The 56907-nt window shown below is 71.9% G+C and carries 47 protein-coding genes, 2 tRNA genes, 1 other RNA gene and 2 pseudogenes (1 of these 52 running past the window's edge); 24 read left to right on the top strand and 28 right to left on the bottom strand.

The genetic code is table 11. From position 1 onward, the window contains the following. Window positions 1-112 precede the first annotated feature (112 nt). The 3 genes from ACZ45Z_RS20265 to nth all read right to left on the bottom strand — a co-directional run bounded on the left by ACZ45Z_RS20265 (window position 113) and on the right by nth (window position 3054). On the bottom strand, window positions 113-1312 hold the full coding sequence (locus tag ACZ45Z_RS20265) for a MarP family serine protease (RefSeq protein WP_468364005.1): 1200 nt from the start codon (window positions 1310-1312) through the stop codon (window positions 113-115). 13 nt (window positions 1313-1325) lie between these two features. Further along, window positions 1326-2054 (bottom strand): NUDIX hydrolase, encoded by a 729-nt coding sequence (locus ACZ45Z_RS20260; protein ID WP_468364002.1) that lies wholly within the window; start codon window positions 2052-2054, stop codon window positions 1326-1328. A gap of 73 nt (window positions 2055-2127) precedes the next feature. Further along, the gene (nth, locus tag ACZ45Z_RS20255) at window positions 2128-3054 is read right to left on the bottom strand and encodes an endonuclease III (protein WP_468364196.1); all 927 of its coding nucleotides are present in this window, start codon (window positions 3052-3054) and stop codon (window positions 2128-2130) included. A gap of 478 nt (window positions 3055-3532) precedes the next feature. On the opposite strand from nth, the gene ACZ45Z_RS20250 reads away from it, so the two are divergent. Together ACZ45Z_RS20250 and ACZ45Z_RS20245 are read left to right on the top strand one after the other, a co-directional pair. Then, window positions 3533-4207 carry a Crp/Fnr family transcriptional regulator gene (locus ACZ45Z_RS20250; RefSeq protein WP_006604164.1) on the top strand — a complete coding sequence of 225 codons (675 nt, stop codon included), beginning with the start codon at window positions 3533-3535 and terminating at the stop codon, window positions 4205-4207. A gap of 131 nt (window positions 4208-4338) precedes the next feature. Continuing rightward, a complete protein-coding gene (locus tag ACZ45Z_RS20245) occupies window positions 4339-5172 on the top strand; it encodes a nucleotidyltransferase family protein (RefSeq protein ID WP_468363998.1) in 834 nt (277 codons plus the stop codon). Between the two features lie 98 nt (window positions 5173-5270). On the opposite strand, the gene ACZ45Z_RS20240 is transcribed toward ACZ45Z_RS20245, so the two are convergent. From ACZ45Z_RS20240 to ACZ45Z_RS20225, 4 genes are all read right to left on the bottom strand, one after another. Then, the gene (locus ACZ45Z_RS20240; protein WP_468363995.1) at window positions 5271-6101 is read right to left on the bottom strand and encodes an MBL fold metallo-hydrolase; all 831 of its coding nucleotides are present in this window, start codon (window positions 6099-6101) and stop codon (window positions 5271-5273) included. Next, window positions 6098-7072 carry an NUDIX hydrolase gene (locus tag ACZ45Z_RS20235; RefSeq protein WP_468363993.1) on the bottom strand — a complete coding sequence of 325 codons (975 nt, stop codon included), beginning with the start codon at window positions 7070-7072 and terminating at the stop codon, window positions 6098-6100. Before ACZ45Z_RS20235 ends, ACZ45Z_RS20240 begins: the two co-directional genes overlap by 4 nt. A 160-nt stretch (window positions 7073-7232) precedes the next feature. Further along, window positions 7233-7697, bottom strand: coding sequence for a RidA family protein (locus ACZ45Z_RS20230; protein ID WP_468363990.1), 465 nt, complete (start codon window positions 7695-7697; stop codon window positions 7233-7235). After that, window positions 7694-7855 carry a DUF4177 domain-containing protein gene (locus tag ACZ45Z_RS20225; RefSeq protein ID WP_003975360.1) on the bottom strand — a complete coding sequence of 54 codons (162 nt, stop codon included), beginning with the start codon at window positions 7853-7855 and terminating at the stop codon, window positions 7694-7696. The genes ACZ45Z_RS20230 and ACZ45Z_RS20225 overlap by 4 nt, the downstream gene beginning before the upstream one ends. 172 nt (window positions 7856-8027) lie before the next feature. Between ACZ45Z_RS20225 and bagA the strand changes: the two genes are divergently transcribed. Both bagA and bagB read left to right on the top strand, forming a co-directional pair. Then, window positions 8028-9005 (top strand): ATPase BagA, encoded by a 978-nt coding sequence (gene bagA, locus ACZ45Z_RS20220; protein WP_468363987.1) that lies wholly within the window; start codon window positions 8028-8030, stop codon window positions 9003-9005. Continuing rightward, complete coding sequence (gene bagB, locus ACZ45Z_RS20215; RefSeq protein WP_468363985.1) at window positions 9002-10429, top strand: ATPase BagB; 1428 nt, start codon at window positions 9002-9004, stop codon at window positions 10427-10429. Before bagA ends, bagB begins: the two co-directional genes overlap by 4 nt. Before the next feature lie 378 nt (window positions 10430-10807). On the opposite strand, the gene ACZ45Z_RS20210 is transcribed toward bagB, so the two are convergent. After that, window positions 10808-11149 (bottom strand): WhiB family transcriptional regulator, encoded by a 342-nt coding sequence (locus ACZ45Z_RS20210; protein WP_468363983.1) that lies wholly within the window; start codon window positions 11147-11149, stop codon window positions 10808-10810. Between the two features lie 382 nt (window positions 11150-11531). Between ACZ45Z_RS20210 and ACZ45Z_RS20205 the strand changes: the two genes are divergently transcribed. Beyond that, window positions 11532-13739 carry a transglycosylase domain-containing protein gene (locus tag ACZ45Z_RS20205; protein ID WP_468363980.1) on the top strand — a complete coding sequence of 736 codons (2208 nt, stop codon included), beginning with the start codon at window positions 11532-11534 and terminating at the stop codon, window positions 13737-13739. 238 nt (window positions 13740-13977) lie between these two features. On the opposite strand, the gene ACZ45Z_RS20200 is transcribed toward ACZ45Z_RS20205, so the two are convergent. After that, window positions 13978-14442: a GatB/YqeY domain-containing protein gene (locus ACZ45Z_RS20200; RefSeq protein ID WP_468363977.1), complete on the bottom strand. Its 465-nt coding sequence runs from the start codon at window positions 14440-14442 to the stop codon at window positions 13978-13980. Between the two features lie 135 nt (window positions 14443-14577). Here ACZ45Z_RS20200 and ACZ45Z_RS20195 point away from each other — a divergent pair, with 135 nt between their 5' ends. The 5 genes and pseudogenes from ACZ45Z_RS20195 to ACZ45Z_RS20175 all read left to right on the top strand — a co-directional run. Then, on the top strand, window positions 14578-15507 hold the full coding sequence (locus tag ACZ45Z_RS20195) for a metallophosphoesterase (RefSeq protein ID WP_468363975.1): 930 nt from the start codon (window positions 14578-14580) through the stop codon (window positions 15505-15507). 328 nt (window positions 15508-15835) lie between these two features. Continuing rightward, on the top strand, window positions 15836-16552 hold the full coding sequence (locus ACZ45Z_RS20190) for a Pr6Pr family membrane protein (RefSeq protein WP_468363973.1): 717 nt from the start codon (window positions 15836-15838) through the stop codon (window positions 16550-16552). 12 nt (window positions 16553-16564) lie between these two features. Continuing rightward, window positions 16565-16638: transfer RNA gene (locus ACZ45Z_RS20185), tRNA-Pro, on the top strand. A 613-nt stretch (window positions 16639-17251) separates the two neighbouring features. Continuing rightward, window positions 17252-17794: pseudogene (locus ACZ45Z_RS20180) on the top strand (transposase); the annotation flags it as partial. 15 nt (window positions 17795-17809) lie between these two features. Beyond that, a pseudogene (locus tag ACZ45Z_RS20175) lies at window positions 17810-18346 on the top strand (IS5 family transposase); the annotation flags it as partial. A gap of 676 nt (window positions 18347-19022) precedes the next feature. On the opposite strand, the gene ACZ45Z_RS20170 reads toward ACZ45Z_RS20175, so the two are convergent. Both ACZ45Z_RS20170 and ACZ45Z_RS20165 read right to left on the bottom strand, forming a co-directional pair. Continuing rightward, window positions 19023-20096, bottom strand: a complete 1074-nt coding sequence (locus tag ACZ45Z_RS20170; protein ID WP_468363970.1) for a hypothetical protein — start codon at window positions 20094-20096, stop codon at window positions 19023-19025. A gap of 360 nt (window positions 20097-20456) precedes the next feature. Beyond that, window positions 20457-21290: a methyltransferase domain-containing protein gene (locus ACZ45Z_RS20165; protein WP_468363967.1), complete on the bottom strand. Its 834-nt coding sequence runs from the start codon at window positions 21288-21290 to the stop codon at window positions 20457-20459. 200 nt (window positions 21291-21490) lie between these two features. Between ACZ45Z_RS20165 and ACZ45Z_RS20160 the strand changes: the two genes are divergently transcribed. Next, window positions 21491-23338, top strand: coding sequence for a S9 family peptidase (locus tag ACZ45Z_RS20160; protein ID WP_468364194.1), 1848 nt, complete (start codon window positions 21491-21493; stop codon window positions 23336-23338). A 238-nt stretch (window positions 23339-23576) separates the two neighbouring features. On the opposite strand, the gene ACZ45Z_RS20155 is transcribed toward ACZ45Z_RS20160, so the two are convergent. Both ACZ45Z_RS20155 and ACZ45Z_RS20150 read right to left on the bottom strand, forming a co-directional pair. After that, entirely contained in the window at window positions 23577-24659 is a 1083-nt protein-coding gene (locus ACZ45Z_RS20155) for an SURF1 family protein (RefSeq protein WP_468363965.1), read from the bottom strand. A 369-nt stretch (window positions 24660-25028) separates the two neighbouring features. Next, entirely contained in the window at window positions 25029-26486 is a 1458-nt protein-coding gene (locus ACZ45Z_RS20150; RefSeq protein ID WP_468363963.1) for a hypothetical protein, read from the bottom strand. A gap of 135 nt (window positions 26487-26621) precedes the next feature. Between ACZ45Z_RS20150 and ACZ45Z_RS20145 the strand changes: the two genes are divergently transcribed. Next, on the top strand, window positions 26622-26867 hold the full coding sequence (locus ACZ45Z_RS20145; protein ID WP_468363960.1) for a hypothetical protein: 246 nt from the start codon (window positions 26622-26624) through the stop codon (window positions 26865-26867). A gap of 155 nt (window positions 26868-27022) precedes the next feature. Here ACZ45Z_RS20145 and ACZ45Z_RS20140 read toward each other — a convergent pair whose 3' ends face one another. From ACZ45Z_RS20140 to ffs, 8 genes are all read right to left on the bottom strand, one after another. After that, window positions 27023-27685: a SigE family RNA polymerase sigma factor gene (locus tag ACZ45Z_RS20140; protein ID WP_468363958.1), complete on the bottom strand. Its 663-nt coding sequence runs from the start codon at window positions 27683-27685 to the stop codon at window positions 27023-27025. Window positions 27686-28257: 572 nt separating this feature from the next. Next, window positions 28258-29337: an aspartate-semialdehyde dehydrogenase gene (locus ACZ45Z_RS20135; protein ID WP_468363955.1), complete on the bottom strand. Its 1080-nt coding sequence runs from the start codon at window positions 29335-29337 to the stop codon at window positions 28258-28260. A 38-nt stretch (window positions 29338-29375) separates the two neighbouring features. After that, window positions 29376-30647, bottom strand: a complete 1272-nt coding sequence (locus ACZ45Z_RS20130) for an aspartate kinase (protein ID WP_468363951.1) — start codon at window positions 30645-30647, stop codon at window positions 29376-29378. Between the two features lie 484 nt (window positions 30648-31131). Further along, window positions 31132-31794, bottom strand: coding sequence for a DUF5063 domain-containing protein (locus ACZ45Z_RS20125; protein WP_468363949.1), 663 nt, complete (start codon window positions 31792-31794; stop codon window positions 31132-31134). Next, window positions 31787-32386 carry a recombination mediator RecR gene (gene recR, locus ACZ45Z_RS20120; protein ID WP_468363946.1) on the bottom strand — a complete coding sequence of 200 codons (600 nt, stop codon included), beginning with the start codon at window positions 32384-32386 and terminating at the stop codon, window positions 31787-31789. Before recR ends, ACZ45Z_RS20125 begins: the two co-directional genes overlap by 8 nt. 51 nt (window positions 32387-32437) lie before the next feature. Next, window positions 32438-32794: a YbaB/EbfC family nucleoid-associated protein gene (locus ACZ45Z_RS20115; RefSeq protein ID WP_468363943.1), complete on the bottom strand. Its 357-nt coding sequence runs from the start codon at window positions 32792-32794 to the stop codon at window positions 32438-32440. Between the two features lie 150 nt (window positions 32795-32944). Then, window positions 32945-35821 (bottom strand): DNA polymerase III subunit gamma and tau, encoded by a 2877-nt coding sequence (locus ACZ45Z_RS20110; RefSeq protein WP_468363940.1) that lies wholly within the window; start codon window positions 35819-35821, stop codon window positions 32945-32947. A gap of 44 nt (window positions 35822-35865) precedes the next feature. Then, window positions 35866-35964: signal recognition particle sRNA small type (gene ffs, locus ACZ45Z_RS20105), an RNA gene on the bottom strand. Between the two features lie 120 nt (window positions 35965-36084). On the opposite strand from ffs, the gene ACZ45Z_RS20100 reads away from it, so the two are divergent. From ACZ45Z_RS20100 to ACZ45Z_RS20060, 9 genes are all read left to right on the top strand, one after another. Beyond that, window positions 36085-36172: transfer RNA gene (locus tag ACZ45Z_RS20100), tRNA-Ser, on the top strand. Window positions 36173-36788: 616 nt separating this feature from the next. Beyond that, entirely contained in the window at window positions 36789-37073 is a 285-nt protein-coding gene (locus ACZ45Z_RS20095; protein ID WP_468363938.1) for a hypothetical protein, read from the top strand. 437 nt (window positions 37074-37510) lie between these two features. Beyond that, window positions 37511-38443 carry a PASTA domain-containing protein gene (locus ACZ45Z_RS20090; RefSeq protein WP_468363936.1) on the top strand — a complete coding sequence of 311 codons (933 nt, stop codon included), beginning with the start codon at window positions 37511-37513 and terminating at the stop codon, window positions 38441-38443. 208 nt (window positions 38444-38651) lie between these two features. Then, a complete protein-coding gene (locus tag ACZ45Z_RS20085) occupies window positions 38652-39545 on the top strand; it encodes a phosphorothioated DNA-binding restriction endonuclease (RefSeq protein ID WP_468363932.1) in 894 nt (297 codons plus the stop codon). Window positions 39546-39907: 362 nt separating this feature from the next. After that, window positions 39908-40480: an RNA polymerase sigma factor gene (locus tag ACZ45Z_RS20080; protein WP_468363929.1), complete on the top strand. Its 573-nt coding sequence runs from the start codon at window positions 39908-39910 to the stop codon at window positions 40478-40480. After that, the gene (locus tag ACZ45Z_RS20075; RefSeq protein WP_468363926.1) at window positions 40477-41595 is read left to right on the top strand and encodes a zf-HC2 domain-containing protein; all 1119 of its coding nucleotides are present in this window, start codon (window positions 40477-40479) and stop codon (window positions 41593-41595) included. The genes ACZ45Z_RS20080 and ACZ45Z_RS20075 overlap by 4 nt, the downstream gene beginning before the upstream one ends. Window positions 41596-41744: 149 nt before the next feature. Continuing rightward, window positions 41745-42614, top strand: a complete 870-nt coding sequence (locus ACZ45Z_RS20070; protein ID WP_468364191.1) for an ABC transporter ATP-binding protein — start codon at window positions 41745-41747, stop codon at window positions 42612-42614. Next, window positions 42611-43981: a hypothetical protein gene (locus ACZ45Z_RS20065; RefSeq protein WP_468363924.1), complete on the top strand. Its 1371-nt coding sequence runs from the start codon at window positions 42611-42613 to the stop codon at window positions 43979-43981. Before ACZ45Z_RS20070 ends, ACZ45Z_RS20065 begins: the two co-directional genes overlap by 4 nt. Beyond that, window positions 43978-44643, top strand: coding sequence for a hypothetical protein (locus ACZ45Z_RS20060; protein WP_468363922.1), 666 nt, complete (start codon window positions 43978-43980; stop codon window positions 44641-44643). Before ACZ45Z_RS20065 ends, ACZ45Z_RS20060 begins: the two co-directional genes overlap by 4 nt. A gap of 140 nt (window positions 44644-44783) precedes the next feature. Here ACZ45Z_RS20060 and ACZ45Z_RS20055 read toward each other — a convergent pair whose 3' ends face one another. Next, window positions 44784-45737, bottom strand: coding sequence for a hypothetical protein (locus ACZ45Z_RS20055; protein ID WP_468363919.1), 954 nt, complete (start codon window positions 45735-45737; stop codon window positions 44784-44786). A gap of 186 nt (window positions 45738-45923) precedes the next feature. Continuing rightward, entirely contained in the window at window positions 45924-47390 is a 1467-nt protein-coding gene (locus tag ACZ45Z_RS20050; RefSeq protein ID WP_468363916.1) for an amino acid permease, read from the bottom strand. A gap of 284 nt (window positions 47391-47674) precedes the next feature. On the opposite strand from ACZ45Z_RS20050, the gene ACZ45Z_RS20045 reads away from it, so the two are divergent. Next, window positions 47675-47974: a hypothetical protein gene (locus tag ACZ45Z_RS20045; RefSeq protein WP_468363914.1), complete on the top strand. Its 300-nt coding sequence runs from the start codon at window positions 47675-47677 to the stop codon at window positions 47972-47974. A 174-nt stretch (window positions 47975-48148) separates the two neighbouring features. Here the strand turns inward: ACZ45Z_RS20045 and ACZ45Z_RS20040 are convergent, their stop codons facing one another. The 4 genes from ACZ45Z_RS20040 to ACZ45Z_RS20025 all read right to left on the bottom strand — a co-directional run bounded on the left by ACZ45Z_RS20040 (window position 48149) and on the right by ACZ45Z_RS20025 (window position 54326). Further along, window positions 48149-50620, bottom strand: a complete 2472-nt coding sequence (locus ACZ45Z_RS20040; RefSeq protein ID WP_468363911.1) for a SpoIIE family protein phosphatase — start codon at window positions 50618-50620, stop codon at window positions 48149-48151. A gap of 259 nt (window positions 50621-50879) precedes the next feature. After that, window positions 50880-52514 carry a helix-turn-helix domain-containing protein gene (locus ACZ45Z_RS20035; RefSeq protein ID WP_468363908.1) on the bottom strand — a complete coding sequence of 545 codons (1635 nt, stop codon included), beginning with the start codon at window positions 52512-52514 and terminating at the stop codon, window positions 50880-50882. A 201-nt stretch (window positions 52515-52715) separates the two neighbouring features. After that, complete coding sequence (locus ACZ45Z_RS20030) at window positions 52716-53627, bottom strand: helix-turn-helix domain-containing protein (protein WP_468363906.1); 912 nt, start codon at window positions 53625-53627, stop codon at window positions 52716-52718. Between the two features lie 243 nt (window positions 53628-53870). Further along, a complete protein-coding gene (locus ACZ45Z_RS20025; RefSeq protein WP_468363903.1) occupies window positions 53871-54326 on the bottom strand; it encodes an ATP-binding protein in 456 nt (151 codons plus the stop codon). Between the two features lie 157 nt (window positions 54327-54483). On the opposite strand from ACZ45Z_RS20025, the gene ACZ45Z_RS20020 reads away from it, so the two are divergent. After that, a complete protein-coding gene (locus ACZ45Z_RS20020) occupies window positions 54484-55380 on the top strand; it encodes a helix-turn-helix domain-containing protein (protein WP_468363900.1) in 897 nt (298 codons plus the stop codon). Further along, window positions 55377-55595 carry a DUF397 domain-containing protein gene (locus ACZ45Z_RS20015; protein ID WP_468363898.1) on the top strand — a complete coding sequence of 73 codons (219 nt, stop codon included), beginning with the start codon at window positions 55377-55379 and terminating at the stop codon, window positions 55593-55595. The genes ACZ45Z_RS20020 and ACZ45Z_RS20015 overlap by 4 nt, the downstream gene beginning before the upstream one ends. A 292-nt stretch (window positions 55596-55887) precedes the next feature. On the opposite strand, the gene guaD is transcribed toward ACZ45Z_RS20015, so the two are convergent. Then, a protein-coding gene (gene guaD / locus ACZ45Z_RS20010) for a guanine deaminase (protein WP_468363895.1) crosses the window boundary here: on the bottom strand, window positions 55888-56907 show its 3' portion. The gene runs 348 nt beyond the window's last position; 1020 of the gene's 1368 nt are visible here — the last part of the coding sequence; its start codon lies off the right edge, out of view; its stop codon occupies window positions 55888-55890.

The following is a 56907-nucleotide window of genomic DNA, read 5'->3' as shown; positions in this document are numbered from 1 at the left end:
CTCCCCCGATCCGGCGCACCCCCCGATGGGCATTCCGCTCATCCTGCGCCGCAGAGCGCGCTGGATGAGCGCGCGCCTGCGCCATCCCCGCGGCTGAGCCGCCGCCCGCCTCTCAGATCGCGCAGCCCTGGCTGTCGACCTCCCGCTCGGCCGTGCGCCCCTTGGTCACGTCCTCGCGGACCTCGTCGGCGGTCAGCGCGTAGCCGGTCTGGGAGTCGTCCAGCGACTTCGCGAACACCACGCCGTAGACCTCACCCTTGGGGGTGAGCAGCGGGCCACCGGAGTTGCCCTGCCGCACCGTGGCGTAGAGGGAGTACACATCGCGCCCGACCGTGCCGCGGTGGTAGATGTCCGGGCCGTTGGCCTGGATGCGGCCGCGGATCCGGGCGGGGCGGACGTCGTAGCCGCCGTCCTCGGGGAAGCCGGCGACGATGGCGCTGTCGCCGCTGCGCGCGTCCGGGGCGGCGAACCGCAGTGCGGGGGCGCGGAGCGAGGGGACGTCCAGCACGGCGATATCGCGCTCCCAGTCGTAGAGCACGACCCTGGCGTCGTAGCGGCGCCCCTCGCCGCCCACCTGGACGGTCGGTTCGTCGACGCCGCCGACGACGTGGGCGTTGGTCATCACGCGGTGGCGGCCGAAGACGAAGCCGCTGCCTTCGAGGACCTTGCCGCAGCCGGGTGCCGTGCCGACGACCTTGACGATGCTGCGCTGGGCGCGCGCCGTCACCGGGCTCGTGGCGAGCCGCGGGTCCGGCGCCGGGACGGAGGTGATCGGCTCGTTGGAGAACGGTGTGAAGACCTGCGGGAAGCCGTTCTGCGCCAGGACCGAGGAAAAGTCGGCGAACCAGGTGCTGGCCTGTGGAGGCATCACCCGGGACACGCCCAGCAGCACCTTGGAGTTACGGACCTCCTTGCCCAGCGTCGGCAGGGACGTGCCGGCCAGCGCGGAGCCGATCAGCCAGGCGACGAGCAGCATCGCCAGCACGTTGACCAGCGCGCCGCCGGTCGCGTCCAGCGCCCTGGCCGGGGACCAGGTGATGTGACGGCGCAGCTTGTTGCCCAGGTGGGTGGTGAGCGCCTGGCCCACGGACGCGCACACGATCACGATGGCCACGGCGGCGATGGCCGCGAAGGTGCCGGGCGTCGCGTCGTCGGTGATCTCGTTCCAGATCACGGGCAGCAGATAGACCGCGATCAGGCCGCCTCCGAGGAAGCCGATCACGGACAGGATGCCGACGACGAAACCTTGCCGATAGCCGATGATCGCGAACCACACGGCCGCGACCAGCAGCAAGATGTCCAGGACGTTCACGCCCGACACCGTCTCACGAGCGCCAGTCGAGTGGGACCTGCTTGTCACGGTCCCACGGAATCTCCCACCCCGCGTAATGCAGCAGCCGGTCGATGACGCCCGCCGTAAAGCCCCATACCAGGGCATCCTCCACGAGGAAGGCGGGGCCGACGTGGCCGCTGGGGTGACGCGTCGTCACGCGGTGTGCCGGGTCCGTGAGATCCGCCACGGGAACGGTGAACACCCGGGCGGTCTCCGCCTGGTCCACCGCGCCGACCGGGCTCGGCTCGCGCCACCAGCCCAGGACGGGCGTGACGACGAAGCCGCTGACGGGGATGTAGAGCCGCGGCAGCACGCCGAAGACCTGGACGCCCGAGGGATCGAGTCCGGTCTCTTCCTGGGCCTCGCGCAGCGCGGCCCGCACCGGGCCCTGCCCTTCGGGATCACCGTCCGCCGCGTCCAGGGCGCCACCGGGGAAGGAGGGCTGGCCGGCGTGCGAGCGCAGGGTGCCGGCCCGCTCCATGAGCAGCAGCTCGGGGCCGCGCGGGCCGTGCCCGAAGAGGATCAGCACCGCGGACTGCCGGCCGCCGCTCTCCGGCGGCAGGAAGCGGCTGAGCTGGCGCGGCTCGATCGTCAGAGCCGCGCGGGCCACCGGGGCCAGCCACTCGGGCAGGCCGTCGGCCGTGACCGCGACCCTTCGGTCGAACGCCGTCTCGCCGCGGGGATCGGTCATCTCGCCGTACTGCTCCCGTGCACTCGTCATACGCGCCCCCTCAGGCCCTGGCTGGAATGGTCGGTCCCCCGGTGGCTCGCCCGCGCCCGCACCGCGGCTCGCGTCATGGGGCCGCCATCGGGGGCGCGGGCTGTCCCGGATAGTCGGGCGGCGGCTTCAGCCGCTGGCCCGGCCGGCCCCCCAGCTCGTACTTGAGCAGCTTCTTCGCCTTCTCCGGGTCGGTCTCGCCCTCGCCGTAGGACGGGCAGAGCGGGGCGATGGCGCAGGCGCCGCAGGCCGGCTTGCGGGAGTGGCAGACGCGGCGGCCGTGGAAGACGACGCGGTGCGAGAGCATCGTCCACTCGGTCTTGGGGAAGATCGCGGCGACATCCGCCTCGACCTTCTCCGCGTCCTCCTGGGTGGTCCAGCCGAAACGGCGCGCGAGGCGGCCGAAGTGGGTGTCGACGGTGATGCCGGGGACACCGAAGGCGTTGCCCAGGACGACGTTGGCGGTCTTGCGGCCGACACCGGGGAGCGTGACGAGATCTTCCAGCCGGCCCGGCACCTCGCCGCCGAAGCGGTCGCGCAGCGCGGTGGACAGGCCGATCAGCGCCTTGGTCTTGGCCCGGAAGAAACCGGTCGGGCGGATCAGCTCCTCCAGCCGCTCCGGGTCCATCGCGGCCATGTCCTCGGGCGTCGGGCAGACCGCGAACAGGCCCGGGGTGGTCTGGTTGACCCGAAGGTCGGTGGTCTGCGCGGACAGCACCGTCGCGACCAGCAGCTCGAAGGGGTTGGTGAAGTCCAGCTCCGGGTGGGCGTACGGATACAGCTCGGCCAGCTCGCGGTTGATCCTCCGGGCCCGCCGGACCATGGCGGCCCGCGACTCGGGCTTGCGGGCGGGGGCCTTCTTGGCTGCGGTCTTCTTCGTGACGGTCTTCTTGGCGGCGGTCTTCTTCGGGGCGGTCTTCTTGGCCGCCGCCGGCTTCTCGGGGTTTTCGTTCACGGCGGCCTTCTTTCCTGCCGGGCTGCTGTCCGGCGGAGTCCTGTCCACGGTCGTGTCCACGGGCACGTCCGCCGCGCCGCCGCCGACTGAGATCTCGGCCACCGCGGGCTTGCGCGGGGCGATCTTCGCGGTAGCGTCCTTCGCGGTCGGGTCCGTCGCCGGCGGTCCCGACGCGCCGGGATCCCGCTCCGCCACCCTTCGGGCGGACATCACCCTGGAGGGCGATTTGTTACTTTTATCCGCATCCGCCGCGTTGGTGTACGGGTGTTCGCCCACAGCGGAATCGCGCCTCGCGCTCACTCGCTCAGCCCCCATTCCCGTGCTCTCACCGGCGTATTGGACACTCGGCCAGACTAAGGCCACCCACTGACATCCGACTCGATCACTGTGATTCGTGACCCCAATCGGCCCCCTGCCGTATGGCTCGGGCCACGGGTCCGGCAAACTTGTGATTGATCGCACTGTTTTGCATTCCGGCATGATGGGGACCACAGTCCCCCGGAGCATGTCGACAAGGAGAGATCTCGTGGACGACGTTCTGCGGCGCGCACCGCTCTTCGCGGCGCTCGATGACGAGCAGGCGGCCGAGCTGCGCGCCTCAATGGGAGAGGTCACGCTCGCCCGCGGCGACGCCCTGTTCCACGAAGGGGACCCCGGCGACCGCCTGTACGTGGTCACCGAGGGCAAGGTGAAGCTGCACCGCACTTCCCCGGACGGCCGCGAGAACATGCTCGCCGTCCTCGGCCCCGGCGAGCTCATCGGTGAGCTCTCCCTCTTCGACCCGGGCCCGCGCACGGCCACCGCCTCGGCCCTCACCGAGGTCAAGCTGCTCGGCCTGGGCCACGGCGACCTTCAGCCCTGGCTGAACGCCCGCCCGGAGGTGGCCACGGCCCTGCTGCGCGCGGTCGCCCGCCGACTGCGCAAGACCAACGACCAGATGTCCGACCTGGTCTTCTCGGATGTCCCGGGCCGCGTCGCGCGCGCCCTGCTGGACCTCTCGCGCCGCTTCGGCGTGCAGTCCGAGGAGGGCATCCACGTCGTGCACGACCTGACGCAGGAGGAGCTCGCCCAGCTTGTGGGCGCCTCCCGCGAGACGGTCAACAAGGCACTCGCGGACTTCGCCGGCCGCGGCTGGCTGCGCCTGGAGGCGCGCGCCGTGATCCTGCTGGACGTCGAACGCCTGGCCAAGCGCTCGCGCTGACCCCGGGCCCCGCGCCCACCCGTAGTGACCGAAGGGCCCCGCTCCGGCGGGGCCCTTCGCTTGCCCCGCCACCCCCGCCACCCCCGCACAATTCGCTCGCCGTCCGGCGACCCGCCCGCCACAGTGGCGCCATGCGCGACACCACACCCGACGGCTTGCCCTCGGGCACCGGCCTGGACGACGACGGCTACCTCCTCCGCGAGGGGGCGCTCGACCGCGTCCCGGCGACCTTCGCGCCCGTCGTCGCGGCACTGCGCGCCCACCTCGCCGACCACTTCGGCCCGGACCGCCTCACCAGCACCTACCTCTACGGCAGCGTCCCGCGTGGCACGGCCGTCCCCGGCCGCTCGGACCTGGACGTGCTGCTCGCGCCGCGTACCAGCCCGACCGCCGCCGACCACGCCGCCGCCCGCGCCGTGGAGGAGGCCCTGGACGCCGCCTTCCCGCAGATCGACGGCGCCGGGATCCTCCTCGTCGGCGTCGAACGGCTGCTGAGCGAGCGGGAGCGCTACGACCTGGGATGGTTCGTCGCCTGCCTGTGCACGCCGCTGGCGGGCCCGGACCTCGCCGAGCGGCTGCCCCGGTACCGCCCCACCTCGCTCCTGGCCCGCGAGACCAACGGCGACCTCTTCCGCCTGCTGCCCGGCCTGCGGGAGAGGGCCGCCACGGTCCGCTCCGCCGCCGAGCGGCACCGGCTGACCCGGTCCGTGGCCCGCAAACTCGTCCGCACCGGGTGCACGCTCGTCATGCCGCGCTGGGGTGGCTGGACGAGCGATCTCGACGCCTCCGCCGAAGTGTTCGGCCGCTACTACCCGGCGCACGCCCGCCAGATGCGCGCGGCGGCGCGTGCGGCCCGTACGCCCGGCGCGGATCCCGCCCTGCTCGACGAGCTGCTCACCGGCCTCGCGCCCTGGCTGGCGGACGAGTACCTGGCCGTCCACGGGCCGAAGGCACCCCGCCCGTAGGAGGAGCGGGGCGCCAGCCCTGGCGGTGTCCGTGCGGACCCGCCCGCCCGTGCCCCGGCCGGACCGCCCGTGCCCCGGCGGGCCCCTTCCCGGACGGCTCAGATCAGCCCGTGCTCGCCCAGATAGTCGAGCTGCGCCCGGACGGACAGCTCGGCGGCCGGCCACAGGGACCGGTCGACGTCCGCGTAGACGCTGGCGACGACCTCGGCGGGCGTGCGATGGCCGGATTCGACCGCCGTCTCCACCTGGGCGAGCCGGTTGGCGCGGTGCGCCAGGTAGAACTCCACCGCTCCCTGGGCGTCGTTCAGCACCGGCCCGTGGCCCGGCAGAACCGTCGAGACGCCGTCGTCCACGGTGAGGGAGCGCAGTCGGCGCAGCGAGTCCAGGTAGTCGCCCAGCCGCCCGTCGGGGTGCGCGACCAATGTGGTGCCGCGGCCCAGGATCGTGTCGCCGGTCAGCACGGCGCCGTCGGCCGGAAGGTGGAACGACAACGAGTCGGCGGTGTGCCCCGGGGTCGGCACCACGCACAGTTCCAGCCCGCCGGTGGTGATGACCTCGCCGGCCGCGAGCCCCTCGCCGCCGAGCCGCAGCGCCGGATCCAGCGCCCGTACGGCCGTACGGGTCAGCTCGGCGAACCGTGCCGCGCCGGCCGCGTGGTCGGGGTGACCGTGGGTCAGCAGGGTCAGCGCGACGCGTTTGCCGGCCCGTTCGGCGGTGTCGACGACGGCCTGGAGGTGGGACTCGTCGAGCGGCCCGGGGTCGATGACGACCGCGAGGTCGGAGTCCGGCTCGGCGAGGATCCAGGTGTTGGTCCCGTCCAGCGTCATCGCCGACGGGTTCGGTGCCAGCACGCAGTACGCACGCGCCGTGGCGCGGCCCGCGATGACGCCGCCGCGGGGCTGGCCGGGGAGGGCTGCTGCTTCGGTCATGCGGGGGTCCCTCCCGGGGCGCCGGTGGTGCCGGACAGGCCGTCAGGTGCGGCGGGGGTGCCGTCCCCGGGGCCGTCGTCCGTCGGTGCGATGTACTTGGTGAACTCGTCGTGGCCCGGCCAGCTCAGCACGATCCGGCCGTCCACGAGCTCGGCGCGGGCCAGTACGGGCGTCAGGTCCTGGGCCGGCGCGGCGGCCAGTGCCCCGGCGGCGGTGTCGTACTCCTGGAGGCGGCGCAGCGTCGCGATGGTCGGCGGCATCATCAGCAGCTCACCGCGGTCGTAGCCGGCGGCGGCCTCCCCCGGGCGGATCCACACGGCGCGGTCGGCCTCCGTGGAGGCGTTGCGGGTGCGCTGGCCCTCGGGGAGCGCGGCGACGAAGAACCAGGTGTCGTAGCGCCGCGGTTCGAACTCCGGGGTGATCCAGCGGGCCCACGCGCCGAGCAGGTCCGAGCGCAGGATCAGCCCGCGCCGCCCCAGGAACTCGGCGAACGATAGTTCGTGGGCGACCAGCGCCGCCCGGTCCGCCTCCCAGTCCTCACCGGTGGTGTCGGCGACGACCGTGTCGGGCGAACCGCCGGCGAGCAGGACACCGGCCTCTTCGAAGGTCTCGCGGACCGCCGCGCAGACGATGGCCTGCGCGGCCGCCGGGTCGACGCCCATCCGGACGGCCCACTGGGTGCGCGACGGCCCGGCCCAGGCGACCGGCGCCTCGTCCCGGGGGTCGACGGAGCCGCCCGGATAGGCGTACGCGCCCCCGGCGAAGGCCATGGAGGCGCGTCTGCGCAGCATGTGGACGGCGGGGCCGCCCTCGTCGGCGGCCGCCGCGGTGGAGCCGGGGGGCGCGTCCCGCAGCAGCAGGACGGTGGCGGCCCGCCGGGGCGTGGCCGGGGTCACCTCGCCGTTCGCGAGCGCCCGGATGCGGGCGGGCCATTCCGGCGGATACCACTGGCCATTGGTCGTCGACGACATGGCCGGATGCTATGCGCTCACGGGCGGATGTTCGAGGGGCCCTCCGGCCCAGATCGGGACCATGGGTCCTTATGGGCCACGGCCCGGGCCCGGTGCCGGTCCGGCCGCCGTCCGACGGCCGGTCCACCCGGCCGGTCCACCCGGCCGTTCTAGCGACCCGCTAGTCCGCGACCTCGACCTGGATCTCGACCTCGACGGGCGAGTCGAGCGGCAGGACCGTCACGCCCACCGCGGACCGGGCGTGCACGCCCTTGTCGCCCAGGATCTCGCCCAGCAGCTCGCTGGCGCCGTTGACGACCCCCGGCTGACCGGTGAAGTCCGGCGCGGAGGCCACGAAGCCGACGACCTTGACGACCCGCTGGATCTTGTCCAGGTCGCCGAGCACCGACTTCACGGCGGCCAGCGCGTTCAGCGCGCAGGTCGCGGCGAGTTCCTTGGCCCGCTCGGGGCTGACCTCGGCGCCGACCTTGCCGGTGGCCGGCAGGGCGCCGTCCACCATCGGCAGTTGGCCGGCGGTGAAGACGTAACTGCCCGAGCGCACCGCGGGCTGGTAGGCGGCCAGCGGCGGCACGACCTGGGGCAGTTTCAGGCCGAGCTCGGCGATCTTCTCCTCGATCGCGCTCACGCCTGCTTCTCCCGCTTGAGGTAGGCCACCAACTGCTCGGGGTTGTTCGGACCCGGAACGACCTGGACGAGCTCCCAGCCGTCCTCGCCCCAGGTGTCCAGAATCTGCTTCGTCGCGTGCACGAGCAGCGGTACGGTCGCGTATTCCCACTTGGTCATGGGCCGAGCGTAATACCTGTCCAGGTCGGCCGGGCACGGCCCCCGCCGCGCCCGGCCCCTTCCCCTAGGGGAGATCCCCGGCCCCGTCCCTGAGACCCTCCCGGCAGAACCTGGGGGTCTACCGGGCCCATCCCGTGCGTAGGCGCGACGCGGACTGGTTAGGCTCCTTGGCGTGAGCAGGCTCCATGTCGTCAGCGGCAAGGGCGGCACCGGCAAGACCACGGTCGCCGCTGCCCTCGCCCTCGCCCTGGCCACCGAGGGACGACGCACCCTCCTGGTCGAGGTCGAGGGCCGGCAGGGCATCGCCCAGTTGTTCGAGACCGAAGCGCTTCCCTACGAGGAACGCAAAATCGCCGTGGCCCCAGGGGGCGGTGAGGTGCACGCCCTGGCCATCGACGCCGAGCGCGCCCTCCTGGACTACCTCCAGATGTTCTACAAACTCGGCAGCGCCGGCCGGGCCCTGAAAAAGCTCGGCGCGATCGACTTCGCCACGACCATCGCGCCCGGCCTGCGCGACGTGCTGCTGACCGGCAAGGCGTGCGAGGCGGTGCGCCGCAAGGACAAGAGCGGCCGGTTCGTCTACGACGCCATCGTCATGGACGCCCCGCCGACCGGCCGCATCACCCGCTTCTTGAACGTCAACGACGAGGTGGCCGGGCTGGCGAAGATCGGCCCGATCCACAATCAGGCGCAGGCGGTGATGCGCGTCCTGAAGTCCCCCGAGACCGCGGTGCATCTGGTGACCCTCCTGGAGGAGATGCCGGTCCAGGAGACCGCGGACGGTGTCGTGGAGCTGCGCGCCGCCGGGCTCCCGGTGGGCGGCGTCGTCATCAACATGACCCGCCCGGCCGTGCTGGACACCGGCGACCTCGACATCGCGGCCCGGGGCGCCCGTACGGGCATCGCCAAGGCGCTGTCCGGGGCCGGGCTGGGCGGCGCCCGCCGCGGCGGCCTGGCGGAGCGGCTGATCGACCCGCTGCTTGAGCAGGCCCGCGAACACGCCGAACGGGTCGATCTGGAGCGCGCCCAGCACGCCGAGCTGACCGCCCTCGGCCTGCCCACCTATGAATTGGAGCTGCTCCCCGAGGGAGTGGACCTCGCCGGGCTCTACCGCCTGGCGAGAGACCTGCGGAAACAGGGGCCCATATGACCTCGGACGACACCACGCTGGATGCCTCGGCCCCCTGGCTCGAGGTCGACGCGCTGATCGACGACCCGCGCACCCGCATCGTGGTGTGCTGCGGCTCGGGCGGCGTCGGCAAGACCACGACCGCCGCGGCGCTGGGCGTACGCGCCGCCGAGCGCGGCCGCAAGGCCGTCGTGCTGACCATCGACCCCGCCAGGCGGCTCGCGCAGTCGATGGGGATCTCCGAGCTCGACAACGTCCCCCGGCGGGTCAAGGGCGTGGACGAGAGCGCGGGCGGCGAACTGCACGCGATGATGCTGGACATGAAGCGCACCTTCGACGAGATCGTCGAGGGGCACGCCGACGCCGACCGGGCCCGCGCGATCCTGGAGAACCCCTTCTACCAGTCCCTGTCGGCCGGTTTCGCGGGCACGCAGGAGTACATGGCCATGGAGAAGCTCGGCCAGCTCCGCGCCAGCGACGAGTGGGACCTGATCATCGTCGACACCCCGCCGAGCCGTTCCGCGCTGGACTTCCTGGACGCACCCAAGCGCCTCGGCTCCTTCCTGGACGGCAAGTTCATCCGCATCCTGATGGCGCCGGCCAAGGTCGGCGGGCGGGCCGGCATGAAGTTCCTCAATGTCGGCATGTCGATGATGACCGGCACTCTCAGCAAACTGATGGGCGGCCAACTCCTGCGGGACGTCCAGACGTTCGTAGCCGCGATGGACACCATGTTCGGCGGCTTCCGCACCCGCGCGGACGCCACCTACCGGCTGCTCCAGGCGCCCGGTACGGCCTTCCTCGTGGTGGCCGCGCCGGAGCGGGACGCGCTGCGCGAGGCGGCGTACTTCGTCGAGCGGCTGGCCGCCGAGCGGATGCCGCTGGCCGGCCTGGTGCTGAACAGGGTGCACGGCAGCGGCGCGGCCCAACTCAGCGCCGAGCGCGCCCTGGCGGCGGCGGAAACCCTGACGGACCGCATGGCGGAGGACACCGGCGCGGACGCCGAGGCGGCTGCCGACGAGCGCGCCGACGAGGCCGTTCGCACGGGCAGGGCAGCGGCCGTGGAAGCGGACGTGGAGACGGAAATGGATGCCTCCACCGCCGCTGCCGAAAATCTTGAACCGGCGGGCATTGTGGATCTCGGCGGCGGGAAAGCTGGACTACAGACCGCCGGTGGCCTCTCCCCCGTCGCCGCGGCGGAGCACCTCGCATCCCCTCCGGCCTCGGCGGCGCAACTCGCCGCCGGGCTGCTCCGATTGCACGCCGAACGCATGCAGGTCCTCGCGCGCGAACGCCGCACCCGGGACCGCTTCACCGCACTGCACCCCGAGGTCCCGGTGACGGAGGTCGCCGCGCTGCCCGGCGACGTCCACGACCTGGCCGGCCTGCGCGCGATCGGCGACCGCCTCGCCCTCGGCCCGGCCGTCCCCGAGGACGAAAGCTGACCCGACGACCGCTGCTCTGACGACCGCTGACCCGACGGCTGACCACAGCGCCGGGTGCACCGACCCGAACCACAGCCGTATGCCCTCACCACAGCCACCACAGCCGGAGGCCCCGAACCGCAGCCGTAGGCCCACACCGCCCTAGGCCGCGAGCGCTGCCGCAGGCAGGCCCAGCGGACGTAGGCAGGACCGACCGAAGAGCTGTTCACAGGGCAGGCCACAGCCGCCGGCCGCATCGGCGGACGCGGCGCCACACCCTGCCGTCCCATGGCGCCCGCTCGAAGCGGTTTTCCCGAAGCGGCTCTACTCGAAGGGGCTCTACTCGAAGCGGCGTCACTCGGAGCGCCCTGCCCGGAACGCCCCGCTCCGCTCGTCCGGCTAGCCGACCGCGGCGTACTCGTCGAAGACCTCTTCCTCACAGCCCACCGGCAGGACGCCCGTGCTGTGCTCGTATTCCGTGCGCGCTGTCTCCAGCAGCCGACGCCATGACGTGACGGTCGGGCGGCGGCGCAGCAGCGCCCTCCGCTCCCGCTCTGTCATGCCGCCCCAGACGCCGAACTCCACGCGGTTGTCCAGGGCATCGGCCAGGCACTCCGTGCGCACCGGACATCCGGTGCACACCGCCTTGGCACGGTTTTGTGCCGCCCCCTGAACGAACAGTTCGTCCGGATCAGTGGTGCGGCAGGCTGCCTGTGCGCTCCAGTCGGTTACCCAGCTCATGCTGGCGCCGTCCTCTCCCGAATCGAGGCTCCCCCACGGCGGCAAACGGCATATTCACCGTTGCCAGTTGAGGACGTTACGGAAGGCGGGCAGGGCGCAACACCCCCTTCGGGCCCAATCTTGAATGGCCCGAACGGACTATGCGTACGCGGCAGATCACCCAACGGAGTGACCCGACGGCATCCGTCACTTTCCTCACAAGGAGGACAGTTCGCCGCCGCCACATGGGGTTTCGGCTGACGGACAGGAGCGGGAGAGACATGGTCCGCAGGGGGAGAGGGGCTTGACGAACCGGGGCGTAACCATTCGGTTGAGGCAGGTGTGAACAGGCTAAGCGAACAGGTGCGCCCCTGTCCGGCGATTGAGAACGTAGGCTGCCCTTATGCCTAAGAAGCGCGACGGCGGGGGCCCTACCAAGACCCAGCAGGCCGCCAAGTTCCTCGGTGTCAGCGTCCTCGCCGGGGCGGTGCTCGCCGGCCTCGCGCTTCCCGCCGCGGGGGCTCTCGGCCTCGTGGCGAAGGGATCCGTCGAGGGCTTCGACGACATTCCCGCGAACCTCAAGACGCCGCCGCTCAGCCAGCGCACCACCATCCTGGACGCCGGCGGCGGCGAGATCGCGAAGGTCTACTCCCGCGACCGCACGGTCATCGGCCTGAAGGACATGTCGCCGTACATACGGAAGGCGATCGTCGCGATCGAGGACGCGCGCTTCTACGAGCACGGCGCGATCGACTTGAAGGGCATCCTGCGGGCGGTCAACAAGAACGCCCGCAGCGGCGGCGTCTCCGAGGGCGCCTCGACGCTGACGCAGCAGTACGTGAAGAACGTCTTCGTCGAGGAGGCGGGCAACGACGCGGACAAGATCGCGCAGGCCACTCAGCAGACCATCGGCCGCAAGATCAAGGAACTGAAGTACGCGATCCAGGTGGAGCAGGAGCTCGGCAAGCGCAAGATCCTGCAGAACTACCTCAACATCACCTTCTTCGGGCAGCAGGCGTACGGCGTCGAGGCGGCCTCCCAGCGGTACTTCAGCAAGCACGCCAAGGACCTGAGGCTGGAGGAGGCGGCCCTGCTGGCCGGCCTCGTCCAGTCGCCGAGCCGCTACGACCCGGTCAGCGCCCCCCAGGAAGCCACCCGGCGGCGCAACACCGTGCTCCGGCGGATGGCCGACGTCAAGGACATCACCCGCGCGCAGGCCGAAGCGGCCGCCCGTAAGCCCATCGAACTGTCGGTCAGCCGCCCGAAGAACGGCTGCATCACCGCCACCACCGGCGCCGGCTTCTTCTGCGACTACGTCCGCGAGGTGTTCCTCGACGACAAGGCGTTCGGCAAGACCCGCAAGGTCCGCTCCCACCGCTGGAACCAGGGCGGGATGACGATCCGCACCACCCTCGATCCGCAGACGCAGAAGTCCATCCAGGCGTCGATCGGCAAGCACGTCTACAAGGACGATCCGGTCGCCAGCGCCGCGACCATCGTCGAGCCGGGCACCGGCAAGATCCTCGGCATGGGCCAGTCCCGCCCCTACGGCTTCCGCGAGAACCAGACCACGATCAACCTGTCGGTGGACAGCAACATGGGCGGCGGCGCCGGCTACCAGCCCGGGTCGACCTTCAAGCCGGTCATCGCGGCGGCGGCGCTGGAGCAGGGCACCAGCCCGTACCAGCGGTATTCGTCGCCGTACCGGATGCCGTACCCGAGCCCCGTCCGGACCTGCGACGGCGAGTGGCAGGGCACGGAGACCACCCAGAACGAGAACAAGCGGGAGGTCGGCCCCTACGGCATGAAGGAGGCGACCGCGAAGTCGGTCAACACCTACTTCGTGCAACTGATCAGCGACATGGGCATCTGCCCGGCGGTCAAGATGGCCCAGCGCATGGGCATCGAGCGGGCCGACGGCAAGAAGCTGCAGGAGGTCCCCTCCATGACGCTCGGCGTGCAGGAGATGTCACCGCTGACGATGGCCGCCGGCTACGCCTCCTTCGCCGACGGCGGCCGGTACTGCTCCCCCGTCGCCATCGAGTCGATCACCGATCCGCAGGGCAAGGAGATGACCGTCCCGCGCTCCAGTTGCCGGCGCGCGATGTCGCAGAAGACCGCGGAGACGATCAACACCCTCCTCAAGGGCGTCGTCGAGGACGGCACCGGCAAGCAGGCCGGGCTCCGCGGACGCGACAGCGCCGGCAAGACGGGCACCAGCGACAGCCGCTACGCCGCCTGGTTCGTGGGCTACACCCCGAACGCGGCCGGCGCCGTCTGGGTCGGCGACCCGCGCCACCAGCGCAAGATGTACGACATCAGCATCGGCGGCAGCTACCACGAGAAGGTCTACGGCGCCGACACGCCGGGCCCCATCTGGCGCGACGCGATGACCGGCGCCCTCGCCGGCCGCCCCTCACCGGCGCTGCCCACCGTCCCGATCGACGATCCGAAGAAGGACACCGGCAAGGGCGGGCACAAGGACGGCGACGGCGGGAACGGCGACCAGAAGCCGGGCCGGGGCGGCCACGGCGGCGACAACAAGCCGGGCGGCAAGTGGGACCTTCCCGACTTCCCCGACATCCTGGGTGGGGGCAACGGGGGTTGGTGAGTGATGCGGGAGGGCGAGGCGCGGCCAGGGCGACCGGTCGGCACTCGCCACCCTGCACCGGGGCCGCCCGCCCCTAGCGGCCGGCCGCTAAGAATCCTGACGCGGCACCGGCATACGAACGTGCCCCCCACGCTGCAGACACCGGAGGGGCCCGCAACGTGGAGGGCACAGCAGGGCGCTGGAAGCACCGGAGCCCTGGAGCCCTGGAGGAGGCACCAGCCCCTCGGGGAGAGTCCCCTCAGCCCGCGAGCAGCTTCTTCACCGCCGCGGCGACCCGGCCGCCATCGGCACGCCCCGCCACCTTCGGGTTGACGATCTTCATCACGGCGCCCATCGCCCGCGGGCCCTCGGCCCCGGCACCCTTGGCCTCCGCCACGGCCTCCGCGACCAGGCTCTCCAGCTCCTCGTCCGTCAGCGGCTGGGGGAGGTAGCCGGCGAGCAACTCGCCCTCGGCGCGCTCACGCTCCGCGGACTCGCTCCGGCCGCCCTTGTCGAACGCCTCCGCGGCCTCGCGGCGCTTCTTCGCCTCCCGCGCGATGATCTTCTCGACCTCGGCGTCGGACAGCTCGCGCGCCGCGGTGCCCGAGACCTCCTCCTTCTGGATCGCGGTCAGCGTGAGGCGGAGGGTGGCGGAACGCAGCTCGTCACGCGCCTTGATCGCGGTGGTGAGGTCGTCGTGCAGCTTGGACTTGAGCGTGGTCATACCCCCGAGTATGCCCGCCCCCACCGACAACCGCCGCGCCTTTTCCCCCACCCCCGGCCACCGCCCCCCTGGCCCTCGTACTCCCTCCTCCTCCCTCCTCGCCGGGTCGGGCGCCACTCTGCGACGATGGACGACATGCGCGCGCGATACGGAGTACCTCTGTCCCTGACCGCAGTCGGCGCGGCCGGCCTGGCCTACGCCGCCGGCTTCGAAGTCCGCTCCTTCCGCCTCCGGCGCGTCACCGTGCCCGTGCTGCCCCCCGGTATGCGGCCGTTGCGCGTCCTACAGGTCTCCGATATCCACATGGTCAGCGGGCAGCGCAAGAAGCAGCGCTGGCTGCAGTCCCTCGCCGGCCTGCGCCCCGACTTCGTCATCAACACGGGCGACAACCTCTCCGACACCGAGGGCGTCCCCGAGACCCTGGACGCCCTCGGCCCCCTGATGGAGTTCCCCGGCGCGTACGTCTTCGGCTCCAACGACTACTACGGCCCGAAGCTGCGCAACCCCGCCCGCTATCTGATCGAGAAGGTCCAGGGCCGGCACGGCCTCAACGGAAACGCGCCGGCCGTCGGCGCCGTCCACAACCCTTGGGAAGACCTCCGCGACGCCTTCGACACGGCCGGCTGGGTCGGCCTGTCCAACTCCCGCGGCCGCCTCAAGCTCGACGGCATCGAGATCGCCCTGACCGGCCTGGACGACCCGCACATCAAGCGCGACCGCTACGCCGAGGTGGCCGGCGGCCCGGAATCCGGCGCCGACCTCTCCCTGGCCGTCGTCCACGCCCCGTACCTGCGCTCGCTGGACGCCTTCACCACCGACGGCTACCCGCTGATCCTGGCCGGCCACACCCACGGCGGCCAGTTGTGCGTCCCCTTCTACGGCGCCCTGGTCACCAACTGCGACATCGACACCAACCGCGTCAAGGGCCTCTCCACCCACACCGCCGGCGGCAACACCTCCTACCTCCACGTCTCCGCCGGCTGCGGCACCAACCGCTACACCCCCGTCCGCTTCGCCTGCCCCCCGGAGGCAACCCTGCTGACCCTTACGGGGCGAGGAGAGTAAGGGGGCAGCCGACTCGGACGCCGGGGGCTGGGGCTGGCGAGTGGGGGGCCGGGCATCCGTGGACGACTTCACCGGCTCACGGATTGGGCAGAGGCTGGGCGGACCCGTACGGGGCGGGCCGCCCCCCGTGCCCTGACGCGCCCTGACGCGCCCTACGCAGTGCACCGCACGGTCTGGCCCACCTTGTGCGCGGCACCGCAAGGCCCAGCCCGCCCACTCACCCGCCTCCCCACCCTCGCCCCCACCCTCACCACCCACCTGGCGTGAACAACCGGCCGAAGGGCCGTGCCGCTGCCGGACCCACCCTCCCGGCCCCTACCGTGGAGGGATGTCCGATCCCACCCGGACCTCCCAGTCCACGCGCCACGCGACCGGTCCGGCCGCCGCAGCCGACCGGACCCCGGCAGCAGCCGTCGCCCCCACCGTCCGCCGCCCCCTGGCCGCCGCCTTCCGCGCCCTGATCGCCACGGCCGCCCTCGTCGGCCTCGGGGTGCAAGCCATCGCCTCGCCCGACCTCCCCCTCCCCCACCTCCTCAGCCACTTCACCATTCAGGCGAACACGGCCGCGGCACTCGTCTTCACCTGGTCCGCCCACCGTTCCTGGAGGGGCCGCCGCCCCGTATCCCCCCGCATCACGGGCGCCACCCTCGTCTTCCTCACCCTCGCCGCCCTCATCCACCACACTTCCCTGGCCCACGCCACAACCGCCTTCGCAGTCCCCACCCCCAGCACCGCCCCCTCCGGCACCCCCACCCTCGCGATCCAGCTCCTCACCATCGCCACCCCCCTCGGAGCCCTCGCCGACTGGCTGCTCCTGACGACCCCCCGAGGCTTCCGCCGCTCCTACGCCTGGCAGTGGCCGGCCTACCCCCTCCTCTACCTAGCCCTCACCTTCCTCCCCGACCGACCGCCTCCGGACGCGCTCCCCCTGGCCCTGACCGCCTCCCTCCTCCCCTTGATCACCATCGCGATCGACCAGGTCAGGCCCGCTCCCCGGCTCCACAACAACCGGATTTCGCCTACGGGGATCGGTCCGCTAAAGTAGAGCTCGTTGCTTCGGGGTGTAGCGCAGCTTGGCAGCGCGCTTCGTTCGGGACGAAGAGGTCGTGGGTTCAAATCCCGCCACCCCGACTGGAGAAACAACGAGTCAGGGGCCTGATCCACTCAGTGGGTCAGGCCCCTGACTCGTTCCTGGAGATCGTTTGGAGAAACCCGGGACAAGATCTCGACCGAGGTCTCCCAGCAGACGATCGCCGGAAAGGCGTGGCGCGCGCCTCACGGGGCTGACCGCATCTGCGCGTTCGCAATCCCAGCCGTGAACTCGCCTGCGAGGGCGGCTTGGGGACCAAGACTCAGCCACTCAGGACGCCGCCGGTCCCCGGCCCGGCCAGGGCCCGCGCGGTCCCTGGAGACCGGTACGGGAATCCCAGCCTGGCGGCCGACCGCATCGTCGCTCTCGTACGAATCCACTCGGACGGCGACGCGTGCCCATGATCGAGCGGTCCACGAGCAGAAGCCTTCCTGGCTCGCTTGGGTTCCGAGACATCGACGCGGACGGCTGGATCTGGCAGAACGAAGCGATCCGTTATCCGGCCTCCGGCGGCCGGGAGTACCCGTGGAAGGCGTACATCTGTCTCGCCGAGACGCCCAGGCCCTCCCTCTGGACTCCGGCCTACGCGGCTCGCTCCGCCAAGCCACTGCGCATCGGAGGCCCACAACGCAGCGGGGGATCGCGTCGAACCGTATGAGATATACGAACGCGACCAGTGGAACTGCCAGTTGGGCCCTCACGCCATCGATGCGGCCATGGAGTGGCCAGATTCGGGCACGCAACAAAGCAGCCCAACGGCTATCAGGATGGACAACGCTCATGCTGGGTCATCCGCGTTCGCAGGCGGGCGCATCCGAACCGATACCGGCCCGGCCCTACACGCCGCCTGCCGGCCGGCCCACTGGGGCCGGCCGGCAGGCGGATTCGTGCAAGCACGGCTTGTGCTGCCACCAGCCGCAAAGCCGCAAAGGCCGCTCAGGAGACGTCGGCCGCCGCCGCGTTGGCGAGGGCGAGCAGGTCGGCAGGGGTCTTAGGGCCTGTTGCAGGTTCGGATCATTGGTTTGGGGATTCGCCGGTGCCGGGCGGCTGGGCCTGGTAGTTGTCGAGGGTGCGCGTGGTGATCTCTCGGATGCCGAATGGGAGTTGGTCGAGCCGTTCTTGCCGGTGGGCGAGCGCGGCCCGGTTCCTGACCTGCGGCGGCAGTTCAACGCCGTGATGTGGCGGCTCAGGGTTGGGTGCCCCTGGCGGGGGCGGCGGGGTTCGCGGCGGCGGCGCAGAGCCCGGCTCCGCGCGGCTGAACTGGGCCGTTCCCGGGGCGGGCTGACCACCAAGACCCACCTCGCGGCCGAACGCCGGTGCCGGCCGCTGTCATTCATCGTCACCCCGGGGCAGGCCGCAGACAGCCCTCGCTTCGCCCCGGTGCTGGAGGGCATCAGCGTGCGTGGCCCGGTCGGGCGCCCGCGCACCCGGCCCGGCGCCGTCGCCGCGGACAAGGCGTACTCCTCCCGCGCCAACCTCGCCTACCTGTGGCCACGCCGCATCCGCAGCGTCATCCCGGAGAAGGCCGACCAGGCCGCCAACCGCAAGAAGAAGGGCTCACGTGGTGGCCGCCCAGTCGGTCACGATCCGGCCTTGTACAAGGACCGCAACACCGTCGAACGCTGCATCAACAAGATCAAGGAGTGGCGGGGCCTGGCCACCCGCTACGACAAGACCGCCACCAGTTACCTCGCTGGACTCCACTTACGCGGTGCCGTGATCTGGATCCGCAGCCTCCGTCCAACATGATCCGAACCTGGAACAGGCCCCAAGAGGGCGGGCTCTCCGTGTGATGCGCCATCGAGAGGTCGCGGCCGCAGACTGGTGGCACCCCCGCAATCAGGCTGTGCACCGCTCCCGTGACGAGCGATCACTCCAAGCACTGATGCGCCCGGACCGTAAAGCGAAGGTCATCGGCTCGAATCCGAGAGGGTGCGCTGCGTAGGATCGCTCTAGGCTGTGGCTTCTCGCCACGGGGAGGGTTTTGGTCGACCCTCGTCCCTTCGTCCCGCGAGCCGACTGCGTGAGAACCGCATCGACCGGGACAGATGATCTTCCCGCGGAGGCCCGCCGAGTCCGCGCCACGCCCACCCACACTATGCCTCTGACCAGCGCAGAGGCCCGTTCACGCTGGCGGGGAACTTGTCCGGACCTCATTTGGGGCGAAGAGGTCGTGGGTTCAAATCCCGCCACTCCGGCTGAAGGAAGAAGTCAGGGCCGCTGACTCATGCGAGTCAGCGGCCCTGATGCATTTCTGGATCGGAGCATCGCGAACAGAGCGTATGCCCGCAGACGGCAACCGGCAGATGGCAGTCGCCGGTAGGTTCGTCCGGCGCCGTCCGCGCGGCGGTGGCAGGGACGCCGCCCGTCGGCTGGCGCCATCGGGCCCAGCCGGACGGGCGGGGGGCCGTGCGAGGCCCCCTGGCTACTTGGTGGTGTCCGGCTTTGTGTGCCAGGTGATCGGCTTGGTGCTGTTGCCGTCGCCCTGGAAGACGAGGGAGACCGGCGGGTCGCCCTTGGGGAGCATGTGGATGGAGCACTCGGTCACCGTGGCGCCGGGCTTCACCATCTTGTTGGGGGTGGCGGCGGGGCACTGGGGCACACCGGGGCCACCGATGTCGATCAGGGTCATCTTCCTGATCTGCTGCCCGCCGGCGGTCCTCAGGAGCACACCGTCGTTCATGCTCGGCAGCAGGTCGTACTTGCCGGTGTTCCGGTACTCCATGCGCACGTAGTACGGGACCAGCTTCTTCTCGTCCGCGTCGAGGTCGAAACGGCTCAGGTCGGCGAGGGTGCCGGTCCGAATGCCCTTCGGCGTGACGTGGAGGGACACCGGGTGCTTGTCGACGTCTTCGGTGACGGCCTCGGTGGGCTTGCCCGAGGGCAGCACCGCGCTGGAGGCGCCGCCCTTGGCGCCGTCGATCTCCCAGAGGAGGGTCTCGCCTTCGCCGTCCTTGTAGGAGACGGTGGCCGGCTGCTGGCCCTGGGGGAGCATGAAGATCTGGCAGACCGCCGTGCCGGCACCGGCGGCGAGCTTGTCCTTGCCGCTCTCGCGGCACCCGGCCGGCAGTCCGGAACTGGTGGCGAGCGGGTTGCTCTGGAACAGCGAGACCCGCTTGCCGGCCTGGCCGTCCGCTCCGTTGACCGAGAAGTTCCGCGACGGGTCGGCGCCGCTCAGCGTGGCCTTGCCGGTGTTGGTGTAGGAGAAGGTCAGGTAGTACGGCACCATCCCCTTGAGGTCGTCGTCCAGCCGAATGCGCGCGAGATCGGACTGCGCGCCCCGGGCCAGCCGGGTGGGCGTGAGACGCAGCGGGTGGGCCTTGTCGTCGGTGCCCGTCCAGGTGGCCTGGCGGGGCGTGGCCTTCATCGGCAGCGGCTTCGCGGCGGCGGCCGCCTCGGCGGCACCAGGTGCCTGCTTGGCCGCCGGCCCGCCCGCGCATCCCGCGGCCAGCAGCATGAACGCGCCGGCACTCGCGGCTCCGGCCATACGTATGCGCATTCGTCGCACCCGCACGTGTACCCCCGTTGTTCTGTGCCGCCTGGTTCCCCATGCGGCAGGTGTTAGTGGTGAGTTGGGCCCATAACGGTTACGGCCGGTTCCGGCTGCCGGTCGGGGCTCCGGTATCGGTACCCCTGGCCGCCTGGGCCCGCTGGCCGGACCGGTCCGAAAGGTTAGCGGGCCGGGGGTGGGTGGGGGATGGCGGGTGGTGATGGGCCAGGAGTGGGGTCGGGTGGGCCGGGGCGTGGGGTGGGCCGGGCGGTCGGAGTGCGGTGGGGTGGGTCGGAGGCCCCGGGAGGCGGTGATCGGCCTTCGGCGCGTACGGGGGCGGCTGCCGGGGGACGGCCCGGGCCGCCGTGGTCAGGCCGTGCGGCTCGCCTTCAGGGAGTACATGAGGGGGATGCGGGGGCGGTCGGCGGGGAAGCGGTAGTAGCCGTCGGGCTGGCGGCGTAGGGCGGTGAAGCGCTGGAACATCGTCATGTCGTGTTCGTGCAGGAAGTCGATGCGCAGGCCGGTGCGGGCGAGGGCGGTGACGACGTCGCCGAGGGGGTGCTGCCATTCGACGCTGCGGTTGTTGACCGTCGGGGCGTCGAAGTCCGCGTAGGTGCCGGGGGTCTCATCCACCCAGGCGTCGCGGCTGAAGTAGTCGTGGACGACGCGCGAGCCGGTTTCCTCGTCCAACGCGTCGCACAGCGGGTGGAATTCGGCGAGGTAGAGGAAGCCACCGGGGGCGATGAGGGAGGCGGCGGTCTCGGCCCACAGGACCAGGTCCGGGAGCCAGTTCAGGGCGCCGATGCCCGTGTAGACGATGTCGTAGGAGCTGTCGGGGACGGCTTCGGCTGCGTCGTAGACATCGGCGACGACGAACGACGCGCGGTCCGGGCCGTAGCCGAGTTCGGCGGCCGTCTCGCGCGCGGTCTCGATGGCGGGTTCCGAGAAGTCCAGGCCGACGACGTGGGCGGCACCGCGGTGGGCCCAGGACAGCGTGTCCTGGCCGAAGTGGCACTGGAGGTGGAGGAGCGTACGGCCGGTGACGTCCCCGACCTCCGCGATCTCGAAGTCGCGGATCACGTCCCGCACCCGGCGGAATCCGGCCCGGTCGTAATAATCGCTCGCGCTGTGGATGGGCACTCTCTCGTCCCAGTTCGCGCGGTTGGCCTCTCGCCAGTCGTCGGGGCCGTTGTGTCTTCGCATGCGGCGAAGTTATCCACAGCCTGGCGACCTCGCCAACGCAAATCTTCGGCCGGGCGCAGAATGGGCCCATGACTGACGAGACCGCAGGCTCCGACCGGCCGACCGCCCCGCCCTCTTCCCTTCACTCACCTGATTCATCCGACGCACCCGACGCACCCACCTCACCTGACGTGGCCACCGCGGCCGGTGCGGGTGCCGAGATGCCGGACTGGGAGAAGCGATTCCGGGCGCCGCGGATCGGGCTGCCGGACTGGGCCGAGGACGCCCCGGACCGTTCCCTGTTCGTCTCGAACGCCACCGGCACCTTTGAGCTCTACGCCTGGGACCGGGCGACCGGCGCGCAGCGTCAGGCCACGGACCGGCCGAACGGCACCACGGACGGCACCCTCTCGCCGGACGGCGAGTGGATCTGGTGGTTCTCGGACACCGACGGGGACGAATTCGGCGTCTGGATGCGGCAGCCGTTCGGGGGCGGCGCGGACGAGCCGGCCACCCCGGGGCTCGCCGCCTCGTATCCGGGCGGCCTGGCGATCGGCCGGGACGGCACCGCGGTCGTCGGGCGATCCACGGACGAGGAGGGTTCGACGGTCCATGTGGTACGGCCCGGGGAAGCTCCGGTGGAGATCTACCGCCACCGCGAGTCGGCCGGTGTGGGCGACCTCTCCCATGACGGTTCGCTGATCGCCATCGAGCACACCGAGCACGGCGACGCCATGCACTCCGCGATCCGCGTCGTGCGCGCCGACGGCTCGACCGTCGCCGAGCTGGACGACACCAACGGCGGGACCGAGGAGCTGGGCCTGTCGGTGATGGGCTTCGCGCCGGTGGACGGGGACGCCCGGCTGCTGGTCGGACACCAGCGGCGGGGACGCTGGGAACCGATGATCTGGGATCCGCTGACGGGCGTGGAGACGGCCCTGCGGATCGACCTGCCCGGCGATGTGGGAGCGGACTGGTATCCGGACGGGTCGGCGCTGCTGGTGGAACACGAGTATCAGGCGCGCAGCGAGCTGTGGCGGTACGAACTGGGCGCTTCGGGTTCGGGTGACGGCGATGCCGACGGGGAGGCGGTCGCCACGGACGCCGGCCCGGTGATGACCCGGGTGGAGACCCCGGCCGGGACGGTCTCGGGGGCGACGGCACGGCCCGACGGGGCGGTGGAGTTCTTGTGGTCCTCGGCCGCGCAGCCGCCGGAGGTGCGGTCGACGAGCGGCAAGGTCGTGCTGGACCCGCCTGGCATGAAGGCGCCCGGTTCGGTGCCGGTGACGGACACCTGGGTGGAGGGGCCCGGCGGCCGTATCCACGCGCTGGTGCAGAAGCCCGCCGGGGAGGGTCCCTTCCCGACGGTCTTCGACATCCACGGCGGCCCGACCTGGCATGACAGTGACGCGTTCGCCTCCTCGCCGGCCGCCTGGGTGGACCACGGCTTCGCGGTCGTCCGCGTCAACTACCGGGGCTCGACGGGCTATGGCCGCGCGTGGACGGACGCGCTCAAGCACCGCGTCGGGCCGATCGAGCTGGAGGACATCGCCGCGGTCCGCGAGTGGGCGGTCTCGTCCGGGCTCGCCGACCCGGAACAGCTCGTGCTGGCGGGCGGCTCGTGGGGCGGCTATCTGACGCTGCTGGGGCTCGGTATGCAGCCGGACGCCTGGGCTGTGGGCCTGGCGGCGGTGCCGGTCGCGGACTACGTCACGGCGTACAACGACGAGATGGAAGCCCTCAAGGCGATGGACCGCACGCTGCTGGGCGGAACGCCGGAGGAGGTCCCGGAACGGTTCGCGGCGTCGTCGCCACTGACGTACGTGGACGCGGTGCGGGCGCCCGTCTACATCTCCGCGGGCGTCAACGACCCACGCTGCCCCATCCGGCAGGTGGAGAACTATGTCCAGCGCCTGGAGCAGCGCGGCCACCCGCACGAGGTCTACCGCTACGACGCCGGGCACGGCTCCCTCGTCGTGGAGGAACGCATCAAGCAGGTCCGCCTGGAACTGGAATTCGCTCAGCGGTACGTGGGTGGGGACGGAGGGGGCAGGGGCGCCAGAACCTGACGGAGAACGGGCCGGGGGGGGAGGGGCGGGGGGGGAGGGGCGGGGGGGGAGGGCCCCCCGGGGGTGGTGCGGCAGATGGGGCAGATGGGGCGGTGTGTCGGCTGAGAGTCGGCCGGCCCTCCCCCGTCGACCGAATCTCCCGAGCGAGCCGACCCTTACACGTGAGCCCGCCCTCTCGCGAAAGCCGGCCCTGACGCGTCAGGGCCGCCCGGCTCGGCGCCGCTCGGCGCCGCTCGGTTCAGCTCCGGCTCGCAGGCTCGCTCTCGTCGCCGGTTGCCGGCGTTTCGGCGGCGGGGGCCTCGGCGACAATCGCGGTCGGCCGGTCGCCCGCACTCGCGTCGGGACCCACTCCGGCATCTGCGACAGCGGAAACGGCAGCGTCGGCGGCACCGGCTCCGGCTCCGGCACCGGCTCCGGCTCCGGCACCAGCTCCGGCTCTGACTCCGGCACCAGCTCCGGCACCGGCTCCGGCACCGGCTCCGGCACCGGCTGCAGGGGCATCGGCGGCTGCGCCAGCCACCGTCGCCCCCTCCTCCGCCCAGATGCCCAGCGCCGCGTCCCTGGCCGCTTCGGCGTCGCGGCGGAAGAGGCGGAACCACATGAAGACGACAAAGCCGGCGAAGACGAACCACTCGCCGGTGTAGCCGAGGTTCTGGAACGCCTTGAGGTCCAGTCCGCTGCCCTCGGCGGCGGCCGGGGGTACGGCGCGGAGCGGGGCCTGGGCATCGGTGACGGTGATCCAGGCGTCGTAGACCTCGTACGGCACGATGTTGACCAGCGACGCCGCGCTGATCATGCCGAGCTGGCCGCGCGGCAGTCCGCCGTCGGCGTGTACGCCGTCGGTGCCCTGGTTCTCGGAAGCCTGTAGGGCGCCGGTGACCGTGACCTCGCCCTTGGGCGGGGCCGGGACCTTCGCCGTGTCGGCCTTGGAGTCCGGGTCGCCGGGCAGCCAGCCCCGTACGACCGGGAGGGCCTTGCCGCTGTCGGTACGCAGCAGGTTCAGGACGTAGAAGCCCTGCTTCTCGCCCTGCTTGTCGTCCAACGTGCGGCCGGGGACGAGCAGTTGGTGTCCGGTGTCGTAGTGGCCTCGGGCGGCGGCCTGGCGGCCGGAAGTGATCTTGTCGACCGGGAGCAGGCGCTCCAGGGGGCGGGCGGCCGCCGTCTTGGCGTCGGCGGAGCGGTTCTCCTGCTGATGGTGCGAGTCGACGCGGTCCTCGAAGCGGCCCATCTGCCAGCTACCCATGAAGACGCAGAAGGGAATCGCCAGTGCGGCGAAGACGTTGATCCCCCACCACCGCGGGGTCAGCAGGAACCGGTACACACCACCACGGTACGGGGCCGGAACGGCGGGCCCGCACCGCCCCCTCCACGACGCGACACCGTTCCGTACACGGCGTGCACACCGTTCCGTACGCGGTTCCCTACGCAGCGACGACGCGGTTCCGTACGCAGCGGGGACGCCTTCCGTACGCGACAGGCAAGGGCAGGAGGAAAGGCGGGCGGGCGAGCACGTTCCGCCAGCAGCCGAGACGCGGCCCGGTGGCCGTCGCCACGCCGACTCGCCGCCCCCCTGGACCCGCACCCGTTGACTGCCAAGCGTCAGCCGCCCGACTTCAGTCACCCGGCGCCCAGCTCCAGCCGCCCAGCTCCAGCCGCCCGTCTTCAGTCACCCGGCCTCAGCCGCCCGGTGTCAGCTCGCCGCCAGGGCCTCGGTGCGGTAGACCGTTCCCGCGCAGGCGTCCGCGATCTTGGTGTCGGCTGCCGTGGGCTCGCCGGCCTCCGGCGTATGGCTGAGTACGACGCCGCCGGACGCCGCTCCGCCGCCGTCACCGCCGCCACCGTCACCGCCCGCCTGGCCGCCGCTCTCGCCCGCTGACGTGGTCGCCGAGTCGGGGGAGCCGTCCGGCGCGGTCGACGCGTCGGGAGTCGGCGAGGGGCCGGGGTTGACGCAGCCGGTGGTGCCGCCGCCGGCTTCCGGGATCCAGGCGAACTTCACTTCGTACGCCTCGCCCGGCTTGAGAATGAGCTGGTCAGGGGTGGTGGCGGGGTCCGGCAGGCCGGTCGCGGCGTCGCCGGAGGTGTGGTCGACGACGTGGATGCGGTCGGGGCTCGTGGAGCCCTGTGCGATCAGGCCGACGGTGCCGCCGCCCTCGACGGAGCAGGCGGTGGTGGAGGTGTTGACCACCCGGAACGCGCCGTAGACGCGTCCCTCGGAGTCCGCCGGGCCGGCCGAGCCGGTGCCCTGGCCCAGTTGTTCGCGTCCGCAGACCGGGGAGGTGACGTCCATGGTCTCGTCGGGGGCGGGGGTGCCCGCGCCCGCGCCGTGGCCCGCGCCGTTCTTCTCCGTGGCTTTGCCCTTGCCGCCGGGCTCCGTCTCGCCGGCCTTCCGGCCGTCCTTGCCGGTGGGCTGCGGGCCGGCGTGCTCGGTGCCCTCGCCGTGCCGGCCGTTCGTGCCGCCCTGGGCGCGCTGGCTGCTCGCGGCGTTGGCGGGCCGGTCTTCGGAGGCGTCGTTGAGGTTCGCGACGTGGACCATGGCCGGAATCGACGTACCGCCGAGCAGCAGCGCGGCGGCCGCGCCCACGACGACGTGCCGACGGCGCTGACGGCGGGCGGGCACGGCGCGGCGCAGTTGGTCCAGCGCGTCGGGCGAGGGTTCGAGGTTGCCGACGCGGGACTGGAGGAGCCGCCTCAGTTCGTTCTCGCCGCCGAGGCCGCCGCCGCTCGCGTGGGCGTGGCCGTCGTCGCCGTCGTTTCCGTCGTCGCTGCCCGAACCGCCACCGTTGGGGGCAGCGGAATGGGACCTGGCGCCGAATCTGGCCATGAAGGCGTCCTCGGCGCTGTCGCCGAAGCCGGCGCGTCCTCGGGTGTCGTCCCGGCCGCTGTGCTCATCGCCGTCGGTGGCGTGCTCGTCGTCCCGGCCGGCGTGTTCCGCGTCGCCATCGGCGTGCTCGTCGTCCCTGCCGGAGTGCTCGATGCGGTCCTCTTGCTCGGTACGGATGTGGTCCTCTTGCTGGGTACGGTTCTCGGTCCGGCTACGGTCGCCTGGTTCGGTACGGTCACCGGGCGCCCCACCGGCGCCCTCGGCGTCGCCCGCGCCACGCTCGCCTCTGGAATCACCGAGGCCGCCAGGACTCTCCACACCACTCACGTCACTTACGTCGTTTACGTCACTCGGGCCACCGGAGCCAGATCGATCGCCCAGGCCCCGGCCCTCACCAGCCGGGCCGGCCTCGTCAGTCCCAGAGCCCCCGCGGCGCCCCCGAGTCCGCCCCTCAGCAGCTCCATGACCCACACCAGCCCCGTGGACGCCTTGGCCACCTTGGTCGCCCTGGCCGCCCTGAGCACCCTGGAAACCGTGAGAGCCATGAACCTCACCAGCCTCACGACCCTCCCGAGCGGCCACCTCGTCACCCTCGGCCACCGCGTCGCGAGCGGCCACAGCCCCCCGAGCCGTCCACGCCCCCCGCGGCTCAAACGATTCTTCCCGGAGCGCCTGCCCCCGCAGACCACCCAGACTGCGCGGCCCTGACAGCCCCTGCGCCCCATTCAGCCGGCCCGACCCACGCACCCTGCCCGGCTCGTAGGACCCAGAGGACCCAAGGAACCCAGGGGATCCAGAAGACCCAGAGGACCCACACAACCCATGCGCCTCAAACGCCCCATGAAGGCCGAACGTCTTGCCACTCATGCTGGAGCCTCCATCGCGACGCGGAGCGCCGCGATGCCCCGCGACCCGTACGCCTTGACCGAGCCGAGCGATATGCCCAGCGTCTCGGCGACCTGCGCCTCGGTCATGTCGGCGAAGTAACGCAGCACCAGCACCTCGCGCTGCCTGCGCTGGAGACCGCGCATCGCCTGGATCAACTGGTCCCGCTCCAGCAGGTCGTACGCGCCCTCCTCGGCGCTCGCCATGTCGGGCATCGGCTTGGACAGCAGCTTCAGTCCGAGGATGCGGCGGCGCAGCGCGGAGCGCGAGAGGTTGACGACGGTCTGCCGCAGGTAGGCGAGCGTCTTCTCGGGGTCGCGCACTCTCCCGCGGGCGGAGTGCACGCGGATGAAGGCTTCTTGGACGACGTCCTCGCAGGAGGCGGTGTCGTCGAGGAGGAGTGCGGCCAGGCCGAGGAGGGAGCGGTAGTGCGCGCGGTATGTCTCGGTGAGGTGGTCGACTGTTGTGCCCGCTGCCATCGCGTCGTCAGTGTCCCCACGCTGAGAAGGAATCTGCGCGGGGCGCGCGGCGGACCAAGGGGCGATCACTGGCATGCCCCCGGACGTGCGGGGCCGCGGCGGGCGCACTGCCGCGCCTGCTGTGCCCGCTGGGGCGATGGTGAATCCGAGTACCTCTGCCACGCTTGTTGGACACGCTTCCCCCTGTAAGGGTTGTACGCGCAAGGCACCGCTTTTGACGATGCATCCAATGCCCTCATGCGTACCAGCTCTTCCTCAATGCACCATTTGTCCCGACGCATTCGCCCCGATACCCGAGACCCCCGAAGCGGCCTCGGGCATCCCCGGGCCACCCTTGGGGGCGGCCACAAAGACGCTCCCCGCCAACTGCCGGTTGCAGTGTGGCGGGGAGCGAATGATCGAACACACCGTCAGCCCAGATCAAGTGGCCGGGGCCAACAATTCGCTCACAGGATCTTCACACGACCCACAAAGTATCTCCTACGCGGTCCCCTCCGCGACGACCAATCCCGCCAACTCCCCTAGAGCGACGGCACTTAGAGCCCCCACCGCGCCGCACTCGGACCGCCCCCCGACCTCCCCGACGCCCCAGGCCCCCTAGGCCCGCAGATACGTAGAAGACCCATAGCCCGATAGACCCATAGAGCCGCAGACCGCCGACCCTAGACCCATAGAGCCGTAGACCCGCAGACCGCCGACCCGCGGCCCCGCAGCCCCATCGCCTAGCTAGCTAGCTAGCCCCTGTCGCCGAACTCCCCCGCCACCAACTCACCGATCTGCGCCGTGTTCAAAGCCGCTCCCTTGCGCAGATTGTCCCCGCACACGAAGAGCTCCAGCGCCCGCGGGTCGTCCAGCGAGCGCCGGACCCGCCCGACCCAGGTGGGGTCCGTCCCGACGACATCGGACGGGGTCGGGTACTCCCCGTGGGCCGGGTCGTCGCTGAGGACGACGCCGGGGGCCGCGGCCAGGATCTCGTGCGCGCCGGCGACCGTGACCTCGTTCTCGAAGCGCGCGTGCACGGCCAGCGAATGCGTGGTGATCACCGGCACCCGGACACACGTCGCGGTGACCCTCAGGCCGGGCAGCCCGAGGATCTTGCGGGATTCGTTGCGGACCTTGAGTTCTTCGGAGGACCAGCCGTCCTCCTGGAGCGTGCCGGCCCACGGCACGACGTTCAGCGCGACCGGCGCCGGGAACGGTCCGAGCGTGTCGCCGACGGCCCGCCGCACATCGCCGGGTGTCGTCCCCAGCTCCGTACCGGATACGGCGGACAACTGCGCACGCAGCGTGTCGACGCCGGCCTTCCCCGCGCCCGAGGCGGCCTGGTAGGAGGAGACGATCAGCTCGCTCAGGCCGTATTCGGCGTGCAGGGCGCCGAGCGCGACGATCATCGACAGCGTCGTGCAGTTCGGGTTGGAGATGATGCCGCGCGGGCGCACCCGCGCCGCGTGCGCGTTGACCTCGGGCACGACAAGGGGCACGTCCGGATCCATCCGGAACGTGCCCGAGTTGTCGACCACCACCGCGCCCTTGGACACGGCGGCCGGCGCCCACTGCGCGGAGACCTCGTCCGGCACGTCGAACATCGCGACGTCGATGCCTTCGAAGGCGTCCTCGCTCAGTGCGACGACCTCCACTTCCTCGCCCCGGACGGTCAGCTTGCGGCCGGCCGAGCGGGGAGAGGCGATCAGCCGGATCTCGCCCCAGATGTCGGCCCGCTCCGAGAGGATCTGGAGCAGGACCGAGCCGACGGCGCCGGTGGCGCCGACGACGGCGAGATGCGGCTTACGGGCCGGGCGGGCGTCCGCCCTCATGGTGACGGCGTGGGACGGACGGCCCGCCTCGGCCGGAATCATCGTCCGGTGCCGCCATAGACGACGGCCTCGTCGGTCTCGCTGTCGAGACCGAAGGCGCTGTGCACGGCCTGCACGGCTTCGTTGACGTCATCGGCCCGGGTGACGACCGAGATGCGGATCTCGGAGGTCGAGATGAGCTCGATGTTCACGCCGGCGTTCGACAGGGCTTCGAAGAAGGTCGCCGTCACGCCCGGGTTGGTCTTCATCCCCGCGCCGACAAGCGAGATCTTGGCGATCTGGTCGTCGTAGCGCAGCGATTCGAAGCCGACCGCCGCGCGGGTCTTCTCCAGGGCGGCGACGGCCTTGCGGCCCTCGTCCTTGGGCAGCGTGAACGAGATGTCGGTCAGGCCCGTGGACGCGGCCGACACGTTCTGGACGACCATGTCGATGTTGACCTCGGAGTCCGCGATCGCCCGGAAGATGCGCGCGGCCTCGCCCGGCTTGTCGGGAACTCCGACGACCGTGACCTTCGCCTCGGAGGTGTCGTGTGCGACGCCCGAGATGATTGCCTGCTCCATCGGCTGGTCCCCTTGCGGTTCGTTGCTGACCCATGTGCCCCTGAGCCCGGAGAAGGAGGAGCGGACGTGGATCGGGATGTTGTAACGACGTGCGTACTCGACACAGCGGTGCAGCAGCACCTTTGATCCGGAGCTGGCCAGCTCCAGCATGTCCTCGAAGGAGATCCAGTCGATCTTCCGGGCCTTCTTCACGACCCGCGGGTCGGCGGTGAAGACACCGTCCACATCGGTGTAGATCTCACAGACCTCGGCGTCCAGCGCGGCCGCCAGTGCGACGGCGGTGGTGTCCGAGCCACCACGCCCGAGCGTGGTGATGTCCTTCTTGTCCTGGGACACGCCCTGGAAACCGGCGACGATGGCGATGTTGCCCTCGTCGACCGAGCTCTTGATACGGCCGGGCGTGACATCGATGATCCGTGCCTTGTTGTGCACGGAGTCGGTGATGACGCCGGCCTGGCTGCCGGTGAAGGACTGCGCCTCATGGCCGAGGTTTTTGATCGCCATCGCCAACAGGGCCATGGAGATCCGCTCTCCGGCGGTCAGCAGCATGTCGAACTCGCGCCCCGACGGAATCGGGGACACTTCCTGAGCGAGATCGATCAGCTCGTCCGTCGTGTCGCCCATCGCCGAAACCACGACGACCACTTGGTGGCCGTTCTTCTTGGCTTCGACGACTCGCTTGGCAACGCGCTTGATGCCCTCGGCATCCGCAACGGATGAGCCGCCGTACTTCTGCACGACAAGGCCCACGTGCGCTCCTCGCAACTGTCTCATCGGGAGTTTCCTCCCGGACCCCCGGAAATGGGGGTACTGCGGTCGGCTCAGTCTACCGAGCGAGCGGAACCCGCCCCACGGATACCACATCCTGAGACACGTGACTCACGCACTGATCACGGACGTGATCCGCTGTGATCAGCGCGGTGATCACCGGTGATCACCGGTGATCGTGCCACCGAGGAGGTCACTGATCCCTCGGCCTCACCGGCCTGCACGCCGTGTCTCGCGGCGGTTCCGCACGGCGCATCGTCGCGCCTGCTCGGCGTGGCACATGCCCGCTTCCACGCGGTGCACACAGGAACGTAACCCAGGTCACACGGCTGTTACCCACCCGGCACGGCCTCCGGGCAGCCTCAAACGCCCAACCGGACGGTCCCTGGCACAGCCTCCGAGCGGCACCCCCGGACGGCCCCCAAGTGCCCCGCACGGCCGCGCCTCACACCCGCAGGGCCGCGCCTCACACCCGCCGCAGCCCCAGCGGCCCCGCGATCTCCGCCGCCATGACCTTGCCGGCCTCCTCCGCGAGCCGTTCCTCGTCAGCGTCGGCGTCGCTGTCGGTGTCGAGGCCGTCCAGGGCGTCCAGCGGCTGGTCGAGGCGTACGTGGGCCACCAGCGACTGCAGGGCGCGCAGCGCGGCCGAGGCGGTCGGGCCCCAGTTGGAGAGGTAGGAGAACTGCCACCACCACAGGGCCTCGCTGATCCGGCCCGCCCGGTAGTGGGCGAGGCCGTGCCGCAGGTCGGTGATGATGTCGGCGAGGTCGTCGGAGACCCGGCAGGGCACCGGCTCTCTGCGCGGCACGTACGGGTCGAAGACCTCGGAGTACACATCCACCGGGTCGAGCAGCGTCGCGAACCGCTCGCGCAGGTCGTCCACGTCCGGCTCCGGACCGGTGTCCGGCTCGTAGCGCTCGTCGGGGACGATGTCCTCGTGGGCGCCCAGGCGGCCGCCCGTGAGCAGGAGCTGGGAGACCTCCAGCAGCAGGAACGGCACCGCGCTGTCCGGTTCGTCGCCCTTGGCGACCTCCGTCACGGCGACGATGAAGCTCTCGATCGAATCGGAGATCTGTACGGCGAAGTCGTCCGGATCCTGCGTCGCGTTGTGCAGCGTGGCATCAGACATCGAGAAGTCTCCTCCCTTCGAAGGCCCGCCCGAGCGTGACCTCGTCGGCATACTCCAGGTCGCCTCCGACCGGCAGCCCGCTGGCCAGTCGAGTCACTCGCAGCCCCATGGGCTTGATCATCCGGGCGAGGTACGTGGCCGTGGCCTCGCCCTCCAGATTCGGGTCGGTCGCCAGGATCAGCTCGGTGACGGTGCCGTCCGCGAGCCTGGCCAGCAGTTCCCGTATCCGAAGATCATCGGGGCCGACGCCCTCGATCGGGCTGATCGCCCCGCCCAGGACGTGGTAGCGACCGCGGAACTCACGCGTCCGCTCGATCGCCACGACGTCCTTGGGCTCCTCCACGACGCAGATGACCGACCGGTCGCGACGCGGATCCAGGCAGACCCGGCACTGCTCCTCCTGCGCGACGTTGCCGCACACGCTGCAGAAGCGGACCTTGGCCTTGACCTCCATCAGCGCGCTCGCGAGCCGGCGGACGTCGGTCGGTTCGGCCTGAAGAATGTGGAAGGCGATCCGCTGCGCGCTCTTGGGACCGACGCCGGGCAGCCTGCCCAGCTCGTCGATCAGATCCTGAACCACGCCTTCATACACGGAACGTCTTCTCTCTCTTCTGCCGTACTACGTACGCTAGTTGGCTACTCCTCAGAAGGGGAGACCTGGGATTCCCCCGCTGCCCAGCCCCTGGGCGAGCGGGCCGAGCTTCTGCTGCTGCAACTGCTGGGCACTGGCGTTCGCGTCCCGCACGGCGGCGAGGACCAGGTCGGCGATCGTCTCGGCCGTCTCCTCCGCGGAACCGGCCTCGGGGTCGATCGCCTTGGGGTCGATGACCAGGCCCTGCAACTCACCGGAACCGGTCACCGTCGCCTTGACCAGACCGCCGCCGGCGGAACCCTCGACGGGTGTCTCCGCCAGCTCCTGCTGGGCGGCCGCGAGATCCTGCTGCATCTTCTGGGCCTGCTGGAGGAGCTGCTGCATATTGGGCTGACCACCGGGGATCACGACGTGACTCCTGCCGTACGACAACGATTGGTGCGATAGCCCGAGCCTACGTGTTTCGGGGGCCGCGCGCCCTACGCCGTACGAAGGAGCACGGATGTGCCCCCGCGGCCGCGCGGCGGGGCGATTTCCCGGCCCCCGCGCGGTGCCGCGCTAGTCGTTGTTGTTGTACTCCTCCACCACCGTGGCGCCCAGTTCGCGGACGATCAGGTCGTGGCCGCTGAGCGCGGAGTCGACGAGATCGGGGTCGTCCTCGGCCGGCATGTCGTACTCGATCGACATCGGCGGGGGCTCCGGCGGGGTGTACGAAGGCTCGGCCGGCCCGGAGGCGCCCCGCCCGCCGCCGGACACCGACGAGGACACGGCCTCCCGCGCCCGCCGCGCACCCTGGCCACCGCCACCGGGTGCGCCGCCCTGTCCGTACTGCCCACCGGGCGCGTCCGCCGCGCCCGGCGAACCCTGCTGCGGCGGCTGCGGCTGCTGGGACTGCTGCGGCGCGGTGTGCTGCGGCCCCGACTGCTGCGAGGCGGGCGCTCCGCCGCCGTAGCCACCACCGGGCCCGCCGTAGCCGCCACCGCCGCTGCGGGGCGCCCCGCCCGACGGCGGGTTGGCGCCGCCCGATGGGTCGACGATCGCCTCGACCCGCCACTGCACCTGGAACTTCTCGGCGAGCACGTCCTTGAGGACGTCCTCGCTCCCGCCGTTGGCGAAGCTGTCGCGCGCACCGGCGTTGGGGAAGCCGATCTGCAGGGTCGTGCCGTCGAATCCGGAGACCTGGGCGTTCTGGCTCAGCAGGATCCACGTGAAACGTCGGCGGCTCTTGACGGCGTCAAGGATCTCCGGCCATAGCTGCCGCACCTGCGCGGCCCCCTGCGCCATTCCGGGCGCCGCTCCGCCCTGCGGCGGCGGCCCGGCCTGTACGGGCCCCGTGGGAGCGGCCGGCGCCCCACCCTGGGCGCCCGGCGCTCCCTGGCCACCCTGAGCCCCTTGGCCGCCCTGCCCCGGCGCGACGGCGGAGGGCCAGCCTCCGGGCTGCCGCCCGCCACCGGTGCCGCTGCCACCCGGGCCGGTGGCGCTGCCGCCCGTACCGCTGCCTCCACCGACACCGCCACCGGCGCCCGGCCACGCCCCGGGCCGCGCGGGCGCGCCTTCGCCACCGGAGGGACCGGCCGGTCCGGAGGAACCGGCCGCACCGGCACCCGCGCCTCCGCCGGACGCGGGACCACTCGCCGCACCACCAGGCCGGCCACCCGCGCCACCAGGCCACGCCCCGGGCCGCGCGGCGCCCCCGTCCCGCTCCTCTCCCGACCCCTGCGCCCCGCCCTGCGGACCGCCGTACTGGCCACCACTCTGGCCACCGAGCCCCTGGCCACCACTCTGGTCGCCGGCCGCCTGGCTGCCGCTCTGGTCGCCGACCGCCTGGCCACCGTGCTGACCGCCATGCTCGGCGCCGTACCGACCGGCCTGCGCACCTGCCCGCACACCGTCCTGCGACGCCGCCGCTCCCGCACCGTCGACCGGCCGCTGATGCTGCGGCGGTTCCGCACCGGGCTGGGCACCCTCGGGCGCCCCCGCCGCCCCACTCGGCCCACTCGTCCCCGGAGCCCCGGCACCGGCCGAACCCGCACCGGCCACTCCCGCCGGCCCCGCACCAGCCGCTCCGGCCGCCGGTCCCCCCGCACCGCCGCCCACGGCTCCCCGCACCGCGGCCCGTACGGCCGCCGGACCGCTCGGCCCGGCCGGAGGCGCCACCGGATGGGCCTCCGGCCCGGGCACATACCCGGCCGCCGGTCCACCCCCGGAAGAGACGACCGGCGCCACACCCCCCACGCCGCCCATGGCGGGCACGCCGCCGCTCAGCGCCGCCGCGGACGCGCCGCGCTCCAGCCGGTCCAGCCGCGCCTGCACGGACCGCTCGTCGTCGTACGCCGCGGGCAGCAGCACCCGCGCACAGATCAACTCCAACTGCAGCCGCGGCGAGGTCGCCCCGCGCATCTCCGTCAGGCCCGTATTGACCAGGTCGGCGGCCCGGCTCAGCTCCGCCGCACCGAAGACGGACGCCTGCGCCGTCATCCGCTCCACGACATCGGCCGGGGCGTCGATCAGCCCCTTCTCCCCCGCGTCCGGCACCGCCGCCAGAATCAGCAGGTCACGCAGCCGCTCCAGCAGGTCAGCGACGAACCGCCGCGGGTCGTTCCCACCCTCGATCACCCGGTCGACGACCTCGAAGGCCGCGGCGCCGTCCCCGGCCGCGAACGCGTCGACGACGGAATCGAGCAGCGAACCGTCCGTGTACCCGAGCAGGGCGGTCGCCATGGCATAGGTCACACCGCCCTCACCGGCACCGGCGAGCAACTGATCCATCACGGACATCGAGTCACGCACCGACCCGGCCCCGGCGCGCACCACCAGCGGCAGCACCCCGTCCTCCACGGAGGCGGCCTCCCGGTCGCACACCTCCGCCAGGTACTCCCGCAGCGTCCCGGGCGGCACCAGCCGGAACGGGTAGTGGTGCGTACGCGACCGGATCGTCCCGATGACCTTCTCGGGCTCCGTCGTCGCGAAGATGAACTTCAGGTGCTCCGGCGGCTCCTCGACGACCTTCAGCAGGGCGTTGAAGCCCGCCGAGGTGACCATGTGGGCCTCGTCGATGATGTAGATCTTGTAGCGGCTGCCGGCCGGCCCGAAGAACGCCTTTTCGCGCAGCTCACGGGCGTCGTCGACACCACCGTGCGAAGCGGCGTCGATCTCGATCACGTCGATCGATCCCCGGCCGTTCCTGGCCAGGTCCACGCACGACTGGCACGTCCCGCAGGGCGTGGGAGTGGGACCTTGCTCACAGTTGAGGCAGCGCGCCAGGATCCGGGCGCTGGTCGTCTTGCCGCAGCCGCGCGGGCCACTGAACAGATACGCGTGGTTGACGCGGTTGTTCCGCAGGGCCTGCTGGAGCGGATCGGTCACGTGCTCTTGCCCGATGACCTCGGCGAAGGTCTCGGGTCGGTAGCGGCGGTACAGCGCGAGGGACGACACGCTTACGACGATATCGGGCCCCACTGACAACCGACCCGCCCGCGAACGCAAGCGCCCCCCACGCACCCGCCAGAGCCGACCTACCCTTGCTGCCTTCCGGCCCTGGGGGAGTTCAGTCAGATAGCGCCACGTGAGGGGCTGCGCACCACAGTAGCGGATCCCCCACCCGACAAACGACCCGACCCCACCTCCGAACCGCGCCCCACCCCCCTCCCCCGGATCATGTTCGCGAGCACTCCCCAACGTCTTGTATTGTTTGCGGCGGAGGATTCGCCTAGTGGCCTAGGGCGCACGCTTGGAAAGCGTGTTGGGGGCAACCCCTCACGAGTTCGAATCTCGTATCCTCCGCCAGTGCCTCACCGGGCACGATTCGAAGGGCCCCACCGCTTGCGGTGGGGCCCTTCGGGGTTCTCCGTCTCATCTCTCGTCTCAGTCGGCCTTGGCGGGGCCCAGAGCGCGTCTCCGATCTGCTGGGCTCTGCTGCGCGATCTTCCCGAGCCGGCCCGTGTTGTGCATGTACCGAGCGCGCTCCCGGGCCGCTCTCCCCGGCTCCCGACCCTCGATCGCGTCGATCATGACGTCCGGGACGCCGAGGAGCAGCAGAACGGGCCCCACTGTGTGACGAGCGTCATCAAGCCGCTCGCGGTCCTGGGTCTCCCGGTGCTTCCGGAGGAGCTTGATCAGAGGGTCAGGCAGACAGAGGGTCAGGCAGACAGAGGGTGCGTCGGCCCGCAGGCGACTTGGTGGACCTGTTGCGATGCCCATCGTTAGTGGGGCCGGACGCTCGGAGCCCGATAGCGCGCCGCCCAGCCCATGCACCAGCGCGGAAGCTGAACCCATGACTGGGCGAGACGGACCTGTGCATGCCGAGCTTCGACATGAAGTGGCCGGCCGAAGGAAAGTCCCGCCCGCGCTTCGGCGAGTACCGCCGCACCCGGACGCGCTGAGTTGGTGCCACGATCCCGTCATGGCAAGCACGCAACTACCCGCAGGCTGGACCCTTGACGAGATCCGCAAGGTCTCCGGCGATCAGGAGGCCATACCTCTCGACATCGAACGTGCCGTCGAGTGGGTGGCCGGTCCGGGAGATCATGAACGGATCCGCCCGGAGATCGTCTTGGGGTTTCATGACCTGTGTCTGGTGAAGCCGGTCAACGACGAGGACTGGTACATGGGCAGCCTCAACGACGACGGCAGTGTCGACTGCTGGAGTGCCTACAGCGATCTCTACGAGGCGCTTCGCGGTCTGTAGCCCGACGGGATCGTTCCAAGTCAGCACGGCAGGGCCCGTCTCGGTTTCCGGCTCATTCAGTTACGTTCACGGCCGTTCGGGAAGCCTCCGCAGCAGGGGCCACGCCATGGGCCTATCGGCCATGGACGCAGGGGAATTCCTCTGTGCGTGGCCCGGCGAGCCACGTACAGAGTGGGGAAGCGTGTTGGGGGCAACGCCTCACGAGGTCGAACCTCGTACCCTCCGCCAGTGCCTCACCGGCACGAGGGCCCCATAGGTCAGATCTGACGGTTGTCCCCGGTTCGGCAGCGAAGCCTCCAGCCGCTGCGTACTCTCGTCGGCCACCCCCCGAGTCTCGCTCGAATCTCCCCGAGGGAACGGCTTTGCACCCGTCACATCCGTACGTCTCGCAGCCGCCTGTGCGGCGCTGGTGGCAGCACCCGGCGTTAGTCATCCTCTTGCTGATCTTCTTCCCGCCCGCCGGGGTCGTGCTGGCATGGCTCACGCGCTGGAGCCCGGCGAAGAAGATCATCGCAATCGTGCTCTCCCTGCTCTGGTTCCTTGTGATCCTCCTGTCGGACCCGAAGACGCCGCAGGATGACGCGAAGGCCAAACCGCCGCAGAAGCCCAGCACGGGGCGGTCAGCCGCCGCGTCGCCGACGCCCAGCAGGAGCGGGCCTCCCCGCTACGTAGGGAAGACCCTCAAGGAAGCCAAGGATGCGGCGGCCACGGACGGCTACGACGCCGTCTCCCACGACGCGTCCGAGAACGACGCCGGACAGTGGGACGCCGACAACTGGCACGTGTGCTTCCAGGCGAGGGCGAAGCAAGTCGGAGCAAAGCCGACGCTGGACTTCGGCGTGGTCCGGAGCGGGGCTCCCTGCCCGGCCAAGGACGGCGCCCCGATCCCCTGGTCGAAGATGCCGGACGTGGTCGGCATGACCTTCGCCGAGGCGCCGGAGTCGGTGGAGAAGCGGGGAATCACCGACATCGAGGCGGAGGGCGCGTACACCGATGTCGCCCCGCCCGCCGAGCCGGACGAGTGGAAGGTGTGCTTCCAGGAGCCCGAGGCCGGCGAGGAAATCCAGGACCCGGAGCAGCGGACGGCGTCTCTCAAGGTCGCCGAGCCCGGCACCTCGTGCCCGAGGTCGGAGGGCAGCAGGCTGCGTCCGCTTCCGAGTCCCTCTGACCGGGAGGACGACGGCTCCGACAGTTCCGGAGGCTCCACGTCTTCGGGCGGCTCGGGTGGCTCGGGCGACAGCGGCGGCAGCCGACCGGTCAAGCGTCCCGGTTCGTTCTGCGCCCCCGCCGGTGCGGTCGCTGTCTCCTCCGCCGGCACCCCTCTGGTCTGCGGCCCGGCCTCTGACGGCCGCAATCGCTGGCACTCCTGATTCCGACGTCGAAGCCAGCGTCGGATTGCGACGTCGAAGCCACCGTCGGATTGCGACGTTGAAGCCACCGTTGAAGCCTTCCCGCTGCCTCTCGCTGCGGGGAGGCTTCAACGGTTCGGACGGTTCGGACTGTTCGGCCGGTTCGGCCAGTTCGGACGGTTCGCCTGCCGGCCCGGTCGTTTCTCCCGAGCGCCTACGCTCGTTTGTCATGGACTGGCTGGAGCGCGCCGCGCAGTTGAGGCAGTGGACGCAGAACGGGGTGCGGGCTCCCCATAAGCCGTTGCTGCTTCTGTACGCTCTCGGGCGCTTCCAGGGCGATGCCCACGGCGAGTTGCGGTACACCGCGGTCGAGGCGGACCTGAAGCGGCTGCTGGCCGAGTACGGGCCGGCCAACAGGACGACGCCCGCGTATCCCTTCCATCACCTGGTCAGCGACGGGGTGTGGGAGGTACGGACCGATCGGGGGCCCGGCAGTCCTGGGAGCGGGGTGCTGGAGTTGCGGGCCACGCGGGCGGTGGGGCGGCTCGCGCCCGAGCTGAGGGCGGCGCTGCGGAGGGAACCGTCACTGCTCGGACGGATGGCACGGGTGCTGCTCGATCTGCATTTCCCGCCGTCTCTCCACGAGGAGTTGTGCGAGGCCGTGGGACTGGAGCTGGCGTCGGCGGAGACGGAACCGCTGGTGGCCGGGCGGCAGCGGCGGGATCGGCGGATGCGGGAACTGGTGCTGACCGCCTACGAGTTCCAGTGCTCCTTCTGCGGCTACGACGGGCGCGTGGGGGCGGTGCCGGTCGGGCTGGAGGCCGCGCATGTGCGTTGGTGGGCGTTCGACGGTCCGGACGAGATCGACAACGGGCTGCGCCTGTGCGCGCTGCACCACAAGCTGTTCGACAAGGGCGTCCTCGGCGTCGGCGGGGGCCACCGCATCCTGGTCTCCCGGCACTTCGTGGGGCGGAGCGCGGCGGCCCGCGAGCAGGTGGTCGCGCTTTCGGGCCGCCCGCTCATCGGTCCGCAGCCGGGCACTCGGCCGATCGCCGCCGCCCACCGGTCCTGGCACGCCCGGCAGGTCTTTCATGGTGATCCGCGTCCTGCCGCCGTGGGGTGATCGTGCCAAGACCCTCCGATAGGCCCTCCGATAGACCCTCCGAAGACCCTCCAGGGGTGATCGTCCGAGGGCCCGCCGTGGGGTGAGATGAGTGTGCGAAGGCCCGCCGTGGGGTGAGGTGAGTGTGCGAAGGCCCGCCGTGGGTGTCGTTATAGGGGCTCTTCGGGATAGGGGCCCTCCGGGTCTGTCGTCATCGGGGGCTCCTCGGGGCAGGCTCGGTGCGCCTTTCGGGGCGGGCTCGGCGCGTCTCTCGATGCGTCGCTCAGTGCGTCGCTCGGTGCGTCGCTCGGGTCTTTTCCTCGGGGTCGTGAACCGGCTGGGGTGCGTCGGGCGATAGAGGGGGCGTGAGACTGTTCCGCCCCATGGGGGCCGATCGAGAGCGGGATGACGACGCGGCGCTGCTGCGTGCCGTCGCCCGGGGGGATCAGGGCGCGTTGGCCGGGCTCTACGACCGGCACGCCGGGTGGTTGCACGCGCGGCTGACGCGGCGGTGCGGCGACCCGGAGACCGTGCGCGAGGTGCTCCAGGACACGTTCGTCACCGTGTGGCGGTCCGCGGGCGACTACCGGGGCGGCGAGTGCGGCGGCTGGCTCTGGGTGATCGCGGCGCGGCGGCTGGTGGACGCCCGGCGGGCGCGGGCCCGGGCCGAGCGCGTCGCGTACGAACCGCCGGCGGCGGTGCCGTCCGCCGAGGACCGGGCGCTGGACGGCCTGGAGTACGGGGACGTGGGCACCGCCCTCGACCGGATCTCGCCGGACCTGCGCGCGGTGTTGCGCGCCACTGTGATCGACGGCCTCACCACCCGTGAGGCCGCGCTGCTGCTCGGCATACCGGAGGGCACGGTGAAGACCCGCGCCATGCGGGCCCGGCGCGAACTGCGCGCTCTGCTGTCCCAGTTGTCCGATGGCGCGATGCCGTGGGGAGACCTCGCATGACGTGGAACGACGAACGCCCCGGGGGCCGCGGACGGGACGCCGCCCCCTCGGCATGGCATGTGGACGCGGTGATGAGCGCGCGCTACGCGCAGGGGGCGCTGCCCGAGCCGGACGCGTGGTCCCTGGAGAAGCATCTGGAGGCGTGCGGCCGGTGCGCGAGCGCGGTGTCACGGGCGGTCGGTGAGACGGGGGACGCGGCGGCGGCACTGGCAGAGGTACGGGACTCGGTGCTGCGGTCGGTCATGGAGACGGCGGAGATTGCGACAGGGGAACGGGCAGGGGTGGGGGGTCGGGCGGCGGCCTCGGGGGGAGGAGGCCGGGTCAGGGGCTCGTGTGGGCGCTTCCTCGGCGCCCACCGGCGCCTCGGTCGTCTGGTCTGGGCGGCCGGGCCGGCTCTGCGCGGGCCGTGGCTCGTCGCGTTGCTGCTGGTGTGTGCCGTGGCCGCCGGGCTGGCGTACGGCGCCGGATTCGACGGGGCGCGGCCCCTGCTGCTCGCGCTGGCCCCGGTGCTGCCGCTCGCCGGCGTGGCGCTCTCCTACGGGCCGCACGCCGATCCGATGTACGAGATCGGCGCCGCGACGCCGTCCGGCGGACTGCGGCTGCTGCTGACCAGGACCGCCGCCGTCCTGGGCGTGAGCCTGCCGCTGCTCACCGCCGTGGGCGCCTTCCTGCCCGGCCCACCGGGGATGCCCGGCACCGCGGCCTGGCTGCTGCCGGGGCTGGCGCTGGCGCTCGGCGCGCTCGCGCTCGGCTCGTACACGGGGTGCCGGACGGCCACCGGGATCGTCGCCGCGGGCTGGACGCTCGCGGTCCTGCTGCCGGTGCTGGTGGCGGGCGGCGAAGGCGGGGTCCCGGCCGGGGACGGGAGCGCCGCCGGGAGCGGTGACGGCGGCGGGAGCGGTGACGGCGGCGGGATCCTGCCGGTGACCGCGCTCGCCGAGCAACTGGCCCGGTACCTCTCGGGGGCCTTCGCACAAGGCGCTTGGGCCCTGGCCGCGTTGATCTGCGCCGGGCTGCTCGCGCTGCGCCGCCATTCCTTCGACTTCGATTTCGATTTCGACTTCGACTTCGACTTCGACTTCGGCCCGGGCCACGGCCGGGGCCCGCATCACTGACGTCTGGAGAATCCGTGTCCACGAAGAGCACGACCGATGCGGCCGGCAGCGCCGACACCGCCGGTCCGACGACCGCCACCGGCCCGACGAGCGGCGCCAGTCCGACGACCGCCACCGGCCCGACGAGCGGCGCGAGAGGAACGAGCACCGTGCGCGTCGCCGGGCTGACGGTCCGGCACCGCAGGACCGTCGCCCTCGACGGCATCGACCTCGAACTGGGCCCGGGGGTCCACGGGTTGCTCGGCCCGAACGGAGCCGGCAAGACATCCCTGATCCGCGTCCTGGCCACCGTCGCCCGCCCCGGCGGCGGCCGCGTCGAACTGCTGGGTCACGACCTGTCCGCGCACCGGGAGCTGGCGGCGGCCCGGCGCAGAATCGGCTACCTGCCGCAGGAGTTCGGCTACTACCCGGGTTTCACGGTGCGCGAGTTCGTGGCGTACGTGGCGTGGCTGAAGGAGATGCCGTCCGCCGGGGCCGGGGCGGCGGTCGAACGGGCGGTGGCACGGGTCGGGCTCACGGACCGTATCGACGCCAAGATGAAGACGCTGTCGGGCGGCATGGTGCGGCGGGTCGGTATCGCGCAGGCCGTCGTCAACGAGCCGGCCGTGCTGCTGCTCGACGAGCCGACCGCCGGCCTGGACCCCGAGCAGCGGGTGGAATTCCGTTCGCTGCTCAAGGAGTTGGGCGAGGAGAGCACGGTGATCGTCTCCACCCATCTGGTGGAGGACGTGGCGGCGGCGTGCACGGAGGTGACCCTCGTCGAGTCCGGCCGGGTGGCCTATCGCGGTACGCCCGCCTCACTCGCCGAGCTCGGCGGGCGCACGCGGGAAGCGGAGGCCGCCGGCAGCCCCCTCGAACGCGGCTACACGGCCGCCCTGCGCGACCACCGCGCCGGCACCGCATCCACCACCGGCACCGCACCCACAAGTACGGCTCCCATCGGCACCGCACCCACAAGTACGGCTCCCATCGGCACCGCACCCACCGGCGCTGCCCCCACCAAGGAGGCTCGGCGATGACCGCTCCCGTCCTTTCCCGGCCATCCGCCGCCACTCCGGCACCCGACGCGGGCGAGCCGGACCGCCGCGCTCCGCACGCGCTGCTCGCGGAGGTGCGCGGCGGCCCCGCCCGGTGGACCGCACTCGCCGCGTTCGCCGCCCTCGCCCTGCCACTGGCCACCACGGCCGGCTACTGGCAGGGGAGTTGGGGCGAGACGCAGTCGCGACTGCACCTCACAGCCATCCTGCTCGGCGGTCCCCTGGCCGCTGCCGCCGGGTGTTGGCACGGTGGCCGGGAGCGCCGGTCGCGCACGGCGGAGCTGCGGCTCTCGGGCACCAGAGGCCCGCTCGCGCAGTTCCTGGTGGCCGCGGCGCCGGTGGTGCTCGGCCTCCTCGCCGGTTACGCGCTCGTCGCGGCCGGGGCGCTGGCCGCCACCTGGCCGTACGTCTCATCGGGCCGGCCGCGGGTCTCCCCGCTGGTGGCGGACGCGGTGTTCCTGGCCGCGACGACGCTGGGCGGCATGGTCGTGGGCCGGCTCGTGCGGTGGCGGTTGGCCGCGCCGGTGCTGGCGGGCTGCGCGTATCTGGCGCTCGCCCTGCCCCCGCACCAGAGGTCGGCGCTTCGCTTCCTCAGCCCCGCCGCGACCCACGGCGGCGGCGACGTCCTGGCCGTGTGGTGGCAGCCGTGGGCGATGGTGGCGTGGACGGGCGGTCTCGCCGTCGCGGCGGTCCTCGCCCACGCCACCCGGCGGCACTGGTACGCGGCCCTGCCGGCGCTGGCCCTCGCGGCCGCCGCGGCGGTGCCCGTCGTGCGGACGGGTGAGGACATGTGGCACCCGGACCCGGCCGCGAACACGCAGGTGTGCGACCACTCCGCTCCGCGCGTGTGCGTCAGCGCGCTGGACCGCGCCCTGCTCCCGGAGGTCTCGCGCACCCTGTCGGGGATCACGGGGCGCCTCGCCGGGGTCGCGAACGTACCGACCCGCTTCGAGGACCTGCGTCGCGCTCCTCGCCGCGACGAGGCCGAACTGCCCGACCTCTACCTCGGCCAGAGCGTCGTACGCGGGGCGCTGGCCGAACCTGAGCAGTTCGCGTGGGAGGCCGCGGCCGGGCTGGTGGCGCGCGACTGCGACGCCTTCCCCCACACCCGTACCGACGACGCCGTACGGGACTGGCTGGTCTCCAACGCCCTGAGCGAGCGCAGGCGGAAGACCTGGGAGCGGGTCGCCGTCGAGACCGGTGCCCCGGACAGGGCCGCCGAGACCGCGGCCGACGCACGGGCGCTGGGCCGTCTCAGGGCCATGAGCGAGGACCGGCGGCGCGCCTGGCTGGGCCGTTACTTCGCCACCGCCCGCACGTGCGCCACGAGCGGGGTGCCCGCCCTGTGAGCCGCGGGAAGGCCGCCGTTCCCCCGGCGTACGGAATCGTCCTCCACTGCCGCTCGCGCGCCCTGCCGCTCACCGTGGGCGTACTCCTGGGCACCGCGCTCCTGGTCGCCGTCGGCGCGCATCGGCTGCCCGCCGCCGTCGGCGGTCCCCTCCCGCGGGTGCCCGTCGTGGCGCTCGCGCCCCTGCTCGCCGCCGCGGCGATCGGCACCGGCCTCTACCAGCACTCCCCCGAGCTGGAGCGGACGGCCGCGCGCCCCGGGTGGCTGCGGCGGCTGGCGCATCTGACGGCCCTGACGGCGCTCGCCGCCGGCGGTCTGGGGCTCGCCGTGTCGGCGCACGCCCCGGGGGTCGCGGCCCTGGCCATGGTGCGCGGCGTCGTGGGGGCGGTGGGACTCACGGCCGCGGCCGCCACCGTGATCGGGGCCCGGCTGAGCTGGTCGGCGCCGGTCTGCTGTCTCGGCGCGGTGTACCTGGCCGGGAGCGGCGTCCCCGGCCGGGCCGTGACGATGGGGGCCTGGGTGGCGGGTGCGGTGTCCGGGCCCGCCCCGGCCGGGCCGCCGGGGACGGAGGCCGCGGCATGGGCGTGCGCGGTCGGCGCGTTCGTCGTGGGCGGAGGGCTGTACGTACGGCGCGGGGCGCGGCCGGAGGGCCTTCGCGGCTGACGCGGGAGCCGGTCGCGCCGCCGGTGGAGGGCCTTCGCGGCTGACGCCGGAGGCGGCCGCCGCCCGTGGAGGCCCCCAACCGGCGGCCCGGAACCGGCGGCCGAGACGTGCCCACGAGCCCCACCCCCGGCCCTCCCCCGCTACCGGCCCGTGTCCGAGAGACGGCCGTGCCAGTGGGTGTAGGTCTCCAGGGGGTCGCCCTCGGCGTTCCAGGGCCAGGGGGTGGCGATGCCGTGGGTGGCCCGCAGGGCGGTCGCCGCCTCGGCGGTGCGGGCGGATTTGACCAGCGCGTAGGTCAGGATGTTCAGGTCGGCCACCGCCGCCGCGTGGCGCAGGAAGCCCGGTTGCGGCCAGTTCTGGGACGCGAGGTCGAGGGCCTTCGTCACGTGGGGGCGGCGCCAGAGTTCGCCGGCGCCGAGCGAGGTCAGGCCACCGCCGGCGGCGGCGCGCTGGTAGCTCTGGACGATGCTGGTCAGCTCCAGGCCGGCGGTCGGGGCGTCGGGCGGCATCACCGAGCGCATCCCGTCGAGCAGGTCGAGCACCTGCGCGGTCGATCCGCACTCGTCGGGCGAGAGATACCCCATGGCCTGGAGGTGGGCCTCCCGGTTCCACGGGTCGCGGGCCTTGATTTCCTGCCACACCCCCGACAGGTCCGCGTACGGGCGCCGCTCCAGCCGCAAGGTGGCCAGGGTCAGGATCCAGGGCAGGGGGTCGGCGGGGAGCAGGTCGGCGGCGAGCCGGCAGGTGCGCCGGGTCTCGCTCAGGTCGACGGGCCCACCCTGTCTGCGGGCCTGGAGGAGGTCGGACCACGCCTGGAGCAGGAGGGCGCCTTGGTCGTTCGGGTGGTGCCGCCGCCAGATTCCCGGCAGCGCCCGCCCGGCGGCTCCGGCCAGGACCTCCAGCCGGTGGCCCTTGCGGTCCCAGTCCGTACCGGCCGCCTCGATGACCTGCGCGACGCTGGCGACGACGGTGATGTCCAGCCCGCCACGCGACCAGGCGGCGTCCAGGCGCCGCCGTACGTGGCCGAGGTCGGTGTCGTCGAGTTCGTGGGCGATACGGGGAAGGCTGCCTTTGCGGCGCCTGAAGGCGGACATGGCTACGACGGCCTTCCGTTGAGGGGACGGGGCGAGGAGTCGGAGAAGGAGGCGGGGCGAGGAGTCGGCGAGAGGAGGCGGGGGGAGGAGAGTCGGACGGTCCGGGCGCGGGTCGCCGGCCCGCTTCCGCTCATGCGAGGGCGGGCGGTGTGTCGGTGCACACCGCCCGCCCTGTCAGCCGTGGCCCTACGGGGCCGTGATGCCGGTCTTCTCGTCCGCCCGGCGGCCGCCGACGCGGTCGCGGATCAGGGAGACGGCGACCACCAGCGCGGCCAGCAGCACCGAGAGCAGCACCTGGATGCGGCCGCCGCCCTCGCTGTCGTCGGTGAGCATGTAGACCAGAACGAACGAGATCATCGCGATCGTCGCCCAGGTCAGGTACGGGAACAGCCACATGCGGACGACGAGCTTGTCCGGGTTCTCGCGCAGGATGATGCCGCGCATCCGCAGTTGCGAGAAGCAGATGACGAGCCAGACGAACAGCGCGACCGCACCCGAGGAGTTCAGCAGGAACTGGAAGACGGTGTCCGGCCACACGTAGTTGAAGCCGACGGCGACGAAGCCGAAGACGACGGAGACCAGGATCGCGGTCCGCGGGACGCCGCGGACGTTCGTCCGGGCGAACGCCTTGGGGGCGTCGCCGCGCTGGCCGAGCGAGAAGGCCATGCGGGAGGCGGTGTAGAGACCGGAGTTCAGGCAGGAGAGCACCGCGGTCAGCACGATGACGTTCATGACCTGGCCGGCGTGCGGGATGCCGATCGTGTCCAGGGCGGCGACGTAGCTGCCCTTCTTGGCTATGGACGGGTCGTTCCACGGCAGCAGGGAGACCACGACGAGGATCGAGCCCAGGTAGAAGACGCCGACCCGCCAGATGACGCTCTTGGTGGCCTTGGTGACGGCTCGCTGCGGGTCCTCCGACTCGCCGGCGGCGAGGGTGACGATCTCGCTGCCCATGAAGGAGAAGACGACCATCAGCACACCGGTGAGGATGGCGCTCGGCCCGTTCGGCAGGAAGCCGCCGTGCGCGGTGAGGTTGCCGAAGCCGGTCGCGGCGTTGTCGGAGCCGGGCAGCAGGCCGAAGATGGCCAGGCCGCCGAGGGCGATGAAGCAGACGATGGCGACGACCTTGATGCCGGCGAACCAGAACTCGAACTCGCCGAAGGAGGCGACCGAGGCGAGGTTGGTGGCGGTGAGGAAGACCATCACGATCAGGGCCCAGGCCCACTGCGGTACGGCCGGCACCCAGCCTTCGAGGATGACGGCGCCCGCGGTGGCCTCCACGGCGAGGACGACGACCCAGAAGAACCAGTAGAGCCAGCCGATGGAGAAGCCGGCCCAGCGGCCGAGCGCCCGGTCGGCGTACGCGGAGAAGGAACCGGACGTCGGGTTGGCGGCGGCCATCTCACCGAGCATCCGCATGACGAAGACGACCAGCGCGCCGACCAGGAAGTACGACAGCAGGATGCCGGGACCGGCCGCGGCGATGCCCGAGGCCGAGCCCACGAAGAGACCGGCACCGATGACACCGCCGACGGCGATCATGGACAGATGGCGGTTCTTCAGGCCGGACTGAAGACCTGACTCCTGTGGAGCCTGGCTGTTCCCCGGGGGAGCGGGGGGAGCGGCCATGGGAGCAGGGGGACGTGTGGTCATCTCGACATCCATTGCGTGGTGGGAGGGGTCATGAGCGGGGTGACTGCTGGGATCGCCTCGGGAGCGGGCACGCGGACGGCCGGTTGGGGGACGGGTGTCGACCGTGGCCCTGACGGATTTCGATGTGGCGGCGAGACGCGGACCGCGTTCTTCGGGTGCCGGCGCGAGTGACGGAGCGGTTTACCGCACGACCGCGCTCTGCCCAGCCTCCTCGTGAGAGGTGAGCCGCATCACTGCCGGATGAATTTGCGCAAGCGTATGAGGAAAGGACGGGCGGCGTATTTGTGAAACCCGACAAATTCGCCCTCGATGGCTGTCCGACCGGCCAATGCGCGAGACCGGCGAAGCGGATCGCGCCGTTCCGCGAGCCGATTCCGCTGTGCCAGGGGGCGGCGAACGCGCGCGTCAACGCCGGAGCCGAGGCCGTCGCCTCGGCCGGAGCCCACGCGGGAGCGACCGCCGCACCCGACGCCTCACCCGACGCGGGACCGCACGCCGCGCCCACCGCCCGAGCCGCCGCCGTAGCCGCCGATACCCGCGCCCCCCGCCCGGCCACCCACCCGGCCGTGCCGCCCGCCAGGTGACCCGCGCCCCCGACCGGAGCACCCAGCCGATCAGCGGCGACAGGCAGCCGCAGGCGACCAGCGGCGACCGGCAGCCGCACGTCACCGCCCGCCCGGCGCCCCGCACACCCGCCCCGCCCAGCCTCCCGATCACACCGCCTCCCGATCAGGCCGTCCCACGCCACCTCACGCGTCTCACACCGCCTCACCCGCCTCCGGTGACGGCAGCCCTTGATCCGCCCAGATGACCTTGCCGGTCGGCGTGTAGCGCGTCCCCCACCGGTGGGCGAGCTGGGCGACGATCAGCAGGCCCCGCCCGCCCTCGTCGGTGGTCCGGGCGTGCCGCAGGCGCGGTGAGGTGCTGCTGGCGTCGGAGACCTCGCAGATCAGGGCGCCCTCGCGGATCAGGCGCAGGGTGATCGGGCCGGTGGCGTGGCGGATGGCGTTGGTGACCAGTTCGCTGACGACCAGTTCGGTGGTGAACAGCAGCGACTCAAGGCCCCACTCCGACAGTTGCCGGCCGGCGAGCGTACGGGCGCTGGCGACGACGGCCGGGTCGCTGGGCAGGTCCCAGGAGGCGACCTGGCTGCCGCCCAGGGCGCGGGTGCGGGCCAGCAGCAGGGCCGCGTCGTCGGACGGCGGCCCGGTCAGCAGTGCCTTCACGATGCTGGCGCCGATCTCCTCCAGCGTCGGCGCCGGCACCGACAGGGCGTGGCTGAGCCGGGACAGTCCGACACCGATGTCCCGGTCGCAGGTCTCGATGAGGCCGTTGGTGTAGAGGGTGATCAGGCTGCCCTCGGCCAGTTCCAGCTCGACGGATTCGAAGGGCAGCGCGCCCAGTCCCAGCGGCGGCCCGGCGGGCAGGTCGGGGAGGTTCACGGCGCCGTCCGGGCTGACGATCGCGGGCGGGAGGTGGCCGGCCCGGGCGAGGGTGCAGCGCCGGCTGACCGGGTCGTAGACCGCGTAGAGGCACGTCGCGCCCATGAACGTGGCGGCCACCCGCGCGTGTTCGGCCGCCGCCGACGCGTCCCCGCTGTGCGTCTCCATGAGGCCGATGACCAGATCGTCCAGGCGGGCCAGCAGTTCGTCGGGCGGCAGGTCGAGGTTGGCGAGGGTGCGGACGGCGGTGCGCAGCCGCCCCATGGTGGCGGCGGCGTTGATGCCGTGCCCGACGACGTCCCCGACGACCAGCGCGACGCGGGCCCCGGACAGCGGAATCACGTCGAACCAGTCGCCGCCCACGCCGCTCGGCGCGTCCGCCGGGAAGTACCAGGACGCCACCTCCAAGGCGGAGCCGCCGGCCAGTTCGTGCGGCAGCAGGTTGCGCTGCATCACCTGGGCCGCGGCGCGCTCGCGGGTGAAGCGGCGGGCGTTGTCGACGCAGACCGCGGCCCGGGCGACGAGTTCCCCGGCGAGCCGAACATCGTCGTCCTCGAAGGGGCCCTGCCGCCGGGACCGTACGAAGGTCGCCGCGCCCAGGGTGACGCCACGGGCCCGCACCGGCACGACCATCACCGAGCGGAATCCGTAGGCGCGGATGACGGAGTCGAGCGCCGGGTCGTCGGCGACCCAGGCGCTGGTGGCGGGGTCCAGCACCGGTTCGACGAGGGGTCTGCCTTCGAGCAGGCAGCGGGCCACCGGAGAGGAGGGCGCGCGCCGGACGGTCTCCCCCACGGCCAGGCTCGCCTCCGGGCAGCCCTCACGCACCGACTTCTGTCCCGAGCGGCGCAGGATGGGGGTGCCGTTGACCGGCCCGGCCTCGGGTTCCTCGCCGCGGATGACGGAGTCCAGGAGGTCGACGGCGACGAAGTCGGCGAGCGCCGGCACCGCGACATCGGAGAGTTCCTGGGCGGTCAGCATGACGTCCAGGGTGCTGCCGATGCCCGCGCTGGCGTCGTTGAGCAGGGCCAGGCGTTCCTGAGCCCGCCAGCGTTCGGTGACGTCGATGACCATGTACCAGATGCCGACGGTCAGGCCGCGGGGGTCGGCCAGGCCGAAGAAGGAAGCCGAGTAGGCGCGTTCCTGCTCGGGGTCGGCGTAGGTGGGACTGCGGAACTCGTAGTCCATCACCGGGGTGCCGTTCGCCAGGACCTTCCGCATCCGCTCCTCGAACGCCTCCGCTTCGAGGCGCGGCAGGACGTCCCTGACCTGCCGTCCCAGCCGGCGCTCCAGGGGGATCAGGCGTTCCAGGACGTCGTTGACCCAGACGTAGCGCAGCTCGGTGTCCAGGACGGCCATCCCTACGGGGGCGTGCGCGAGGAACGGTTCGAGCATGAGCTGGTTCACGCCGCCGCCGGGCAGCCGCCACTCTTCGAGGGCGAGGACGGACCAGCGTTCGCCGTCGGATCCGTCGAGGAGCGGGGAGACCTGAACGGCTAGCTGGACCGCTCGCCCGTCATGGTGGCGGGCCGCCACCGATCCGCCCCAGCCGTCACCCGCCCGGCACCATTGGGCGACCGCACCCGCCCGCGCCTCGTCGCCGGGGATCGCGAGCAGTTCGGCGGCGGAACGGTGCAGGATCTCGTCGACGCGGTAGCCCAGGAGCCGCTCGGCGGCACGACTCCAGGCGACGACCCGTCCCCGGGCGTCCAGTTCGGCCGTAGCCGCGTTCGCTATGTCGCATGCTCGGCCCGACGCATCCGGCAGGGCACTTTCCGAAGTCTTCATGGCCAGCCGTCACCCTCAATGGCACCTGTGTCCCATTCTAGGTTGATTGACGCCGGGAGCAGGGGCGCGGCGGAAGGGCGCGGACTCACGGCGGTGCGGGAGCGCGGCCTCACGCGAGGGCGGGCAGGAGGCCGGAACGAAGGCCCCGGCACACGGCCGGGGACGCCGCCGGGCATACGGCCGGCCACGCCGCCGGGCACACATCCCGCACACGGCCCGCACGAGGACCCTCACCACGAGGACCCTCACCACGAGGACCTCACAAAGCCGACGGAGGCAGCCTGAGCTGGAGCATGGCCAGCAGCCGTTGGTCCGGGCGGCCCAGGTCGAGGCCGGTCAGTTGCTCGGCCCGGCGGATCCGGTAGCGCAGCGTGTTGGGGTGCACGTGCAGTTGGGCGGCGGCCGCCCGCACGTCGCCGAACGCGTTCAGGTACGCCAGGATCGACTCGCCCAGTTGCCCCTGGTGCCGCCGGTCGTGCGTGACCACGGCCGTCAGACGGGGATCGCGCATGTCCGGACGCGCCGACAGCAACGCCAGCAGCTCGCTGACCAGCACCTCCGCCTGTATGTCCGGCAGCGCGGCGACCGAGGCGGTGACCCCGGCGCCGGCCATCGCGTCGAGGATCCGGTCCGCTTCCCGGCGCGACTCGGGCACCTCGCCCAGTCCGGGCACGATGCAGCCGACGCTGCCGCGCAGCGACATCCCCAGGTGGCGGCGTGCCGCGTCGGTGATCTCCTCGCCCCAGCCGCGCAGCGTGCCGAGGTCGAGGCTGCGCGGGAGCTGCGGCAGGAGCACGTAGATGCGGTGATCGACCTGGGTGACCAGGGCGCTGCGGTGCCGGGCGGCGGTGTGCACCGAGATGAGGTTGGCGACCTCGGCGCGCGTCAGCTCCGGCCCGGCGGCCTCGGTCGCCCCGTAGGAGAAGCCCAGGACGGCGGCCGGGCGGGTGGCGTCCAGCCCCAGGTGGGTGGCCAGCGGCTGGGGGCCGGTACTGCCCTCCAGGAGGCCGGCCGACAGGGTGCGGGTGAGCGTCAGGTCCGCGGAGAGCTCCCGCCGGCGGCGTACGAGGTGTTGCGCGGCGACCCGGGCGGCGCCGAGCAGCGCCTGGTCGGAACGTTCCGTCAGCGGCGTCGCGCCCTCCTGCACCCAGATGGTGCCCAGTTGCCGCTCCCCGGAGCGGATGGCCACGGCGAGGCGGCGGCGGATGCCCAACTCGGGATGGCCCTCGATGGCGATCACGTCGTCCGAGGCGCGCAGCCGCTGGAACACGCCTCGCTTGCGCAGCCACGCCAAGTACGGCTCCGGGCCCTGCCAGCCCAGGATCGACAGTCGGCGCAGGTCGTCGACCTCGTCGGAGTCGGTGGAGCGGGAGTAGGCCAGCACCCGGTTCGCGGTGTCCTCGATGCTGACGATGCCGCCGGTGAGGATCGCGGTGGTCTGCGCGAGCGCGTAGAGGTCACCCTCCTCGGGCCCCTCGCCGGATCGCCCCTGCGGCGCGTCTTCCAGAGCCGCGCGGGCCAGCGCGTCCACCTGCTCCCAGCGCGTGTCACCGCGTATCGACAGCAGCGCGATCCCCGCCTCGGTGGCGGTCTCGCTCAGGGCGGCGGCCTGCCCGGGCGCGTCCAGTTTCACCGCGACGGCGGCGGCCCCGTCCCGTCCGCCCACCCGCAGCGCGGGAAACGCCGCGCGCCCCCGGGCGCCGATGGCGAGCATCAGCTCACCGGGATGCGCGACCGGCGGATCCTCCGGGTCGAGCAGCGCGACACTACGGATCTCGACGTCCAGCCCCGCCGGGGCGGCCTGCAACTCCACGAGGGGCTCGCCCAGCGCCATCAGCAACTGACGCAGGCTGATGCCTCTGGCGGGTCTCGGTGCCGCGGCAACTGGATCCATGATCGGCGCCTCTGCTGGGGTCTGGGGCCCAACAGTACTGCGCTTACCAGCCAGGGCAACCGCCAGGGACACCCAGGCGGCGCACGGTATAGACCCTTGTCACGGGCCTTCGCACCGCCTCGCACCCCAGGCCCCGCAACCACTTCCGGCCACTTCCCCTCCCCCCTCTCCGCCCCCTTCCTCAGTTTCGGGTTCTTCGTCTCATGCGGCTTCTCTGCCTGACGGCCGGCAGTCGCGGCAGCGGCCCGGGGCAGGGGCGCGGAAGGCGCGGTCGCACCCCTCGCAGGTCTGGAGCGGGTCGGGGCGTACGGCTGCCGGGGCGGTGGGCAGGGGTGGTGGCAGCAGGTCGGTGAGGCGGTGGGCGAGCAGGGCGGCCGGATGCTTGAGGTCGTCCGGGAGGCGTGCGGTCAGGGTGCGGCGTACGGCGTCCGGGTCGGCGCCGCGCTCCAGCCAGGCCGCCGCGGCCGGCACCAGGCGACGCACGTCCCGCTCGGCGAGCAGCAGCCGCGGTTCGTGCCGGCGCAGATCCGTGAGAAGGGCGGCGGCGATGCGGTGACGTTCCAGGTCGGGGGTGTGCGGTTCGGGGAGCGGCGGGCGCGGGACGGGGCGGGGCGCGGGGGCGGGCTCCTCGGGCCGTACGGGTGCGGACGCGGGCTCCGGGGCCGGCTCAGGCATCCGCGCGGATTCGGGCACCGGCCTCGGTTCGGCCACCCCGCCCGCCGCCCCGCCCGCCGTCCTGTCCGCCGCCCCGCCCGGCTGGTTGTACGAAACAGTGCGGGTGACGACCTTGCCGCTCGGGAGGCGTTCCCGGGTGCGCTCCAGGTAGCCGTGCGATTCGAGCTCCCGCAGGGCTCCGGCGATGCGGTGCTCGCTCTCGGGGAAGCGGGCCGCCAGGAACTTGATGCCGACCAGGGCACCGGCCGGCAGCGACTGGATGTGGACGGCGAGCCCGATCGCGAGGAGGGAGAGAGCGCGGTGCTGGGCGAGGTGGTTGCCGACGACCGTATAGCGGGTGGTGTGCCGGGTGTTGACGTGGAGGACACCGGATCGGGCGGTAGGGCGGGGAACGACTGACGAGGCGCGCGTGGGCGCGCTAGGCTGTTTCAAAGCCATCGGGAAGGCTCGACTTCCTCGGTGGTCAGGCCCTCGATCGGGATTGCCGTCCCGGCCGGGGGCCGTCGCATGTCTGGTGTTTGTCGCGGCGAGCATATGCCAGCCAACCCGCCCAAAATCCAGCCCAGTTGGCCAACGTCACCCGTGCGAGTGACAGCAGCCCCGGAAGGGCCGGGAAGGGTACTTCCCCCGGTCTTTCCCCTGGCCTTTAAAGACTTGATGTCGCGGAACACCGCGTCGCGGTCACCCGCGTCGCACTCCACCGGGTCGCGGCACATGCGATCCGGTATGCAGGTCGATTTCCGCCCAAACCGTCTTGCAGGGCACGGGCCCGCCGACCACTCCCCAGCGGTCGGCGAACGCCTCGACGAGCAGGAGCCCCCGCCCGGACTCACCGTCACCCGCTTCGAGGGCGAGGACGGGCAGCCGTTCGGCCCGCGCGTCGGTGGCCTCGATACGAAGGGTGCCGCCGCGCACGGTGAGGATGATCCGAAAGTCCCGCCCCGGCACACGCCCGTGAAGGGCCGCATTGGCGGCCAGCTCTGCGACAACATGAGCGGCGGCCTCCAAAGGCAGCCCCCACGACCGAAGTTGCTCAGTAGCCAGCAGCCGCGCAAGCCGGGCCCCCCGCCGGGTAGCGGAAAGCTGCACAGCGAACTGCCGGACGGCAGCGTCATTTTTGACGACTTCTCGATTCATGTCACTCAGCGTGGCCACGCCCGCCTACCGTGAACAGCGATGACACCGTTGCGTACGGAGACTGTCCCGCGCTTGTCCAGTGTTGTCCTGACTGTCCGGAGTGACATGGCGGGGAGGGAGGCGTTGACGAAGGACGGCACCTCGGAGGTGGGCACGGATGGGCGTGGACGACGAGCACGTGAACAGCGGGAACAACGGGGACAACCGGGACAACGGGGCGGATGAACCCGGCTGGGACGTCGATCCGGACGACGAGTCGGGTGCGGCGGTGGTGGCGGCCGTGGGCCGCCAGATCAAGGTGTGGCGCGAGGCGGCGCGCATGCGGGCCGGCGAGTTCGGCGCGGCCATCGGATACGGGGAAGACCTGGTCTACAAGGTGGAGGGCGGGCGCCGCATTCCCCGCCCCGAATTCCTGGACAGGGCAGACGAGGTACTGGGCGCGGGCGGCAAGATCGCCGCCATGAAGCAGGACCTGGCGGAGGTCCGGTACCCGAAGAAGATCCGGGAGCTGGCGAAGCTGGAAGAACGGGCGGTGGAGCTTGCGGCATACGGCAGCCACAATCTGCACGGATTGTTGCAGACAGAGGAATTCGCCAGGGCGCTGCTCGGGACGCGGCGTCCCGCACTTTCCCAGGACGAGTTGGAGCGGGCGGTGGCGGCGCGCATGGCCAGGCAGTCGATCTTCGATCGGGCGCCTGCCCCTGAGCTCAGCTTTGTGCAGGAGGAAGCATCCCTACGCCGCCCGATCGGGGGCGCCATGGTCTGGCGCCACCAGCTCGAAAAGCTGCTGGAGGTTGGGAGGTTGCCGTACGTGGAGATCCAGGTGATGCCGACCTCCCGCTGGGATCATCCTGGTACGGGCGGGCGGATTCAGGTGCTGAAGTTCGCTGACGGTTCGGCTGTCGGGCGCGCTGACGACGAGTTTGCTGGTCGTCCGGTTTCCCATCCCAGGCAGCTCCGTATCCTTGAGCTGCGGTATGGCATCATCCGGGCTCAGGCTCTCGCGCCAGCGGAGTCGCTGGCCTTCATCGAGCAAGTGCTGGGAGAATCATGATCCACAAGCTCTTCACCGGGGATGGTTCCGAGCTGGAGTGGTTCAAGAGCAGCTACAGCGACAGCAGCAACCCCAACGACTGCGTTGAGATCGCGCGTGACTCCGGCACGGTTCACGTCCGCGACTCCAAAAACCCCCAGGGCCCGCGACTCGCCTTCCCCCCGGGCCCCTGGACCGCCTTCGTGTCGTACGCCGCCAACACCTCCGCCGGCTGAGCCGCGCCCTCACTGGGCGGCCTTGAACCTCGGCAACGGGCCCCTCTCTCCCAGCCGGAGAATGAGCGTCGCGTTGTTCCCCCGCGCCACCTGCTCGACGGGACTGCGGAAATGAAGAGATACCTGCGTGTCAGCTCGCTGCGGTGCCTGGGCCGGATCCGGCGGGTTCTGGAAGCGCACCCGTGGCGGCTCATCCCCGCGGCGCGTCAGCCGAGGGCGTGAAGGACCCGAAGGGCGTCCTCACCCTGCCGGGCAGCGGCGAGCTCATGGAGGTGGAGCCCCGCCACCGCTCCTACTGGTCCGCCCGCTGCTCCCGTCCGGCGTCCCGGTCGTGTGCGAGGGTGCCCGCGACGTAAGTGGCGCGTACGGTGCGGTCGTCGCCCAGGGTGGCGAGGATGAAGAGAAGTTCCTCGATGTCTTCGACGTGGGCGGTGCGTTCGGTCAGGAGAGGGGTGGCGCGGGGGTCGAGGATGACGAAGTCGGCTTCGTGGCCCGGTTGCAGGGAGCCGATGAGGTGGTCCAGGCCCATGGCCTCCGCGCCGCCGCGGGTGGCCAGGTAGAAGGACTTGATGGCGTCGAGCGGGTAGCCGCAGAGCTTGGCGACCTTGTGGGCCTCGTTCATGGTGGTCAGGAGCGAGAAGCTGGTGCCCGCGCCGATGTCGGTGCCCAGGCCGAGCTTCTGGTGGCGCCGGCCGGGTACGCCCTTGGCCTCGCGCATGTCGAACAGGCCGCTGCCGAGGAAGAGGTTGGACGTCGGGCAGTGGGACAGGGCCGTGCCGGACTCGGCGCAGCGGTCGCGTTCGGCGGGCGTGAGGTGGATGCCGTGTGCGAGGACCGCGCCGGGGCCGAGCAGGCCGTAGTGGTCGTAGACGTCCAGATAGCCGCGGCGGTCGGGGAAGAGTGAGCCGACCCAGGGGATCTCGTCGGCGTGTTCCGACACATGGGTGTGGACGAGTGTGCCGGGGTGTTCCTTCCACAGGGCGCCCGCCGCGGCCAGTTGGTCGGGGGTGCTGGTGGGGGCGAAGCGCGGGGTGATCGCGTACAGGTTGCGGCCCTTGCCGTGCCAGCGTTCGATGAGGGCCTTGGACTCGTCGTAGCCGCGCTGCGCGGTGTCCAGGAGGCCCTCGGGGGCGTTGCGGTCCATCAGGACCTTGCCGGTGGCCAGGCGCATACCGCGCTCGGACGCCGCCTCGAAGAGCGCGTCGGCCGAGTCGGGGGCGGAGGCGGCGAAGGTCAGCGCGGTGGTGGTGCCGTTGCGCAGCAGTTCGTCGCAGAAGGAGGCGGCGCGGCGGCGGGCGAGGGCGCCGTCGGT

This window comes from Streptomyces sp. NPDC031210 (assembly GCF_055570395.1).
This window is presented reverse-complemented; position numbering and strand designations above follow the sequence as displayed.

Coding starts and splice junctions, on each gene's coding strand:
- ACZ45Z_RS20025 (WP_468363903.1), bottom strand. CDS start 54,326: ATGAATCGAGAAGTCGTCAAAAATGACGCTGCCGTCCGGCAGTTCGCT.
- ACZ45Z_RS20165 (WP_468363967.1), bottom strand. CDS start 21,290: ATGCGAAGACACAACGGCCCCGACGACTGGCGAGAGGCCAACCGCGCG.
- ACZ45Z_RS20080 (WP_468363929.1), top strand. CDS start 39,908: ATGGGGGCCGATCGAGAGCGGGATGACGACGCGGCGCTGCTGCGTGCC.
- ACZ45Z_RS20050 (WP_468363916.1), bottom strand. CDS start 47,390: ATGACCACACGTCCCCCTGCTCCCATGGCCGCTCCCCCCGCTCCCCCG.
- ACZ45Z_RS20035 (WP_468363908.1), bottom strand. CDS start 52,514: ATGGATCCAGTTGCCGCGGCACCGAGACCCGCCAGAGGCATCAGCCTG.
- ACZ45Z_RS20225 (WP_003975360.1), bottom strand. CDS start 7,855: ATGACCAAGTGGGAATACGCGACCGTACCGCTGCTCGTGCACGCGACG.
- ACZ45Z_RS20065 (WP_468363924.1), top strand. CDS start 42,611: ATGACCGCTCCCGTCCTTTCCCGGCCATCCGCCGCCACTCCGGCACCC.
- ACZ45Z_RS20205 (WP_468363980.1), top strand. CDS start 11,532: ATGCCTAAGAAGCGCGACGGCGGGGGCCCTACCAAGACCCAGCAGGCC.
- ACZ45Z_RS20055 (WP_468363919.1), bottom strand. CDS start 45,737: ATGTCCGCCTTCAGGCGCCGCAAAGGCAGCCTTCCCCGTATCGCCCAC.
- ACZ45Z_RS20160 (WP_468364194.1), top strand. CDS start 21,491: ATGCCGGACTGGGAGAAGCGATTCCGGGCGCCGCGGATCGGGCTGCCG.
- ACZ45Z_RS20015 (WP_468363898.1), top strand. CDS start 55,377: ATGATCCACAAGCTCTTCACCGGGGATGGTTCCGAGCTGGAGTGGTTC.
- ACZ45Z_RS20210 (WP_468363983.1), bottom strand. CDS start 11,149: ATGAGCTGGGTAACCGACTGGAGCGCACAGGCAGCCTGCCGCACCACT.
- ACZ45Z_RS20260 (WP_468364002.1), bottom strand. CDS start 2,054: ATGACGAGTGCACGGGAGCAGTACGGCGAGATGACCGATCCCCGCGGC.
- ACZ45Z_RS20145 (WP_468363960.1), top strand. CDS start 26,622: ATGACCCACACCAGCCCCGTGGACGCCTTGGCCACCTTGGTCGCCCTG.
- ACZ45Z_RS20075 (WP_468363926.1), top strand. CDS start 40,477: ATGACGTGGAACGACGAACGCCCCGGGGGCCGCGGACGGGACGCCGCC.
- ACZ45Z_RS20235 (WP_468363993.1), bottom strand. CDS start 7,072: ATGTCGTCGACGACCAATGGCCAGTGGTATCCGCCGGAATGGCCCGCC.
- ACZ45Z_RS20020 (WP_468363900.1), top strand. CDS start 54,484: ATGGGCGTGGACGACGAGCACGTGAACAGCGGGAACAACGGGGACAAC.
- ACZ45Z_RS20240 (WP_468363995.1), bottom strand. CDS start 6,101: ATGACCGAAGCAGCAGCCCTCCCCGGCCAGCCCCGCGGCGGCGTCATC.
- ACZ45Z_RS20245 (WP_468363998.1), top strand. CDS start 4,339: ATGCGCGACACCACACCCGACGGCTTGCCCTCGGGCACCGGCCTGGAC.
- bagB (WP_468363985.1), top strand. CDS start 9,002: ATGACCTCGGACGACACCACGCTGGATGCCTCGGCCCCCTGGCTCGAG.
- ACZ45Z_RS20040 (WP_468363911.1), bottom strand. CDS start 50,620: ATGAAGACTTCGGAAAGTGCCCTGCCGGATGCGTCGGGCCGAGCATGC.
- ACZ45Z_RS20190 (WP_468363973.1), top strand. CDS start 15,836: ATGTCCGATCCCACCCGGACCTCCCAGTCCACGCGCCACGCGACCGGT.
- ACZ45Z_RS20095 (WP_468363938.1), top strand. CDS start 36,789: ATGGCAAGCACGCAACTACCCGCAGGCTGGACCCTTGACGAGATCCGC.
- ACZ45Z_RS20195 (WP_468363975.1), top strand. CDS start 14,578: ATGCGCGCGCGATACGGAGTACCTCTGTCCCTGACCGCAGTCGGCGCG.
- ACZ45Z_RS20200 (WP_468363977.1), bottom strand. CDS start 14,442: ATGACCACGCTCAAGTCCAAGCTGCACGACGACCTCACCACCGCGATC.
- ACZ45Z_RS20030 (WP_468363906.1), bottom strand. CDS start 53,627: ATGGCTTTGAAACAGCCTAGCGCGCCCACGCGCGCCTCGTCAGTCGTT.
- ACZ45Z_RS20085 (WP_468363932.1), top strand. CDS start 38,652: ATGGACTGGCTGGAGCGCGCCGCGCAGTTGAGGCAGTGGACGCAGAAC.
- ACZ45Z_RS20135 (WP_468363955.1), bottom strand. CDS start 29,337: ATGAGGGCGGACGCCCGCCCGGCCCGTAAGCCGCATCTCGCCGTCGTC.
- ACZ45Z_RS20125 (WP_468363949.1), bottom strand. CDS start 31,794: ATGTCTGATGCCACGCTGCACAACGCGACGCAGGATCCGGACGACTTC.
- ACZ45Z_RS20170 (WP_468363970.1), bottom strand. CDS start 20,096: ATGCGCATACGTATGGCCGGAGCCGCGAGTGCCGGCGCGTTCATGCTG.